The 57,671-nt window shown below is 52.7% G+C and carries 45 protein-coding genes, 2 tRNA genes, 3 rRNA genes and 1 riboswitch (2 of these 51 cut by a window edge); of the genes, 26 read left to right on the top strand and 24 right to left on the bottom strand.

The genetic code is table 11. From position 1 onward, the window contains the following. On the bottom strand, positions 1 to 257 hold the 5' end (the start) of the coding sequence (locus tag GUC46_RS22910) for a YiiQ family protein (RefSeq protein ID WP_149911781.1). Its footprint begins 340 nt before the window's first position; the window shows 257 of its 597 coding nt (coding positions 1-257); it begins with the start codon at positions 255 to 257; the stop codon falls past the left edge of the window. A gap of 100 nt (positions 258 to 357) precedes the next feature. Between GUC46_RS22910 and GUC46_RS22905 the strand changes: the two genes are divergently transcribed. Beyond that, positions 358 to 786 (top strand): DUF805 domain-containing protein, encoded by a 429-nt coding sequence (locus tag GUC46_RS22905; RefSeq protein ID WP_003840502.1) that lies wholly within the window; start codon positions 358 to 360, stop codon positions 784 to 786. A 57-nt stretch (positions 787 to 843) separates the two neighbouring features. Here the strand turns inward: GUC46_RS22905 and fpr are convergent, their stop codons facing one another. From fpr to GUC46_RS22885, 4 genes are all read right to left on the bottom strand, one after another. Beyond that, complete coding sequence (gene fpr / locus GUC46_RS22900; protein ID WP_003840504.1) at positions 844 to 1,590, bottom strand: ferredoxin--NADP(+) reductase; 747 nt, start codon at positions 1,588 to 1,590, stop codon at positions 844 to 846. A 95-nt stretch (positions 1,591 to 1,685) separates the two neighbouring features. Beyond that, entirely contained in the window at positions 1,686 to 2,696 is a 1,011-nt protein-coding gene (gene glpX, locus GUC46_RS22895; protein ID WP_003840506.1) for a class II fructose-bisphosphatase, read from the bottom strand. A gap of 135 nt (positions 2,697 to 2,831) precedes the next feature. After that, a complete protein-coding gene (glpK, locus tag GUC46_RS22890; protein ID WP_003028792.1) occupies positions 2,832 to 4,340 on the bottom strand; it encodes a glycerol kinase GlpK in 1,509 nt (502 codons plus the stop codon). 21 nt (positions 4,341 to 4,361) lie between these two features. Next, entirely contained in the window at positions 4,362 to 5,207 is an 846-nt protein-coding gene (locus GUC46_RS22885) for an MIP/aquaporin family protein (RefSeq protein ID WP_003028793.1), read from the bottom strand. 428 nt (positions 5,208 to 5,635) lie between these two features. On the opposite strand from GUC46_RS22885, the gene zapB reads away from it, so the two are divergent. After that, positions 5,636 to 5,881, top strand: coding sequence for a septal ring assembly protein ZapB (zapB, locus tag GUC46_RS22880; protein WP_088732415.1), 246 nt, complete (start codon positions 5,636 to 5,638; stop codon positions 5,879 to 5,881). A gap of 202 nt (positions 5,882 to 6,083) precedes the next feature. Here zapB and GUC46_RS22875 read toward each other — a convergent pair whose 3' ends face one another. The 8 genes from GUC46_RS22875 to priA form a co-directional block, all read right to left on the bottom strand. Beyond that, the gene (locus tag GUC46_RS22875) at positions 6,084 to 6,827 is read right to left on the bottom strand and encodes an SDR family NAD(P)-dependent oxidoreductase (RefSeq protein WP_044701846.1); all 744 of its coding nucleotides are present in this window, start codon (positions 6,825 to 6,827) and stop codon (positions 6,084 to 6,086) included. Positions 6,828 to 7,014: 187 nt separating this feature from the next. Continuing rightward, positions 7,015 to 7,500, bottom strand: a complete 486-nt coding sequence (gene rraA / locus GUC46_RS22870) for a ribonuclease E activity regulator RraA (RefSeq protein ID WP_003028798.1) — start codon at positions 7,498 to 7,500, stop codon at positions 7,015 to 7,017. Between the two features lie 92 nt (positions 7,501 to 7,592). Next, positions 7,593 to 8,522, bottom strand: a complete 930-nt coding sequence (menA, locus tag GUC46_RS22865) for a 1,4-dihydroxy-2-naphthoate polyprenyltransferase (RefSeq protein WP_003028801.1) — start codon at positions 8,520 to 8,522, stop codon at positions 7,593 to 7,595. Positions 8,523 to 8,589: 67 nt separating this feature from the next. Further along, positions 8,590 to 9,921 carry an HslU--HslV peptidase ATPase subunit gene (hslU, locus tag GUC46_RS22860; RefSeq protein WP_003028803.1) on the bottom strand — a complete coding sequence of 444 codons (1,332 nt, stop codon included), beginning with the start codon at positions 9,919 to 9,921 and terminating at the stop codon, positions 8,590 to 8,592. Between the two features lie 9 nt (positions 9,922 to 9,930). After that, positions 9,931 to 10,461, bottom strand: coding sequence for an ATP-dependent protease subunit HslV (hslV, locus tag GUC46_RS22855; RefSeq protein ID WP_003028805.1), 531 nt, complete (start codon positions 10,459 to 10,461; stop codon positions 9,931 to 9,933). A 91-nt stretch (positions 10,462 to 10,552) separates the two neighbouring features. Continuing rightward, positions 10,553 to 11,527 (bottom strand): cell division protein FtsN, encoded by a 975-nt coding sequence (gene ftsN / locus GUC46_RS22850; protein WP_130715383.1) that lies wholly within the window; start codon positions 11,525 to 11,527, stop codon positions 10,553 to 10,555. A 93-nt stretch (positions 11,528 to 11,620) separates the two neighbouring features. Further along, positions 11,621 to 12,646, bottom strand: coding sequence for a DNA-binding transcriptional regulator CytR (cytR, locus tag GUC46_RS22845; protein WP_003028807.1), 1,026 nt, complete (start codon positions 12,644 to 12,646; stop codon positions 11,621 to 11,623). Between the two features lie 156 nt (positions 12,647 to 12,802). Continuing rightward, positions 12,803 to 15,001, bottom strand: a complete 2,199-nt coding sequence (gene priA / locus GUC46_RS22840; protein WP_003847856.1) for a primosomal protein N' — start codon at positions 14,999 to 15,001, stop codon at positions 12,803 to 12,805. A 204-nt stretch (positions 15,002 to 15,205) separates the two neighbouring features. On the opposite strand from priA, the gene rpmE reads away from it, so the two are divergent. From rpmE to GUC46_RS22825, 3 genes are all read left to right on the top strand, one after another. Beyond that, positions 15,206 to 15,418 carry a 50S ribosomal protein L31 gene (gene rpmE, locus GUC46_RS22835; RefSeq protein ID WP_003028810.1) on the top strand — a complete coding sequence of 71 codons (213 nt, stop codon included), beginning with the start codon at positions 15,206 to 15,208 and terminating at the stop codon, positions 15,416 to 15,418. A 339-nt stretch (positions 15,419 to 15,757) separates the two neighbouring features. Continuing rightward, on the top strand, positions 15,758 to 16,438 hold the full coding sequence (locus GUC46_RS22830) for an oligogalacturonate-specific porin KdgM family protein (protein ID WP_003028811.1): 681 nt from the start codon (positions 15,758 to 15,760) through the stop codon (positions 16,436 to 16,438). A 78-nt stretch (positions 16,439 to 16,516) separates the two neighbouring features. Further along, the gene (locus GUC46_RS22825) at positions 16,517 to 17,941 is read left to right on the top strand and encodes an MFS transporter (protein ID WP_121540599.1); all 1,425 of its coding nucleotides are present in this window, start codon (positions 16,517 to 16,519) and stop codon (positions 17,939 to 17,941) included. Positions 17,942 to 17,993: 52 nt separating this feature from the next. Here the strand turns inward: GUC46_RS22825 and metJ are convergent, their stop codons facing one another. Next, positions 17,994 to 18,311 (bottom strand): met regulon transcriptional regulator MetJ, encoded by a 318-nt coding sequence (gene metJ / locus GUC46_RS22820; RefSeq protein WP_003028816.1) that lies wholly within the window; start codon positions 18,309 to 18,311, stop codon positions 17,994 to 17,996. A 264-nt stretch (positions 18,312 to 18,575) separates the two neighbouring features. Here metJ and metB point away from each other — a divergent pair, with 264 nt between their 5' ends. Together metB and metL are read left to right on the top strand one after the other, a co-directional pair. Continuing rightward, positions 18,576 to 19,736 (top strand): cystathionine gamma-synthase, encoded by a 1,161-nt coding sequence (metB, locus tag GUC46_RS22815; RefSeq protein WP_121540600.1) that lies wholly within the window; start codon positions 18,576 to 18,578, stop codon positions 19,734 to 19,736. A 2-nt stretch (positions 19,737 to 19,738) separates the two neighbouring features. Then, positions 19,739 to 22,171, top strand: coding sequence for a bifunctional aspartate kinase/homoserine dehydrogenase II (gene metL / locus GUC46_RS22810; RefSeq protein ID WP_003028820.1), 2,433 nt, complete (start codon positions 19,739 to 19,741; stop codon positions 22,169 to 22,171). Positions 22,172 to 22,206: 35 nt separating this feature from the next. On the opposite strand, the gene GUC46_RS22805 is transcribed toward metL, so the two are convergent. Beyond that, positions 22,207 to 23,382, bottom strand: coding sequence for a cytoplasmic protein (locus GUC46_RS22805; RefSeq protein WP_143114074.1), 1,176 nt, complete (start codon positions 23,380 to 23,382; stop codon positions 22,207 to 22,209). A gap of 133 nt (positions 23,383 to 23,515) precedes the next feature. On the opposite strand from GUC46_RS22805, the gene GUC46_RS22800 reads away from it, so the two are divergent. Further along, a complete protein-coding gene (locus GUC46_RS22800; protein WP_046671337.1) occupies positions 23,516 to 25,072 on the top strand; it encodes a bifunctional UDP-sugar hydrolase/5'-nucleotidase in 1,557 nt (518 codons plus the stop codon). Between the two features lie 38 nt (positions 25,073 to 25,110). On the opposite strand, the gene GUC46_RS22795 is transcribed toward GUC46_RS22800, so the two are convergent. Beyond that, positions 25,111 to 25,488: a carboxymuconolactone decarboxylase family protein gene (locus tag GUC46_RS22795; RefSeq protein ID WP_003028825.1), complete on the bottom strand. Its 378-nt coding sequence runs from the start codon at positions 25,486 to 25,488 to the stop codon at positions 25,111 to 25,113. A gap of 89 nt (positions 25,489 to 25,577) precedes the next feature. On the opposite strand from GUC46_RS22795, the gene GUC46_RS22790 reads away from it, so the two are divergent. The 3 genes from GUC46_RS22790 (at position 25,578) to katG (ending at position 29,880) form a co-directional block, all read left to right on the top strand. Further along, the gene (locus GUC46_RS22790) at positions 25,578 to 26,486 is read left to right on the top strand and encodes a LysR family transcriptional regulator (protein WP_143114075.1); all 909 of its coding nucleotides are present in this window, start codon (positions 25,578 to 25,580) and stop codon (positions 26,484 to 26,486) included. Positions 26,487 to 26,643: 157 nt separating this feature from the next. Then, complete coding sequence (metF, locus tag GUC46_RS22785) at positions 26,644 to 27,531, top strand: methylenetetrahydrofolate reductase (protein ID WP_003028830.1); 888 nt, start codon at positions 26,644 to 26,646, stop codon at positions 27,529 to 27,531. Positions 27,532 to 27,699: 168 nt separating this feature from the next. Continuing rightward, complete coding sequence (gene katG, locus GUC46_RS22780; protein WP_003840531.1) at positions 27,700 to 29,880, top strand: catalase/peroxidase HPI; 2,181 nt, start codon at positions 27,700 to 27,702, stop codon at positions 29,878 to 29,880. A gap of 86 nt (positions 29,881 to 29,966) precedes the next feature. Here the strand turns inward: katG and GUC46_RS22775 are convergent, their stop codons facing one another. The 6 genes from GUC46_RS22775 to argE form a co-directional block, all read right to left on the bottom strand. Next, complete coding sequence (locus GUC46_RS22775; protein ID WP_032950726.1) at positions 29,967 to 31,070, bottom strand: glycerol dehydrogenase; 1,104 nt, start codon at positions 31,068 to 31,070, stop codon at positions 29,967 to 29,969. 12 nt (positions 31,071 to 31,082) lie between these two features. Continuing rightward, positions 31,083 to 31,745: a fructose-6-phosphate aldolase gene (fsa, locus tag GUC46_RS22770; protein WP_016151282.1), complete on the bottom strand. Its 663-nt coding sequence runs from the start codon at positions 31,743 to 31,745 to the stop codon at positions 31,083 to 31,085. A gap of 247 nt (positions 31,746 to 31,992) precedes the next feature. Further along, the gene (locus GUC46_RS22765; RefSeq protein ID WP_044714681.1) at positions 31,993 to 32,841 is read right to left on the bottom strand and encodes an AraC family transcriptional regulator; all 849 of its coding nucleotides are present in this window, start codon (positions 32,839 to 32,841) and stop codon (positions 31,993 to 31,995) included. 151 nt (positions 32,842 to 32,992) lie between these two features. Further along, complete coding sequence (locus GUC46_RS22760; protein WP_003840540.1) at positions 32,993 to 34,726, bottom strand: phosphoethanolamine transferase CptA; 1,734 nt, start codon at positions 34,724 to 34,726, stop codon at positions 32,993 to 32,995. 212 nt (positions 34,727 to 34,938) lie between these two features. Then, complete coding sequence (gene ppc / locus GUC46_RS22755; RefSeq protein ID WP_032938423.1) at positions 34,939 to 37,590, bottom strand: phosphoenolpyruvate carboxylase; 2,652 nt, start codon at positions 37,588 to 37,590, stop codon at positions 34,939 to 34,941. A 269-nt stretch (positions 37,591 to 37,859) separates the two neighbouring features. Then, positions 37,860 to 39,011 carry an acetylornithine deacetylase gene (argE, locus tag GUC46_RS22750; protein WP_003028848.1) on the bottom strand — a complete coding sequence of 384 codons (1,152 nt, stop codon included), beginning with the start codon at positions 39,009 to 39,011 and terminating at the stop codon, positions 37,860 to 37,862. Between the two features lie 155 nt (positions 39,012 to 39,166). On the opposite strand from argE, the gene argC reads away from it, so the two are divergent. From argC to oxyR, 4 genes are all read left to right on the top strand, one after another. Continuing rightward, entirely contained in the window at positions 39,167 to 40,171 is a 1,005-nt protein-coding gene (argC, locus tag GUC46_RS22745) for an N-acetyl-gamma-glutamyl-phosphate reductase (RefSeq protein WP_049002302.1), read from the top strand. A 10-nt stretch (positions 40,172 to 40,181) separates the two neighbouring features. Then, on the top strand, positions 40,182 to 40,955 hold the full coding sequence (argB, locus tag GUC46_RS22740; protein WP_003028854.1) for an acetylglutamate kinase: 774 nt from the start codon (positions 40,182 to 40,184) through the stop codon (positions 40,953 to 40,955). Positions 40,956 to 41,063: 108 nt separating this feature from the next. After that, a complete protein-coding gene (gene argH, locus GUC46_RS22735; RefSeq protein WP_003028856.1) occupies positions 41,064 to 42,437 on the top strand; it encodes an argininosuccinate lyase in 1,374 nt (457 codons plus the stop codon). A 263-nt stretch (positions 42,438 to 42,700) separates the two neighbouring features. Continuing rightward, positions 42,701 to 43,618, top strand: a complete 918-nt coding sequence (oxyR, locus tag GUC46_RS22730) for a DNA-binding transcriptional regulator OxyR (protein ID WP_003028858.1) — start codon at positions 42,701 to 42,703, stop codon at positions 43,616 to 43,618. Here the strand turns inward: oxyR and sthA are convergent. Next, a complete protein-coding gene (sthA, locus tag GUC46_RS22725; protein WP_003028860.1) occupies positions 43,601 to 45,001 on the bottom strand; it encodes a Si-specific NAD(P)(+) transhydrogenase in 1,401 nt (466 codons plus the stop codon). The two genes, oxyR and sthA, sit on opposite strands and share 18 nt — an antisense overlap. Before the next feature lie 191 nt (positions 45,002 to 45,192). Between sthA and fabR the strand changes: the two genes are divergently transcribed. Both fabR and GUC46_RS22715 read left to right on the top strand, forming a co-directional pair. Beyond that, on the top strand, positions 45,193 to 45,828 hold the full coding sequence (fabR, locus tag GUC46_RS22720; RefSeq protein ID WP_003028862.1) for an HTH-type transcriptional repressor FabR: 636 nt from the start codon (positions 45,193 to 45,195) through the stop codon (positions 45,826 to 45,828). 15 nt (positions 45,829 to 45,843) lie between these two features. Next, entirely contained in the window at positions 45,844 to 46,203 is a 360-nt protein-coding gene (locus GUC46_RS22715; RefSeq protein ID WP_057102198.1) for a YijD family membrane protein, read from the top strand. An 82-nt stretch (positions 46,204 to 46,285) separates the two neighbouring features. Here the strand turns inward: GUC46_RS22715 and trmA are convergent, their stop codons facing one another. Then, positions 46,286 to 47,386: a tRNA (uridine(54)-C5)-methyltransferase TrmA gene (trmA, locus tag GUC46_RS22710; RefSeq protein WP_003028866.1), complete on the bottom strand. Its 1,101-nt coding sequence runs from the start codon at positions 47,384 to 47,386 to the stop codon at positions 46,286 to 46,288. Positions 47,387 to 47,501: 115 nt separating this feature from the next. After that, positions 47,502 to 47,689: riboswitch (cobalamin riboswitch) on the top strand. Between the two features lie 64 nt (positions 47,690 to 47,753). Between trmA and btuB the strand changes: the two genes are divergently transcribed. The 9 genes from btuB to birA form a co-directional block, all read left to right on the top strand. Further along, a complete protein-coding gene (btuB, locus tag GUC46_RS22705; protein ID WP_130715390.1) occupies positions 47,754 to 49,610 on the top strand; it encodes a TonB-dependent vitamin B12 receptor BtuB in 1,857 nt (618 codons plus the stop codon). Next, positions 49,555 to 50,406 carry a glutamate racemase gene (gene murI / locus GUC46_RS22700; RefSeq protein ID WP_003847829.1) on the top strand — a complete coding sequence of 284 codons (852 nt, stop codon included), beginning with the start codon at positions 49,555 to 49,557 and terminating at the stop codon, positions 50,404 to 50,406. Before btuB ends, murI begins: the two co-directional genes overlap by 56 nt. 377 nt (positions 50,407 to 50,783) lie before the next feature. Beyond that, positions 50,784 to 52,325: ribosomal RNA gene (locus tag GUC46_RS22695) — 16S ribosomal RNA — on the top strand. 71 nt (positions 52,326 to 52,396) lie between these two features. Then, positions 52,397 to 52,473 (top strand) — tRNA-Ile (locus GUC46_RS22690). Between the two features lie 105 nt (positions 52,474 to 52,578). Beyond that, positions 52,579 to 52,654: transfer RNA gene (locus GUC46_RS22685), tRNA-Ala, on the top strand. 208 nt (positions 52,655 to 52,862) lie between these two features. Then, positions 52,863 to 55,769, top strand: a 23S ribosomal RNA gene (locus tag GUC46_RS22680). A 90-nt stretch (positions 55,770 to 55,859) separates the two neighbouring features. After that, positions 55,860 to 55,975, top strand: a 5S ribosomal RNA gene (gene rrf, locus GUC46_RS22675). The 16S, 23S and 5S rRNA genes sit together here with 2 tRNA genes alongside, the layout of an rRNA operon. Positions 55,976 to 56,197: 222 nt before the next feature. Further along, positions 56,198 to 57,226 (top strand): UDP-N-acetylmuramate dehydrogenase, encoded by a 1,029-nt coding sequence (murB, locus tag GUC46_RS22670; protein ID WP_130715339.1) that lies wholly within the window; start codon positions 56,198 to 56,200, stop codon positions 57,224 to 57,226. After that, positions 57,223 to 57,671: the start of a bifunctional biotin--[acetyl-CoA-carboxylase] ligase/biotin operon repressor BirA gene (gene birA, locus GUC46_RS22665; protein WP_054527941.1), read on the top strand. 514 nt of this gene lie beyond the right edge of the window; 449 of the gene's 963 nt are visible here — the first part of the coding sequence; it begins with the start codon at positions 57,223 to 57,225; its stop codon lies beyond the right edge, outside the window. Before murB ends, birA begins: the two co-directional genes overlap by 4 nt.

The following is a 57,671-nucleotide window of genomic DNA, read 5'->3' as shown; positions in this document are numbered from 1 at the left end:
TCATTGATTTTACTGGCTGCGCGGGTGAGATTTGCTCGATCGCGACTGCTGTCGATGGCACGGAACTCATTCAGAATAAGCTTCGGATTCTGCGTATTAAAGTTTTCACGAAACTGGCTAATCGACAGGTCAAAGGTCGGCGCGCCCGCCAGTAAATAGGGGGCCGTGGTTGCCGTCGATGGCTCTTCCGCCAGTACCGAAGTGCTCGCGGTTAAGGCTGAAAACAATAATAAAAACAGTGTAAATCCTTGCTTCATCAATCGTACCTTTCATTCTCATTGCTCACGATTAAAACGGTAACTGTCGAGCTTGTCAAAAGGGTAAACTGTTCTGGAAGGTAATAATAAAGGAACTTACATGACCATACAGCAGTGGTTATTCTCATTTAAAGGGCGCATCGGGCGCCGTGATTTCTGGATTTGGATTGGCCTATGGATCGTCAGCATGCTGGTTCTGTTTTCGCTGGCGAGCAAACAATTACTCGATATTCAGACCGCTGCTTTTTGTCTGGTGTGTCTGCTATGGCCAACGGCGGCAGTGACGGTAAAACGTCTGCATGACCGGGGGCGCTCCGGAGCGTGGGCGCTGTTGATGATCCTGGCGTGGATGCTGCTGGCCGGAAATTGGGCGATATTACCCGGCGTCTGGCAATGGGCGGTAGGCCGCTTTGTTCCAACGTTGATTCTGGTTGGTATGCTTATCGATCTGGGGGCGTTCATTGGCACCCAGGACGCAAATAAATATGGTAAGGATACGCAGGACGTAAAGTACAGAGCTGACTCGTAGGCCGGATAAGCGCCATCCAGCAAAATGCCCGGGTGTTTACCGGGCATTAAAACGTTCTTACCAGTAGTGCTCTGCGGTCATATGGCCCGGTCGACGGCGCAGGTGTTTGGTCATTTGCCGGGTCTCTTTCAGCAACTGCTGCGTGTCGCGTACCATTTGCGGGTTTCCGCACAGCATCACATGGCTGGTTTCTTTATCCATTGGCAACCCGACTGCTTTTTCTAGCTCACCGCTTTCAATCAACGCCGGTACACGTCCGGTCAGCGAATCTGCGGCTGTTTCACGGCTGACAACCGTCTGGATGCGTAATTTACCTTCGTAGCGTTTTTCCAACGCCTGCATCAACGGTAGATAGCTCAAATCGGCGGCATAGCGCGCGGCGTGGACCAGCACCAGATTTTTAAAGCGATCCAGGTCCTTGCCTAACTGCAGAATCGACAAATATGGGCCGATAGCCGTGCCGGTCGCCAGCATCCATAGCGTTTCGCAATCGGGGACTTCATCCAGCACGAAGAAACCAGCAGCTTCACTCACCACCTGCACTTCATCGCCTGGCTTCAGTGCTGCCAGACGAGGGCTGAGTTTGCCGTCGGGAACCGTCACCAGATAAAACTCTAAATCGGGGTTATCAGGGGCATTTACGTAAGAATAGGCGCGCTGGACGCGTTCGCCGTCGATCTCAAGGCCAAGTTTAGTGAACTGACCTGCAGTGAAAGGAAGAACTGGAGCTCGCACGGTCAAACTAAACAGGGCATCGGTCCAGTTTTGCACCTTTGTGACTTTGCCTGTTACCCAATCTGCCATGGTTTTCTCCTGTCTGCTTTGATTGCCTTATCTTCGTTCGTTGGACGAAAGATTTCCAGCCCATATGGGCTGGAAGGCTCTATTGATCAAATCAATTACAGGATGTGCGCCTGCACATCGGGATCTTTACGATCGAGGTAGTGAATCGACTGAATGCGACGGATCGTACGTGATTTGCCGCGGATCAGCAGCGTTTCGGTGGTCGCGATATTACCTTTACGGCTAATCCCTTCCAGCAAATCGCCTTTGGTGATGCCGGTGGCGGAGAAAATGACGTTGTCGCTACGCGCCATTTCATCGAGGCGCAGCGCTTTGCCCGCTTCAATGCCCATGGCGGCGCAACGAGCCAGTTCTTGTTCGCCAATGCGACGGTTTTCTTCGCTGTCGCCTTTGACGTCATGACGCGCCAGCAAACGGCCCTGCATGTCGCCGTCCAGCGCGCGGATCACAGCTGCGGAAACCACACCTTCAGGTGCGCCGCCAATGCCGTACAGCACGTCAACTTCACTGTCTGGCATGCAGGTCAGAATGGAGGCCGCAACGTCGCCGTCTGGAATAGCGAAGACGCGCACGCCCAGTTTTTGCATTTCGGCGATCGTTTCATCATGGCGTGGTTTGGCCAGAATGGTTACGGTCAGCTCACTCAGCGGTTTATTGAGTGCCGCGGCAACGTTATGCAGGTTGGCTTCCAGCGACAGGTTCAGGTCGATAGACCCTTTTGCGCCTGGGCCGACAATCAGCTTTTCCATGTACATATCTGGCGCATTCAGGAAGCAGCCTTTATCGCCCACAGCCAGTACGGCCAGCGCGTTTGCCTGACCCATTGCCGTCATGCGTGTGCCTTCAATAGGATCGACGGCGATGTCGACCGCATCACCAAGACCGGTCCCGACTTTTTCACCGATAAACAGCATCGGCGCTTCATCAATCTCACCCTCGCCAATCACGATGGTGCCGTCGATGTTGACCTGGTTGAGCATAATACGCATGGCGTTCACCGCCGCGCCGTCAGCGGTATTTTTATCGCCGCGGCCCAGCCATTTATAGCCAGCCAGGGCGGCCGCTTCGGTCACGCGTGAAAATTCAATGGCAAGTTCTCGTCTCATTGCAAACTCGTAGCTGAAAGGAATGGCGCGAAGTGTAGCACAGGGGAGGGGGCGAGATTATTGATGTGTGTGCGGGGTTGCCCCCGCACGAAGATTTTGCCGGATAAGCCAAAGTAGCCATCCGGCAATGACGTATTACTCGTCGTGATCTTCCCATGCCATGGCGCGTTTGACCGCTTTTTTCCAGCCACTGTAACGGAAGTTACGCTCGGTGGTTTCGATGCCTGGACGGAATTCACGCTCGATGACCGCTTTCTCCTGCAACTCATCCAGATTCTGCCAGAAGCCTACTGCCAGACCGGCGAGGTACGCTGCACCTAATGCGGTGACTTCGCGGACTTCCGGACGCTCTACGCGGGTGCCGAGAATGTCAGACTGGAACTGCATCAGGAAGTTGTTGGCGACCGCACCGCCGTCAACGCGCAGGGCGTGCAGACGAATACCGGAGTCAGCCTGCATCGCTTCCAGAACATCACGCGTCTGATAAGCGATAGACTCAAGCGTTGCGCGGATGATGTGGTTGGAGTTTACGCCACGGGTCAGGCCGAAGATGGCGCCACGTGCATACGGGTCCCAGTACGGTGCACCCAGGCCAGTAAATGCCGGAACGACGTACACGCCGTTGGTGTCTTTCACTTTGGTGGCGAAATACTCAGAGTCGAATGCATCGCTGATGAGTTTCATTTCATCGCGCAGCCACTGAATGGATGCGCCAGCCATAAATACCGCACCTTCCAGCGCGTAGTTCACTTCCCCGGTCGGTCCGCAGGCGATGGTGGTCAGTAGTCCGTTTTCGGACTTAACGGCTTTCTCACCGGTATTCATCAGCATGAAGCAGCCGGTACCGTAAGTGTTTTTCGCCATCCCTTCCTTTACGCACAGCTGGCCAAACAGAGCTGCCTGCTGGTCACCGGCGATACCGGAGATAGGAATACGAATGCCGCCTTTACCACCAATGTTGGTCTGACCGTACACTTCAGAAGAGCGACGCACTTCTGGCAGCATGGCGCGCGGAATATCCAGCGCATCCAGCATCGTGTCATCCCAGTCCAGGGAGTGGATGTTGAACAGCATGGTACGTGAAGCGTTGGTGTAATCCGTGACGTGTACGCGTCCCTGCGTCATTTTCCAGATAAGCCAGGTGTCCACGGTACCAAACAGCAGTTCGCCGCGACGAGCGCGTTCACGCGAGCCTTCAACGTGGTCGAGGATCCATTTCACCTTGGTGCCAGAGAAGTACGGGTCAATGACCAGGCCGGTGTTGTTACGGATGTATTCTTCCATGCCATCGCGCTTGAGCTTTTCGCAGATATCTGCGGTACGACGACACTGCCACACAATGGCGTTGTAGATTGGTTTACCGGTCTCACGCTCCCAGACGATGGTGGTTTCACGCTGGTTGGTAATACCGATCGCTGCAATTTCATCGGAACTGATATCGGCTTTCGCCAGAACTTCAACCAGCGTAGAGCTTTGGGTTGCCCAAATTTCCATTGGGTCGTGTTCTACCCAACCTGCTTTCGGGTAGATTTGCTCGAATTCGCGCTGTGAAACGGCAACGATATTCGCATCGTGGTCCATTACGACCGCGCGGGAGCTGGTGGTGCCCTGGTCGAGCGCAACGATATATTTTTTTTCAGTCATAATTTTTGTCCCGTAGTCACATTACAGCGAAGCTTTTTGTTGAGTGTTGGCCGCCGCGTCTTTTTCTTCAATCACGCAGACATCGCACGGTAAATGGCGACCAATCAGTTTGCGATATGCCCATGCGCCCAAAATCGCGCCGGTAATCGGGCCAAACACCGGAACCAGGAAGTAAGGGATATCGCGACCACCTGTGAAGGCAATCTCACCCCATCCCGCCATCCAGGCGAAGAGTTTCGGTCCGAAGTCACGTGCCGGGTTCATCGCAAAACCTGTCAGCGGACCCATGGAAGCACCAATGACGGCAATTAATAAGCCAATCAGCAGCGGTGCCAGCGGACCACGAGGTACACCGTTACCATCGTCGGTCAGAGCCAGAATCAGCCCCATTAGAATAGCGGTAATGACCATTTCAACCGCGAAGGCCTGCACAAAATTGATATGCGGATTCGGATAGGTGGAGAAAGTACCCGCCAGACCCAGGCTTTCGGTAGTGCCACGCACGATATGGTTGGTTTGTTCAAAATCGATGAAAAGATTGTAATAAAGCCCGTAAACCAATGCCGCTGCGCAAAAGGCGCCGGCAATTTGCGAAATAATAAAAGGGACAACTTTGCGTTTATCAAAACAGGCGAACAGCCAGAGTGCGATGGTTACCGCGGGATTCAGGTGTGCACCAGAAACACCTGCGGTCAGATAGATAGCCATCGCTACCCCCAGACCCCAGATGATACTGATTTCCCACTGACCAAAAGTAGCACCAGCTACTTTGAGTGCAGCGACACAGCCCACACCGAAGAAAATCAACAACCCGGTACCGAGGAATTCAGCAATGCACTGGCCTTTTAAGGTTGAGGTTTGACTCATAATCGGATCCTGAAGAGAGTTTAATGTTTATTGTGTGCGAGAAGGTCACTGACATCCCCGGAGCCGGTAGGCACACTGTTAATTTATCGTTAACGCTCAAAAACGAGAAATATCGAAATTAAAATGTGTGTACTGCATCAACAAAATGAGCGTTTTCGCGCCATTGTGCGGTATTTGTTATACAAAAATAGTGTGAGCTGAATCATTTCACTGATCAATCTGTTAACACTTAAGAGTTATGACAGTCATGTCACCAGGAGAAAGACTAAAAGTGTTGCAAACCGCAATCTGCGCGGGATGCCGCTGGACAGCGATGACGCGGCTTCATACAATCGGTGTTAAGTAGAGTGCGCTCGTTTTTATTAAGGCGTCGCCGGTTATCGGGACGAGGATTTTTATCCATCAACGCCTTGCAATTCAGGAGAGGTATGACGATGTCATTAGAAGTGTTTGAGAAACTGGAAGCAAAAGTACAGCAGGCGATTGATACCATCACGTTGTTACAGATGGAAATCGAAGAGCTGAAAGAAAAGAACAACTCACTGTCGCAGGAAGTTCAGACTGCACAGCAGCAGCGTGAAGAGCTGGAGCGTGAGAACAACAACCTGAAAGAACAGCAGAATGGCTGGCAGGATCGTCTGCATGCCCTGCTGGGTCGTATGGAAGAAGTCTAATTACGCTTCATCTTTCGTGCCGTAGCTGCGTTGGCTGCGCTCAGTTACCCCAGTCACGTAGTTTACTACGCTCCTGGGGATACCTTCGTTTGCCGCCTTGCTACAATACGAAACCTCTTGCGTAATCGTTCCTGTGTAGGCCGGATAAGGCGTAAGCCGTCATCCGGCAATACAATCGTTTTACCGCAACACAACGTTAATTTCAGGCATTCAAACCCCCATCTACGTCCAGACCGGTGCCGGAAATCTGCCCAGCCGCTGGGCTTACCAGAAACGTCACCGCCGCTGCAACATCCTCCGGTGTTCCGTAATGCCCTGTCGCAATAAGCTGCCGTTGGGATTCTGCCTGCTCGCCATCTGCCGGGTTCATATCACTGTCAGTTGGGCCGGGATGGACAAGATTAACGGTAATACCCCGTGGGCCGAGATCGCGAGCCAGGCCACGGGTTAGCGAGTTGAGCGCTGATTTAGTCATCGCGTAGACGGCAATCCCCGGCTGGGCGACGCGGTTGGCAAGACAACTGCCAATATTGATGATTCGCCCACCTTCAGGGAGATGCGGTAGCGCGGCCTGTATGGCAACTACCACGCCACGGATGTTCACGTTAATCAATGCGTCGATGTCCTCCAGTGACAGCGACTCCAGCGGGCCGCCGCGTGCGATCCCTGCGTTGTTGACCAGAATATCCAGTCCACCGAGTGACTGTACCGTGCGGTTTACGGCATTCTGAATCGCCTGAGCGTCTGCACTGTTTGCCTGAATCGCCTCACCATGGCGGCCAAGTGCTGTAATTTCATCGGCAACGGCCTGGGCTTTCTCCGCAGATTTTTCATAGGTTATAACAACATCAGCACCGGCTTTCGCCAGCGACAGTGCAATGGCGCGCCCTAATCCACGACTGGCTCCGGTGACCAGCGCTTTTTTACCTGTCAGATCGATATGCATGATGACCTCGTGATGAGAGTGATGAGATTCATCATTAGGTATAGAGAGAGTTTTTTCTTCGTCAATGCGCAGGATGGGGGAATCGGAAGGGGAAAAGGGCAAAAGAGGCTCTGGAGATTTTCAGAAGCGAAAAAAAGCCAGTCAGTTGTTTAACCGACTGGCATCACACCGAATTGCGGTGTTTTCTTTACTCGATATCGAGCGGGTCTTCGGAGAGGATTATCCCGGTGTTGTCGGCGTACAGGTGGTCGCCAGAGAAGAACGTTACACCGCCAAAGTTGACGCGTACATCGCTTTCTCCAATACCTTCCCCTGCGGCACCGACCGGAATGGCGGCAATCGCCTGAATACCGATATCCAGTTCTTCCAGATCGTCTACCTGACGGACTGAGCCGTAGATGACCAGACCTTCCCATTCATTCTGTACGGCCAGTCGAGCCAGTTCGGCATCGACCAGCGCACGACGGACAGAACCACCGCCATCGACCAGCAGAATGCGACCACGGCCGTTTTGTTCGAGCAGATCGTACAGCAACCCGTTGTCCTCGAAACATTTTACCGTGATGATTTGTCCGCCAAACGACGACCGTCCTCCAAAGTTAGAGAACAGTGGTTCCACGACGTTGACATCTTCCTGATAGATGTCACAAAGCTCGGATGTATCGTATTTCATAGGCTCAACGTTCAGTTGCTGCGAGAATTTTTAGTATATCGCGCTATGTGTACTGTTGGCAAAATCATCAATTGTTAATTGATATTTGTCAGTTAAAGAGACCACTGACTTAAGAAAATTCCAACGACAAACAGCAGGTTAGTTAACAATGCCGCTTTTACGGTGCGTTCCAGCATTGGGCGCATTGCCGCAGGATCCATCTCACGCATCACGTATCGCGCCTGTTTAATCAGCAGCGGAGCGGCGAGGATAAACAGCCATCCCCACAGGCTTTGCAGTGAGAATAGGTTAAACAGGGCCAGACAGACCAGCGTGCCCATCAGCAGACAGGCGTGGTAGCGGCGGGCATTGACAGCGCCTAAACGCACGACCAGCGTGTTCTTGCCGTTCTCTCTGTCGCTGTTGATATCGCGCAGATTGTTGACGTTGAGCACGGCAGTAGCCAGCAGGCCGCAGGCGGTAGCAGGCAGAATGAGCGCTGGAATCAACGTATGCGCCTGCAGATACCAGCTTCCCATAACGCTCAGCCAGCCGAAGAACACCAGCACGGAAATATCGCCCAGACCGATATATCCGTAAGGGCGATTGCCTACGGTATAGGTGATTGCGGCGATGATCGACAGGCCGCCGAGCACCAGGAAGCCGACAAAATCTGCCAGCGTGTGACAGGCCACAGCAACCAGGGCCAGACCGGACAGGCAGATCAAGACCACGGTGACGATCAGCGCCCGCTTCATCTGCTGTTGGGTGATGACCCCTTTTTGCATACCGCGCAGCGGTCCTATGCGGTCGGGCTTGTCGCTGCCTTTGACGGCATCGCCATAGTCGTTAGCGAGATTGGACAGAATTTGCAGTAATCCCGCCGTAATCAATGCCAGCAGAGCAACCAGCGGATTGAAGTATCCTTGCCACCATGCTAATGCCGTACCGACGATGATCGCCGCGAAGGCGAGCGGTAAGGTCTTAGGTCGTAAACTTTCCAGCCAGGCTTGTGAGCGGCTAATTTGTTGTTGTTCAGTCATATTTAGCGCCAATAAAAATGGGGCTTTATCAGCCCCATCAACAGTGATGAAAATGCATTGAACGCGATTATAGGATAAAACGGCTCAGATCTTCATCTGCGACCAGCGCATCCAGATGTTTGCTCACATATTCGGCATCAATTGTGATGCTTTGGCCGTTCAAATCGCTCGCATCATAGGAAATATCTTCCATCAGACGTTCCAGAACGGTATGCAGACGACGTGCACCGATGTTTTCGGTGGTTTCGTTAACCTGCCAGGCCGCTTCGGCAATGCGTTTAATACCGGATTCAGTGAAGTTGATGTCCACACCTTCAGTCGCCATCAGCGCTTTGTACTGCACGGTGATGGAGGCATTCGGTTCGGTAAGGATACGCTCAAAATCGCTGGTGGTCAGCGCCTGTAGTTCAACGCGAATCGGCAGACGACCCTGTAGTTCTGGGATCAGGTCGGACGGTTTCGCCACCTGGAATGCGCCAGAGGCGATAAACAGAATATGATCTGTTTTCACCATACCGTGCTTGGTGGAGACCGTGCAGCCTTCAACCAGCGGCAGCAGGTCGCGCTGTACGCCTTCGCGGGACACGTCCGGGCCGGAGGATTCACCGCGTTTACAGATTTTGTCGATTTCGTCGATAAACACGATCCCGTGCTGCTCAACGGCGTCGATAGCTTCTTGTTTCAGCTCTTCCGGGTTCACCAGTTTGGCCGCTTCTTCTTCAATCAGCAGTTTCATCGCGTCTTTGATTTTCAGCTTACGCGGTTTTTGCTTCTGACCGCCCAGGTTCTGGAACATGGACTGCAGCTGGCTGGTCATCTCTTCCATTCCCGGAGGTGCCATAATTTCAACGCCCATCGGTGCGGCCGCGAGATCGATTTCGATCTCTTTATCATCCAGCTGGCCTTCACGCAGTTTTTTACGGAACGCCTGACGCGCTGCAGAAGGTTCCTGCGGCTGTTCAGACTGTCCCCAGTTATTTTTAGCCGGTGGGATCAGTACGTCGAGAATGCGCTCTTCCGCCATCTCTTCAGCGCGGAAGCGGTTTTTCTCGATTGCCTGAACGCGAACCATCTTAATGGCAGCATCGGTCAGATCGCGGATGATTGAGTCAACTTCTTTACCAACATAGCCAACTTCGGTGAATTTGGTTGCTTCAACTTTGATGAACGGCGCGTTGGCCAGTTTTGCCAGGCGACGGGCGATTTCGGTTTTACCGACGCCGGTCGGGCCAATCATCAGAATGTTTTTCGGCGTGACTTCATGGCGCAACTCTTCGTTGAGCTGCATACGACGCCAGCGGTTACGCAGGGCAATCGCCACGGAACGCTTAGCGTTATCCTGGCCGATGATGTGTTTGTTCAGTTCGCTGACAATTTCGCGTGGGGTCATTTCAGACATGGGGGATCCTTACGCTTTGGAGTTCAATTCTTCGATGGTATGGAAGTGGTTGGTATAAATGCAGATATCCCCTGCAATATCCAACGCTTTCTCAGCAATCTCGCGTGCGCCAAGCTCGGTGTTTTCCAGCAGAGCGCGTGCAGCAGCCTGGGCGTAGGGACCGCCGGAGCCGATGGCAATCAGATCGTTTTCTGGCTGGATGACGTCGCCGTTACCGGTGATGATGAGCGATGCCGTTTCATCTGCGACGGCCAGCAGCGCTTCGAGTTTGCGCAGCATACGGTCTGTACGCCAGTCTTTTGCCAGTTCAACGGCAGCCTTCACCAGGTGGCCCTGGTGCATTTCCAGCTTGCGTTCAAACAGTTCAAACAGCGTGAATGCATCCGCAGTACCGCCCGCAAAGCCCGCGATGACTTTGTCGTTGTACAGACGGCGGACTTTCTTCACGTTGCCTTTCATTACGGTGTTACCCAGTGTGGCCTGACCATCACCGGCGATTACCACATGGCCGTTACGGCGTACGCTTACTATTGTTGTCACGAGCAGACCCCTTGGTTACAAATGCAATGTACAGGCCCCGCACAGTGTGCGGGGCGTAATGCAAGTATAGATGGGGGGGATTTTGGGGGTTTCAACCCCCGGTGGCGAGTCGAATGCAGTTTGTGTGACCAGCCACCTTCAGGCGGCTGATGGTGTTGTCGGCATTCTCTTTGCCTTTGACCGGACCAATGACCACGCGATTCCAGCCGTTATTGGTGGTAATACGCGAGTTGAACCCTTCAAAGGCCAGCTGCGCGCGCACGGTTTCTGCCTGCTCAGCGCCTTTAAATGACCCGCACTGAACCATCCAGCGGCGTTCATCTTTTTTCTCCGCCGTCTGTTTTGGCGGCTGCGTTTCATTCGTTATTGGCGCGGCCGGTTGCGTTTTCGGCTGAGCGGCGGTGGTATGCGCAGGCGTTTGCAGCAAATCCTGATACGGCTGTTGCGCCGCCGGTTTTGGCTGTGCTTTCGGCTGCTGTACCGGCGCGGTTTGCGCCGTACGCGTTTGCGGCTGCTGGTACGGCTGTTCCGTTGCCCGTTGGCGTGGCTGTTGAGTCTGCTGCTGCGTAGTGTTCCACTGCTGCTGTTGCACCTGACGTTGTCGCTGCAGCGTTTGCTGGCGTTGCTCAGGCGTTTGTTCGTTCCACGGTACTTCGTTGAGCTGCGTTGGCTGTTGACGCATATCAGCCTGCATCTGCGCCAACAACTGGCGCTGCTCATTGGTTAATTGGTCGGCGTTCAGCACCTCGCCGCCGGCAGACGGTTCGGTAGGCGCACGTACGCCAGGCTGACGGCTTTCCAGCTCTTTAATGTATCGCCAGCGCTCTTCCGGTTTTGGCGGGATGCCATTACCGGTGACTTTCTGGTTTTGCAGCGTTTCGGACTCTTCTTTCTTGTGATGCGTAATGAAGTACAGACCACCGATAAAGGTCACGAGTACGGCTGCAGCAATAGCAACCATTGCGGGCGATACCGCAGGCGTATTGCGTTGTTTTTTCCGTGATGTGCTCTTCTTGCGCCGCGAAGGTGCCGGTTGGCCGCGACGTACATAATCTCGTTGTGCCACTATCGTTTCGCTGTATTTATTCGTTCGTCAGCCCGCCATGTTACTTAAGCGGCGGGCCTTTGACCAGACAGGGGAGTCCGAAAGCACTTTACTTTACGTCAGTGCCCGGGTAGTGCCCCGAATAATAAGCTCGCAGTCCAGTAATCGTGAGCCACTGCTGACGTTCTGTCCTTGTAATTGATCGAGCAGTAACAGCATAGCTTCACGTCCGATATCGAAACGCGGCTGTGCGACGGTTGTCAGGGGTGGATCACAAAATTCCGCGAGCGAAATGTTATCGAAGCCGATAATCGATAAATCGTCGGGCACCTTCAGACCCTGACGTTTGGCGTAAGAGAGGGCGCCAAGCGCCATGACATCGCTGTGACAAAAGACCGCGGTAGGCGGCTGTGGTAGCGCCAGGAGCTGTTTAAGCGCATTGGCTCCCGCTTCATAGGTAAAGTCACCGCGCGCGATGAAATGCGGATCGACCGTAATTCCGCTGCGACGTAGTGCCTGAACGTAACCTTGCAGACGGTAATGGCACAGCGGCATATCTTCGGGCCCGGCGATACAGCCAATGCGTTTGTGCCCCAGTTCCAGCAGATAGTTCATCGCGTTGAAGGCGGCGGTGAGGTTATCAATGTGCACGGTGGGCAGTTCCAGCTCTGGCGCGAACTCGTTGGACATAACCATCGGTGGCAAGTTGCGTTGCTCTTCCACGCTGGCATCAAACGGCAGGCGCGAGCTGAGCAGCACCATGCCATCGATCTGCTTGGTAATTATGAGATTGAGGAAGGTCTTTTCCTGCTGGTTCTGGTGCGCGCAATCGCCGATAAGCACCAGATATCCCTGTTCTGCGGCGGTGACTTCGATGCCACGAATCACTTCGCTAAAAAACGGATCGCAGATATCCGGCACAATCACCAGAATGGTACGCGACTCATTACGCTTAACGTTACGTCCCATTGATTGGGGTAAATATCCCACTTCAAGCGCTGCCTGCTCAACCTTGTTACGGGTTGACTGCGAGACTTTGTCTGGGTTCATTAATGCGCGGGATACGGTTGCCGTTGAGACTTTCGCCTTCAGAGCAACATCTTTCATCGTAGCGGCGGCAACCTGCTTATTCGGTTTCACTCTTTCTCCTCGCCAGAGAGCTGCTGGCACAGACTCGTCCTTGAATAGCCTTCATCTGAAACATTTTTATCAGATAGTGAATGGAAGCGGTTACAGAATTTTCATAAAAAGTGTGATGGATATTTAATTTTACGATCCGCCTCGCATCGTGAGGGATTATCCCTCGATGGGATCGACATCCAGCACCCATTTAACCTTACGTGCATCGGGTAACGTATTAATCAGCGCCAGCGTTCCGCTGACGATATGCTGCAGGCGAATTCGCGACGGGTGCTGCAACAAAATTTGCCAGCGATAGCGACCGCCACGTTTGGGCGCCAGGGCGGGAACTGGGCCTAACACCCACAGTTTTTCATCGGCCAGTGGACTGGCCTGAATCAGATTTCGTAACTGCTGTAAGAACATCGGCGCATGCTGGTTGTTGTGATCTTCTGCCCGCACGATCACATGGCTGGTCCATGGGGGAAGCTGGAGCGTTTGTCGCTCTGCCAGCGCCTGTTCGGCAAAGGCGTCATACCCTTTATACAGCAAGGTTTGCAGCAGCGGATGTTCAGGGTGGTGCGTTTGCAGTACCACTTCGCCCTGCTTCCCGGCGCGACCGGCACGCCCGGAAACCTGCGTGTAGAGCTGGGCGAAGCGTTCTGCCGACCGGAAATCTGCGGAGAACAGCGCGCCGTCAACGTCCAGCAACGCCACCAGAGTGACGTCCGGGAAATGGTGGCCTTTCGCCAGCATTTGCGTGCCGATCAGGATTCGCGCGCCGCCGCGATGCACTTCCGCCAGATGCTGCTCCAGCGAGCCTTTGCGGCTGGTAGTGTCACGATCGATGCGTGAGATTGGCACGCCGGGGAAAAAAGGCGCCAGAGCCTGCTCAAGCTGTTCGGTGCCGAGTCCTACCGGAACCATGTGCGTTGAGCCGCAGGAAGGGCATTGACGCGGTATCGGACGCTGACTGTCGCAGTGATGGCAGCGCAGATGGTGTTGCGCCTGATGCAGCGTGTAGTAGTGATCGCAGCGCGGGCATTCAGCAATCCAGCCACAGTCGTGGCACAGCAGGGCAGGCGCAAAACCCCGGCGGTTTAAAAACAGGATCACCTGGTTATCCGCTTGCAGATGCTGACGCATACGGGCGATAAGCGCAGGGGCGAGCCCGGCCTGTACCTGCTGACCCTTGAGATCCAGCACGTGCTGAATGGCTGGGCGCGCATTCCCGGCACGGCGCGTCAGGCGCAACATGCGGTATTTTTTCTGCCGCACGTTGCACAGCGTTTCCAGCGCAGGGGTGGCTGAGCCGAGAATGATGGGAATTTGTTCGCTATGGGCGCGATAAACCGCGAGGTCGCGCGCATGATAACGCCAGCCTTCCTGCTGTTTATAAGAGCTGTCGTGCTCTTCGTCGATGACAATCAAGCCCAGATTTTTAAACGGCGTAAACAGCGACGAGCGCGTGCCGATAACAATTGCCGCTTCGCCATTTTTCGCCTTCAGCCATGCCGAAAGACGTTCACTGTCATTTAAACCCGAGTGCAGAACTTCGACCGGCGCATTGAAGCGTTCGCGAAAACGGGCAATAGTTTGCGGCGTCAGGCCAATCTCCGGCACCATTACCAGCGCCTGTTTGCCCTGGGCGAGCACATTTTCCAGTACGCTTAAATAGACCTCTGTTTTGCCCGATCCTGTCACGCCCGCTAATAGCCAGGCGCTAAAACTGTCAGATGCGCTGTGGATCGCCCCGACGGCGGTGGCCTGTTCGGTATTCAGCCGCAGACGCTCACCGGAAACCGCGTAGTGCGTACGCCAGTCGCTAAAGCCTGGCGTTTCGCTCGCAAGCTCGCACAGCCCTTTTTTCCGCAGTGCCTGTAATGAGGCGTCATTAAATTCCAGTTCAGCCACCTGGTCGCGCCAGATTTTTCCCTGGCGTAGCGCAGCCAGCGCCTGTTGCTGCTTGGGAGAACGCTTCAGGCTGTTGAGGTCAATAACCTGGCCTTCTTCAGTGGCAAACCAGTACCACATGGGCGCGTTTGTCGCCGGACGTCCCTGGCGCAGTAAAATTGGCAGAGCGTGAAACAGTACGTCACCGATAGGATGATGATAATAATCCGCCGCCCACAACAGCAGACGCCAGACAGAGGTTGAGTAGACCGGTTCGCTGTCCAGCACTTCGAGAACGGCTTTCAATTCGCTCCGCGGTAGTTCACTGTGCTCGCTGACGGACAGGACGATACCCACGCGCTCCTGCTGCTTGCCAAAAGGCACGCGTACACGACACCCGGCTTTGGCGCTCAAGCCTTCCGGCAGGAGATAGTCAAAGGTGCGAGGTAGCGGAACAGGTAAGGCAACGTGCGCAACGGGCATTGAATCATCCTGACTTGAAATCTGGCGGGTTAGTATACACATTAGTGGAGGGTAGAATGCGGATCAGTTTGCATGAGCAGGTTAATTTCTGTATGATTCGCCGCCTTTGATACAAATTTGTATCACTGACCTATACTATTAACATCGCGTGGTGTCTGGCGTTAGGGCTGGAAGAGCGACGCGGCCTTAAACCGAGGTTTTCCCATGAAAAAAGATATTCACCCGAAATACGAAGAAATTACTGCAAACTGCTCTTGCGGTAACGTCATTAAAATCCGCTCTACTGTCGGTCACGATCTGAACCTCGACGTGTGCAGCAAGTGCCACCCGTTCTATACTGGCAAGCAGCGTGATGTTGCTACCGGTGGCCGTGTTGATCGCTTCAACAAGCGTTTCAGCATCCCAGGCAGCAAGTAAGTTCAGCTGTCAGAAAAAAGCGCCTTATGGCGCTTTTTTTGTATCTGCGCTTGAAGACTAAAATTTATATTGATGTGTTGAATAGTGTTTTTTTGTTTAATAAATGAAACATCGTTTTTGTTTTTTTAGGTAAAATGTTTCTACTGGTGATCTGCGTCATTTTTATCTTCTGATTTCTGCCACTCATGCCAATTGTTGGCAAAATACCAAAGGTTTCTGCTTTCTTTCTAAAATACACTTTCGTGGAAATATAAAATTATTCTGAATCCTTCATCGTTTCCCATTAATGGACGGGACGAGATGGGTAATTTCCGTTGTTGAGTGTGAAGAGGGATTGTCATGAAATTTAAATCTGCGTTATTACTGATTCCATTATTCTCTGCGGCCGCACAAGCGGGTTATGTTGATTACCGGCATGAATATTATGACGATGGGCGTAATTACGATCGTGTTTATATGTCTCACCGTTTTGCGACTGGTTTTGGTGTCGCAGTCGAAGCCATTTCACGTTCCGAAGATACGCAATCTAATGATGCGTGGAATAATATGGAAAGTAATGGCAACGAGTATACTGCAAGCTACCAGTTTACCTGGCGGGATCTTATCTGGCAGCCAGGTATTGCGATCGAAACGGGCGATAACATCACGATTTATAAACCTTACATCCGCGTGCAGTACAACATTAACGACAGCTGGTGGACCGCGTTCCGCTATCGTCAGGAGTACATGCGCAGAAACACTGACGGCAAAGATGACCGCATGGTCTATCGTCCGGAAGCCTGGCTTGGTTATAACGTCAATGACTGGATGTTTGAGTTAAATGGTATTTATAAAATTGCCGATAGCGAAGATTTATATAACAACCGGAAAGATGATTATGAATATAACTTCCGCGTGGCGTATAAACTAGGCTCCTGGGTTCCATTTGTTGAGGTTGGTAACGTTTCCTCGGGTTATAACACAACAACGACAGACGATCGTCAGACCCGTTATCGTGTCGGTCTTGGTTATAACTTCTAACCGGTAATAGCTTTCATATCGACTGATTACATCAATAAGCATAGTTTGTGTGAATAATATGTCTAAGGAGTTGACATCATGTCTAATGATGGAACTATTATCGGAAATAATGAACCCACTGCCGTCAGACCTTTCGGAATTCGAGATAAAATTGGTTATTTATGTGGTGACCTCGGAACCTGTTTTATTCTTGGCTTAGTTAATAGTTTTTTAATGATTTATTACACTAACGTCCTCGGTATTTCCGGCGTTATCGTTGGCTCACTCTATTTTGTGACCAAACTCTTTGATGCGTTCGTTGATGTTGGTGTAGGGCGCTTATGCGATACCTCTAAATTGACGGTACATGGACGTTTTAACCCGTGGGTGCGTCGCATGAAGTATCCATTTTGCATCATTGCAGTTGTCCTGTTCCTGCCGTTTGTGAATGATTTTTCTTATACGGCGAAAATTATCTACATCTGTTGCTCCTATTTCATTTACGGTTCGCTGTTATCGACCGTGAGTATTCCGTACGGTGCTATGTCTGCGGCGATTAGCTCGAATCCGGATGATCGTGTCTCGCTGTCAACCTGGCGCAGCGTTGGGTCAGCTATCGGCGGTGGGGCAACCGGCTTTTTCATTCCGATCCTGATGTACACCACCCTGGTGGACGGAAGCCAGGTGATTTCCGGGCAACACTTCTTCTGGATTTCCATTGGTTGCGCAGTGCTGGGCTTTATCTTTTTATCCTTGACCTGTCAGTTAACGACCGAACGCGTGCGCGTGGAGAGAAAAGAGAGCATGCCCGTTTCGGTGTTGCTGAAGGGACTGGTACGCAATAAGGCGCTGATTGTTTTAGTGGTTGTGGATTTGCTGATTGTGATTAATCAGGGATTGTCCGGTACCAATATGACTTATCTGTTTAATGACTATTTCCACAATAAAGAGGCGATGTCAGTCGCGTTGCTGTTTACCTTTGGTTCCCTGGTTTTGCTGGCACCATCGGCATCCTGGCTCACAAAGCGGTTTGGTAAAAAAGAGGCCAGCGTCGGCGCGCTACTCTTTGCAGTAGCGATGTATTTGATTATGTTCTTCATCCACATTACCGACGCGAAAGTCTATTTGGTTTTCCTGTTCCTGGCGACGTTGGGGGCCGGACTATTCAACCTGATGATTTGGGCGTTTATGACCGATGTTTGTGATTATCACCAGTATGTCACCGGCGATCGCGAGGATGGTACCGTCTATGGTGTGAACTTCTTTGCCCGCAAGGTTGGTCAGGCGTGTGCAGGGGCCATTGGCGGTTTTATGTTGGCCATCATTGGTTATCAATCATCTTCAACAGGTGGCGCTGTGCAAACCAGCATTGTGCAGGAAAATATTTATACGATGGCGAATCTCTTGCCGGCACTATGCCTGTTTTTGGCGGCGGTCATTCTGATTTATTTCTATCCATTGAACCGTAAAGAGACGCTCAAAATGGAAGAGACATTGAATAAACTCAATGGTATCAGTAAGTAACATAGCGAGAATCGGCGGGAGCAATCCCGCCTTTTCTCATCTGTTCTAACAATCAGTATTCCCACGTTTCCGGGTTGATACCCAGTTCACGCATGATTACCTTTGCTTCTTCCGGGATTTCATCACTGCGCTCTTTACGCAGGTCTTCATCGTTGGGTAATGGTTGCCCGGTAAAAGCATGCAGAAACGCTTCACACAGCAGTTCGCTGTTGGTGGCGTGGCGCAGGTTATTCACCTGACGACGCGTGCGTTCATCGGTAAGGATTTTTAACACCTTCAGAGGAATGGAAACCGTAATTTTTTTGACTTGCTCACTCTTCTTACCGTGCTCAGCGTATGGGCTGATATATTCGCCGCTCCATTCAGCCATGAGATACCTAATCCTCTTTGTCATTAATATTGAGGCCAGAACCTGAGCCCGGACCATAATTGTGCGTAGTTTATCGTAGTGGCGCGGCCCTGACACGAAGTAGCCGACGCAGATGTACGCTAATGCATATAATTTTAACGGCTATTTCCAGTTTGCTCAATCTATACGCAAAGAAGTTTAGATGTCCAGATGTATTGACGGCTATAGTAACAATGATTACTCTGGTGCCTGACTTTTCACCGACTCAGCCAGGATCTTCTCAATATGACGCGTAAACAGGCCACCATCGCAGTGCGTAGCGGGTTAAATGACGACGAACAGTACGGTTGCGTTGTCCCGCCGATTCACCTCTCCAGCACCTATAACTTTACCGGATTTAATGAACCTCGTGCTCATGACTATTCGCGTCGCGGCAACCCAACGCGTGATGTCGTTCAACGTGCGCTGGCTGAACTGGAAGGAGGGGCCGGAGCGGTACTGACCAATACTGGCATGTCGGCGATTCATTTGGTGACCACTGTCTTCCTTAAGCCTGGCGATCTGCTGGTCGCACCGCACGACTGCTACGGCGGGAGCTACCGACTGTTTGACAGTCTGGCAAAGCGTGGCTGTTATCGCGTCCTGTTTGTCGATCAAGGAGATGAGCAGGCATTGCAGGCCGCATTGGCGGAAAAACCGAAGCTGGTGCTGGTAGAAAGTCCAAGCAACCCGCTGCTGCGTGTGGTGGATATTGCGAAAATCTGCCAGTTGGCGCGCGAGGCTGGCGCGGTCAGCGTGGTGGACAACACTTTTTTAAGCCCGGCACTGCAAAATCCACTGGCATTAGGCGCCGATCTGGTGTTGCATTCATGCACGAAATATTTAAACGGTCACTCAGACGTGGTGGCTGGTGTGGTTATAGCCAAAGATCCGGAGACGGTCACTGAACTGGCATGGTGGGCGAATAATATTGGTGTGACCGGCGGCGCGTTTGATAGTTATCTGCTGTTGCGCGGCCTGCGTACTTTGTCTCCTCGTATGGAGGTGGCGCAACGTAATGCTCAGGCGATAGTCGATTATCTGCAAACTCAGCCGCTGGTGAAAAAATTGTATCACCCGTCATTGCTGGATAATCAGGGCCATGAGATTGCTGCGCGTCAGCAAAAAGGCTTTGGCGCGATGTTAAGTTTTGAACTGGATGGCGATGAGCAAACGCTGCGCCGTTTCCTCGGCGGGTTGTCATTGTTTACGCTGGCGGAATCGTTAGGGGGCGTTGAAAGTCTGATCTCCCACGCCGCAACTATGACACACGCGGGCATGGCACCAGAAGCGCGTGCTGCTGCCGGAATTTCCGAAACGCTGCTGCGTATCTCCACCGGTATTGAAGATGGCGAAGATTTAATTGCCGACCTGGAAAATGGCTTCCGGGCTGCAAACAAGGGGTAAACATGAGTGTGATTGCGCAGGCAGGGGCGAAGGGTCGTCAACTGCACAAATTTGGTGGTAGTAGTCTGGCAGACGTGAAATGTTATCTGCGTGTCGCAGGCATTATGGCGGATTACTCGCAGCCTGATGACATGATGGTTGTTTCAGCCGCAGGCAGTACCACTAATCAGTTGATTAGCTGGCTGAAATTAAGCCAGACCGATCGCCTTTCTGCGCATCAGGTTCAACAGGCGTTACGTCGCTATCAAAGTGAGCTTATCAGCGGTTTGTTACCTCCCGAGGTGGCGGATGGACTGATTGGCGCGTTTATTCACGATCTGGAACGCCTGGCCGGGTTACTCGACAGCGGCGTGAACGATGCCGTCTATGCTGAGGTTGTTGGGCATGGTGAGGTATGGTCCGCGCGTTTGATGTCTGCCGTCCTTAATCAACAGGGGCTGGAGTCAGCCTGGCTGGATGCGCGCGATTTTTTACGTGCTGAACGTGGTGCCCAGCCGCAGGTAGATGAAGGTCTTTCTTACCCATTACTGCAGCAACTGTTGGCGCAGCATCCGGGTAAACGCCTGGTGGTTACCGGCTTTATTAGTCGCAGCAATGCCGGTGAAACAGTGCTACTGGGGCGTAACGGTTCTGACTACTCGGCGACGCAGGTTGGTGCGTTGGCGGGCGTTTCCCGAGTAACCATCTGGAGCGATGTCGCTGGGGTTTACAGCGCGGATCCGCGTAAAGTAAAAGACGCCTGTTTGCTGCCGCTGTTGCGTCTGGATGAAGCCAGCGAGCTGGCGCGTCTGGCGGCACCGGTTCTCCATGCCCGTACCTTACAGCCGGTTTCCGGTAGCGATATCGATCTCCAGTTGCGTTGTAGCTATACCCCAGAGCAGGGTTCAACGCGTATTGAGCGAGTACTGGCCTCCGGTACCGGGGCGCGTATTGTGACCAGTCATGATGACGTCTGCCTGATTGAGTTTCTGGTTCCGACTGGCCAGGATTTTAAGCTGGCTTATAAAGAGATTGACCAGGTTTTAAAACGTAGCCAGGTGCGTCCGCTGGCAGTGGGCGTGCATCCTGACCGCCAGCTATTGCAATTTTGCTACACCTCCGAAGTCGCTGACAGCGCGCTGAAAATTCTGGATGAAGCTGGCCTGCCAGGCGAGCTGCGTCTGCGCCAGGGGCTGGCGCTGGTGGCGATGGTCGGGGCGGGCGTCACCCGTAATCCGCTGCACTGCCACCGTTTCTGGCAACAGTTGAAAGGTCAGCCGGTTGAATTCACCTGGCAGTCGGAAGAGGGCATCAGCCTGGTCGCGGTACTGCGTACTGGGCCAACGGAGAGCCTGATTCAGGGTCTGCATCAGTCAATCTTCCGTGCTGAAAAACGCATTGGTCTGGTGTTGTTTGGCAAAGGCAACATTGGGTCGCGCTGGCTGGAGCTGTTCGCTCGCGAGCAGAGCACGCTCTCGGCGCGTACCGGATTAGAGTTTGTGCTGGCGGGTGTGGTTGATAGCCGTCGTAGCCTGCTGAATTACGAAGGGCTGGATGCCAGCCGCGCGTTAGCTTTCTTTGATGACGAGGCGGTAGAGCAGGATGAAGAGTCTCTATTCCTGTGGATGCGTGCTCACCCGTATGATGATTTAGTGGTGCTGGATGTGACCGCGAGCGAGCAACTGGCGGATCAGTATCTGGATTTTGCCAGCCATGGTTTCCACGTCATCAGCGCCAACAAACTGGCCGGGGCGAGCAGCAGTAATAATTACCGCCAGATTCATGACGCTTTCGAAAAAACGGGTCGCCACTGGTTATATAACGCCACCGTGGGTGCAGGTTTGCCGATCAACCATACCGTGCGCGATCTGATTGATAGTGGCGATACCATTTTGTCGATCAGCGGGATCTTCTCCGGCACGTTGTCGTGGTTGTTCCTGCAATTTGATGGCACGGTCCCATTCACCGATCTGGTGGATCAGGCATGGCAACAGGGTCTGACTGAACCCGATCCGCGCGTAGATCTTTCCGGCAAAGATGTGATGCGTAAGCTGGTGATTCTGGCGCGTGAAGCGGGTTACGACATCGAACCGGACCAGGTTCGCGTGGAATCGCTGGTGCCTGCGCATTGTGAAGAAGGCTCTATTGACCATTTCTTTGAGAATGGCGATGAGCTGAACGAGCAGATGGTGCAGCGTCTGGAAGCGGCGCGTGAAATGGGGCTGGTGCTGCGCTATGTGGCGCGTTTTGATGCTAACGGCAAAGCTCGCGTTGGTGTTGAAGCGGTTCGCCCTGAACACCCGCTGGCGGCGCTGTTGCCGTGCGATAACGTATTCGCCATAGAGAGCCGCTGGTATCGCGATAACCCGCTGGTGATCCGTGGACCGGGCGCGGGCCGTGACGTCACCGCTGGGGCGATTCAGTCTGACATCAACCGTTTAGCGCAGTTGCTGTAATTTGCGTTGCCGGGTGGTGTTTACGCTTACCCGGCCTACATATGGCATGAACCGTAGGCCCGGTAAGCGGCAGTGCCACCGGGCAAATCGCGCTGGGTGATCAGGGTGTTGTATTGCTCCGCCAGCGTCCTTATCGTCTGAAACACCGAATGAGCCGAGTAACGGGCGCTATCCCGAAACTCCGCTTGCTGCTGTAACCAGGCGAGAAAATGGTGGCCTGCCGCCAGTGTGATTGACGCCCCTTTTTCAACCTGACCCTCCGTTAACAGACACACCATTTTGCGTGTGTCGCCTTGTTGCCAAATTTGCCACTGGTTTCGCCACCACCCCTGCCAGGTTTTACCCAGTAATCGCCAGGGCAGTGTGCACTTATCGCTAGTGATCTCTTCATCAATAAACCAAAGCGAAGCGTGATGATCGCGATATTGCTGCGCCCATGCGGTAATCGCCGCGCCGCGCAGAAAACATTCGTGGGCAATAATGTGCGTTTTTACCTCAGGCCAGAGATGGCTCAGTATGCGGAAATGTCCGTGCGCGGTAATGACCGGGCGTAAAACTGCGCCGTTGGCATTTCGTTTGAGCATGGCACTGCCGTACTGGATTTCATCAAACTGGCTGCGGCGTAAAAACAGGGTTTCCCTCTGTCTTACTCGTTCAACGATATCGTCATGAATGACCGCGGGTTCAACGTTGTTACGCCAGCGGTATCGTAATGTATCCCCTACGAGATGGGGCGTGAAATTACTGGAAATATGCAAAATATTGCCGCGAATAGCGTCAAAACTGAGTAATACATAAAGTTTCTGGTCGGTGCAGGCTCCCTGAAAAGGGACGATTAAGGGAACCGTCGCTATTTGTTCTGGTGGAACAATGGTGGTGAGTGGCTGCTGCTTTGGTGTCCAGACTTGTTTGCAGCTCCGGCACTGAACGCGTTGGCTGCCCTGAGGATTATGCCCATAGAGGATGGTTTCCCGCTGATAACATCGTGGGCAAAAATGACCGCTTTGGGCGGCAAAATCCGTTAAATATGCTGACAACCATCCACCAAACTGTTCCTCATTAAACAGCGGCGGATAGCTGCCGCATGCCCGGCAATGCAGCGCAGCATAACCCAACCGATACTCGGGCCAGCTGTAATCTGGTGAGCTCGCCAGTCCCAGATTTTTACAGCCGAAGGACTTACAGCAATTGATGGTGAACAGTGACGTCATCGTATTACCAACGATTTTTAATGGTCGTTGATTTTGACCCGCGACTATCACCAGCGGATGTGAGTGTTCTCACATAAAAAAACCTTTCAGAACGTAACGTAGCGATTCTTTATATGACTGAAAGGGATTGATTATGAAGTTAAAAATGCTTGCTGTTGGTGTTCTGGTATCGTTGCCGCTTTGGGCGAGTGCCAAAGATGTCACGATTATCTATACCAACGATCTTCACGCCCACGTTGAACCTTATAAAGTCCCATGGATTGCTAATGGCACGCGTGATATTGGTGGTTGGGCTAATATCACGACGATGGTGAAGCAGGAAAAAACGAAAAATAGCGCCACCTGGTTTTTTGATGCCGGTGATTATTTTACCGGGCCGTATATCAGCAGCCTGACCAAGGGTAAGGCGATTATCGATATCATGAACACCATGAATTTTGATGCTGTCACCATGGGTAATCATGAATTCGATCACGGTTGGGATAACACGCTGCTACAACTGAGTCAGGCGAAATTCCCCATCGTGCAGGGTAATATCTTTTATCAGAACAGCAGCAAAATGTTCTGGGATAAGCCTTACACCATTATTGAAAAAGATGGCGTGAAGATTGGTGTGATTGGCCTGCACGGCGTGTTTGCTTTTGATGATACGGTTTCTGCTGCGACACGTGTCGGTATTGAAGCGCGGGATGAAGTGAAGTGGTTGCAACGCTATATCGATGAGCTTAAAGGTAAAGTCGATCTCACTGTGGCGCTGATCCATGAAGGTACGCCAGCGCGTCAGTCTAGTCAGGGAAGTACAGATGTGCGCCGTGCATTGGATAAAGACATCCAGACCGCAGGTCAGGTAAAGGGGCTGGATATCCTGATTACCGGCCATGCGCATGTGGGCACGCCGGAGCCGATTAAAGTCGGTAACACTCTGATTCTTTCTACCGACAGCGGCGGTATTGATGTGGGTAAACTGGTGCTGGATTATCAGCAGAAACCGCATCAATTTACCGTGAAGAACTTCGAGCTGAAGACCATTTATGCTGATGAGTGGCAGCCAGACCCGCAGACGAAACAGGTCATTGATGGCTGGAATAAAAAGCTTGATAAGGTGGTACAACAGACGGTTGCAAACTCTCCGGTTGAGCTGACGCGTGCTTACGGTGAATCTTCTTCGTTGGGCAATCTGGCGGCGGATGCGTTGCTGGTGGCGGCAGGTAAAGATACTCAATTAGCGCTCACTAATTCGGGCGGTATCCGTAATGAAATCCCAGCGGGTGCTATCACGATGGGTGCGGTCATTAGCACCTTCCCGTTCCCCAACGAGCTGGCAACAATGGATCTCACCGGTAAACAGTTGCGTAGCCTGATGGAGCACGGCGCGGGTTTAAGCAACGGTGTATTGCAGGTGTCCAAAGGACTGGAGATGAAGTATGACAGCAGTAAACCAGTCGGTCAGCGCGTCACCGTACTAACGTTAAACGGTAAACCGATTGAGGATGCCACGGTTTATCACATAGCCACCAATAGCTTCCTGGCTGACGGCGGTGATGGTTTTACAGCATTTACCGAAGGAAAAGCGCGAAATACCTCCGGCGGTTACTATGTCTCTAATGCTGTCGTTGACTATTTCAAGGCGGGAAATACGCTGACGGATGAGCAGCTTGAAGGCATGCGTGTGGCAGATGTGAAACCATAGTGAGCTCAGGCCAGCAGACAATCCGCTGGCCTGTTGTTTTAGCCTCTGTGAGAGGCAAACACCTCTTTCGCGGCGAACAAACCATTGAGTGCGGCAGGGAAGCCGGCATATACGGCCATCTGCATAATCACTTCAACGATCTCATCCTGCGTTAAACCAACGTGTAATGCCGCGCCAATATGTACTTTCAACTGCGGGGCGGCATTGCCCATTGCCGTTAAAGCGGCGACAGTGGCAATTTCTCGGCTGCGCAGGTCCAGACCTGGACGTGCATAGATGTCGCCAAACGGAAATTCCAGCAGGTAGCGGGCAAAATCCGGCGCGATATCCTTCAGGCTCTCAACGACGGCCTCTCCCCCTTTGCCATCTACCTGTTGCAGCATTTTCTGGCCGGTAATAAAACGTTCTGATTCCATGATTTTTCCCTCGTAGGTGTGGCGTATGCCGAGAGAATAGAGGGCGTAGAATGATTTGGATAATACCGTTTCCGTGATACCTTTTCGGTATGACAACATCGCCATTACACTCTCTGGATATTCGTCTGCTGCGCTACTTTTCCGTAGTAGCGGAAGAGAACAATATGAGCCGGGCTGCGCAGCGCTTGTTTATGTCGCAACCGCCGTTGAGTCGCCACATTCGCCAGCTTGAAGATCGCCTGGGGGTCACGCTGTTTGTCCGTCATACCCGTGGATTAACGCTGACGGAGGACGGCCAGCGCGTACTTGAAATGGTACGCCCGCTGCTTGATCTCCAGGACAAAACCTACGCTGCGTTGAGTCAATTAACGCAAATCAGGGAGCCATCTCTGCGCTTAGGGTTAAGCACGGCGTTTGAACAGGGCGTTTTTGCGGCGCTTGAGTCACAGCTGACTACGCATGTGCAGAAGCGACATATTGTCCGTCATGGTTCGCCTGAACTCGCGCGTCTGGTGCGTCGTGGAAAGCTGGATGCCGCGCTGGTGGCGTTACCGCTTGAGACTTCGGGGCTTAGCGTCACGCCGCTCGGCTGGCAAGAATCGTTGATCGTCGCCTTACCCGCGCTCTGGCCAGAGGCAGCGCTGCCTTCGCTCTCGTTAATGTCGCTGAGCAACCGACCGCTGTTCTGGTTCAAACGTGAACGTAACCCCGCCTTTTTTGATTACACCCGACATATTTTTAGTCATGCTGGTTACTCTCCTGCCTGTATTGAAGAACCGCTGGAACATGACGTGTTGTTGGCGCGGATCGCGCAGGGTGAAGGTCTGAGCCTGCTTCCGGCCTCCTTTTCCGCTATCCAACGTCGAGGGGTGATATTCCTGCCGCTTACCGATACCGAATTGCGTATTAGCACGGGGTTGCTGATGCTGCCTGAAAACGTAAAAAAATTAGCATGGCTGCAGACGGTCATGGCGCAATCCCTCATCAATTCAGACTGATGTGAATTTTTTTCACGTTGGCTGAGTATTCCTCACCTTTAGCGATGATTTTTGTGTTGACGCCAGCATGCTTTTCCGTCATTTTTACATCTAGACGTCTAAACGTATAGCAGTTCACAACACAACATATAACGACAAAAGATTGATGAGGTAAGGTATGAGCTTTTTTCACGCCAACCAGCGGGAAGCCCTGAATCAGAGCCTGGCAGAAGTTGCCGGTCAGATTAATGTTTCATTTGAGTTTTTCCCGCCGCGCACCAGTGAAATGGAGCAAACCCTGTGGAACTCCATCGATCGCCTGAGCAGCCTGAAGCCGAAGTTTGTTTCAGTCACTTACGGTGCAAACTCTGGTGAGCGCGACCGTACGCACAGCATTATTAAAGGCATTAAGGATCGCACTGGCCTTGAAGCAGCGCCGCACCTGACCTGTATTGATGCGACCCGTGATGAGCTGCGTACCATTGCTCAGGACTACTGGAACAACGGTATTCGTCATATTGTTGCCCTGCGCGGTGACTTGCCGCCGGGAAGCGGTAAACCGGATATGTATGCTTCTGACCTGGTGACGCTACTGAAAGACGTTGCAGACTTTGATATCTCCGTTGCGGCTTACCCGGAAGTGCACCCGGAAGCGAAGAGCGCTCAGGCCGATTTGCTGAACCTGAAGCGTAAGGTTGATGCCGGTGCGAACCGTGCGATTACCCAGTTCTTCTTCGATGTAGAAAGCTATCTGCGTTTTCGCGATCGCTGCGTGTCTGCGGGTATCGATGTGGAAATTATTCCGGGTATCCTGCCAGTCTCCAACTTTAAGCAGGCGAAAAAATTTGCCGACATGACCAACGTCCGCATTCCGGCGTGGATGTCGACCATGTTTGATGGTCTGGATGATGACGCGGAAACCCGCAAGCTGGTGGGCGCTAATATCGCCATGGACATGGTGAAGATTCTCAGCCGCGAAGGGGTGAAAGATTTTCACTTCTATACCCTTAATCGTGCCGAGATGAGCTACGCTATTTGTCACACACTGGGTGTAAGACCGAACTAAACAGATGCCCCAGCCCTCTACGGAGGGCTTTTTGTTGATCATTTTGATCTACATCTCTGTAACGTAAAATATAAAAGGAATTAGCTATCGAATCTGTGGGTTTTTTCGACTATATCTTATCTCTGGTGGTGTATATCGTAGTCAGAACACTGTAAAGGGAGCATATAGATGAGCATGTCCGACGATAGCCAGAACACATCAACTGCCGGTAAGTGTCCTTTTCATCAGGGCGGTCACGACCAGAGCGCGGGAGCAGGAACGAACAACCGCGACTGGTGGCCAAATCAACTGCGCGTTGATCTTTTAAACCAACATTCCAACCGTTCTAACCCGCTGGGTGAGGACTTCGACTACCGCAAAGAGTTTAGCAAACTCGACTACTCTGCCCTGAAAGGGGATCTCAGAGCCCTTCTGTCCGAATCTCAACCGTGGTGGCCCGCTGACTGGGGAACCTATGCTGGATTGTTTATCCGCATGGCATGGCACGGTGCAGGGACCTATCGCTCCATCGATGGACGCGGTGGCGCGGGTCGCGGACAGCAGCGTTTTGCACCACTGAACTCCTGGCCGGACAACGTAAGCCTTGATAAAGCGCGTCGTCTGCTGTGGCCAATCAAGCAGAAATATGGCCAGAAAATTTCCTGGGCCGACCTGTTTATCCTCGCGGGTAACGTGGCGCTGGAAAACTCAGGCTTCCGCACCTTCGGCTTTGGTGCTGGTCGTGAAGATGTCTGGGAACCGGATCTCGACGTAAACTGGGGTGATGAAAAAGCCTGGCTGACTCACCGTCACCCGGAAGAACTGGCCAAAGCGCCGTTGGGCGCAACCGAAATGGGCCTTATCTATGTGAACCCGGAAGGGCCGGACCATAGCGGCGAACCGCTTTCTGCGGCAGCAGCTATTCGCGCGACCTTCGGTAATATGGGTATGAACGACGAAGAAACCGTGGCGCTGATTGGCGGTGGTCATACGTTGGGCAAAACCCACGGCGCTGCACCGGCTTCGCACGTAGGCGCCGATCCTGAATCCGCACCGATTGAAGCACAGGGCCTGGGCTGGGCGAGCAGCTACGGCAGCGGCGCGGGTGCGGATGCCATTACATCCGGTCTGGAAGTGGTCTGGACGCAGACGCCAACCCAATGGAGCAACTATTTCTTCGAGAACCTGTTCAAATACGAGTGGGTACAAACTCGCAGTCCGGCAGGCGCTATTCAGTTTGAAGCGGTTGACGCGCCAGAAATTATTCCTGATCCGTTTGATCCATCGAAAAAACGTAAGCCGACGATGCTGGTTACCGACCTGACACTGCGTTTCGATCCTGAGTTCGAGAAAATCTCCCGACGTTTCCTGAACGATCCGCAGGCGTTCAACGAAGCGTTTGCTCGTGCGTGGTTCAAACTGACGCACCGTGATATGGGGCCAAAAGCGCGTTACATCGGACCGGAAGTGCCAAAAGAAGATTTGATTTGGCAAGACCCGCTGCCACATGCGTTCTTCAACCCAAGCGAAGAAGATATCCTGAAACTGAAAGCGACCATTGCCGCTTCCGGGCTGTCCGTGGGCGAACTGGTATCAGTAGCATGGGCGTCGGCATCGACTTTCCGCGGTGGGGATAAACGTGGCGGCGCTAACGGTGCGCGTCTGGCGCTGGATCCACAGCGCGGCTGGGATGTGAATGCCACCGCAGCACGCGTTCTGCCTGTGCTGGAAGGGATTTATAAGTCTGCCCATACCGCCTCGTTGGCCGATATTATCGTGCTGGCAGGTGTTGTCGGCATCGAGCAGGCGGCAAGTGCTGCGGGTGTCAGCATTAAGGTACCTTTTGCGCCGGGCCGCGTGGATGCGCGCCAGGATCAAACGGATATTGAGATGTTTGAACTGCTTGAGCCGATCGCCGATGGCTTCCGTAACTACCGCGCCCGTCCTGACGTATCGACCACCGAGTCGCTGCTGATCGATAAAGCACAGCAGCTGACGCTAACCGCACCGGAAATGACCGTGCTGGTGGGCGGTATGCGCGTACTGGGCACCAACTTTGATGGTAGCCAGCACGGTGTCTTTACCGATCGTCCAGGCGTACTCAGCACTGACTTCTTCGTCAATCTGCTGGATATGCGCCATGAGTGGAAGGCGGTTGATGAGTCAAAAGAGCTGTTTGAAGGTCGTGACCGTCTGAGCGGCGAAGTAAAATACACCGCAACCCGCGCCGATCTGGTATTTGGTTCTAACTCTGTACTGCGCGCAGTGGCTGAAGTTTATGCCTGCAGCGATGCCCACGAGAAGTTCGTGAGAGATTTCGTGGCCGCATGGGTGAAAGTGATGAACCTGGATCGTTTCGATCTGCTGTAACAGACGATGCCGGATGTCGCTTGTGCGGGTCCGGCATGGTAGGAATAAAAAAATCCCCGCATTTGCGGGGATTTTCTATTTGCAGGTTATTCCCACTCTTGCAGGTAACGTTGGCCGTACTGGTCGGCCACCAACAGGGCGGCATACACCTGATCTGGGGTTGCGCCGCCAGGCATGTTGTGGATGGTTTCGCCTTCGGCACAGGCTGCCTCAGCCACAATGCGCATTTTCGCCTGAATATCCTGTTTGATATCCAGTTGCGCCAGGGTAATCGGCAAGCCAACGGAATGGCACAGCGCGGCAACGGTTTCAATTTCATCGACCGGCGCGTTTTCCAGCACCAACTGCGTCAGCGTACCGAAAGCCACTTTCTCGCCGTGGTAATAATGATGTGCATCCGGGATTGCGGTCAGACCGTTATGAATGGCGTGAGCCGCTGCCAGACCACCGCTTTCAAAACCGACGCCACTCAGATAGGTGTTGGCTTCAATAATGCGCTCCAGTGCTGGTGTAACCACGTGCTGCTCTGCAGCCAGCATCGCTTTTTCACCTTCTTCGATCAGCGTATTAAAGCACAGCTCTGCCAGCGCCAGCGCCGCCTGAGTACACTGACCGCCCGCCATGGTGGTTGCGCCGCTGCGTGAACAGGCACGCGCTTCGAACCAGGTCGCCAGCGCATCGCCAATACCCGCAGCTAACAGACGCGCCGGTGCACCTGCGACAATTTTGGTATCAACAATGACCCTGTCCGGGTTATTGGGCAGCAGCAGATAGCGATCGAATTCACCGGCATCGGTGTAAATGACGGACAGCGCGCTGCACGGCGCATCGGTAGAAGCGATGGTTGGCGCAATGGCGACAGGCACGCCCATAAAGTGCGCCAGCGCTTTGGCGGTATCCAGCGTTTTACCGCCGCCAATACCAAGTACTGCCGCACACTGCGCTTTTTCCGCTACGACGCGCAGACGGTCGATTTCGTTTTGTGAACATTCGCCGCCAAACGGTGCAATTTCCAGCGCCAGTCCGGCATCCTGGAAGCTTTTTTCCAGTGCACCCTGGGCAAAGCCTAAGACAAACTTGTCCCCAACGATCAGCCAGCGTTCTGCCAATGGTTTGAGGTAGCTGCCAAGACGGGTAATAACATCGGCACCCTGGATGTACTTACCAGGTGATTGAATAATGCGATCCATACTTTATTTCCCTCACAGGTTGATGTGACCAAATGCGTTGTTCCAGTCCTGCTCAAACTTCTCTATTGCTGACTCTACCGCAGGGGTATTGAGCATTTGTTGCGCTACGTCTAATGGCAGGGTGATTGCTTCACATCCTGCCAGCAAGCAATCCAGCGCCTGACGTGGAGTTTTAAAGCTGGCAGCCAGTACCATGCTGTTCGGTGCATGCAGTTCCAGCAATGTTTGCAGTTCCTGTACTGTGCGAATCCCGTCGCCGCCCTGCGCGTCGATACGGTTAACGTAAGGCGCGATATATTTCGCTCCTGCCAGCGCAGCCAGTAGCCCCTGAGAAGCACTGTAAACGGCGGTTCCCAGCGTGGTGATACCCTCTTTTTTCAGCATCTTGATCGCGGCCAGACCTTCGGATGTCACCGGGATTTTCACTACCAGACCGGGCACCGCATTGCTCAGGCGTTTAGCTTCTTCCACCATGCCCTGCGCATCCCGGCTCATGGTCTGGGCAAACAGAATGCCCTCTTTGCCAATGGCGTTCTGCAGGCGTGGCAGCACATCCCAGATGGATTCTTTGCTTGCTGCCACAATGCTTGGGTTGGTGGTGACGCCCGCGATAGGGAAGATGCGGGCCAGACGTTCGACTTCCGCGACGTTGGCGGTATCAAGATAAAGTTCCATACAAAAACACCCTCTACGTTTTCCGTTAGCTGCCCGTTGCCGGGTTGCTTTGCTATGCACAGGATAAGAGTGTTTCGTCACGCGGTGCTATCTGACAAATCTGTCAAAAGCTGGATAAATGTAATATGTCTATAAAAGTGAGAGATACTTCACATGTAAGTGATATGTGCTGGTATATGTTTTTTGATAATACAAAAATCCAGTAAATGTTACCTTTGTCTTCGTTTTCTGTCCCAGTATGCGATTATTACTGGTCAGTTTTTTTCTCCGTCAACTGGCTGTGATACTGCCGACGATACTCTGACGGCGAACGTTCAGTATTCTTGCGAAACAGGCGGCAGAAGTAGTTGCTGTCAATAAACCCACAGGTGTGCGCCACGTCTTTGATCTTCAGTTCGTAACCCTTTAACAGCGTTTTTGCGTGTTCCAGTCGCGTGTGGTTCAGGTATTCGTTAAAACCGATAGCGCCCGTTTTTTGAAACAGGTGGGAGAGGTAATTGGGTGAAATGTAAAACGCCTGTGCGACGGATTCACGGGTGAGCGGTGAAGCGTAGCGTTCGTCAATATAGCCGCGAATGGCGTCGAAAAGCGCCTGACTACGTGATGCGGTTTGGATCTGGCTGCCGAGCAGATCGCGACAGTGGCTCAGCAAGCTCGCAACGATTAGCCTGGCCGTTTGCTGCTCCTGCGGCTGCATTTGCATCTCATGGAGCGTTTGCAGCAGAAAAGAGCCAATGCGCGGCCCACGCCGAGCGACGTGCTGGTGGGTAAGGTTTTGATATTGCTTGCCGTCCCATTGGACGACGCTGAAACCCAGTTGCTGTTTGCCGAACAGAATGCTGAGTGTCGTGACCGGTGTGGCCCACTGCGGAATATTCCAGCCGCCAGCCGGAACAAACAAGACATCGCCGGGGGTAAGCACCTTATCGATGCCAGAATCCGCAAATTCACCTTCCAGCACAATTTCCAGCCGGGGAAAATCGACCTGATACGCCAGTTCCGGCGTTGTGCTATTGGTGCTGGCGAAATAAATCTGCCGCAGCGGCGTGGGGCCGTTAATCAGGCGGGAGAGAAGATGGCTGACGTCGTGATACATGTTAATCCCTTGCAGGCAGCAGACAGGGAAACAGTAACGTTGAAAACAATCGCCCTCAAGTGATTATTGCCGGATGGCGGCTAATGCCATATCCGGCCTACAAGTCTTTGCGAGCTGTAGGCCGGATAAGCGTAGCGCATCCGGCAGACGGTTATTGATTACCGATTTGATCGCCGTAAGGCAGGGAATCGTAATCTATCAGGGCATTTTTCTTGTACGGATTGCCAATCCAGCGGGTTGTCTCTTTGAACTGCGGACTGGTAATGGCGCGAGTTGGATCGAAGCCATCGTAGGTGAAGCCCGCTAAGTCAGACCATGTGTGGATAAGCTCTGAGCTGCTGTATTTACGATTCACATCCTGTGAGAAGTCGCGCGGGTGCGCGGCCTGCCATTTTTCCGAAGTCCACAACAGGAACGGCACCGTGTACATATGGCGCGTTGGGTTGTCTTCATTACGACCCTGCGTTTTGTGCGGTGGCGTATCGTAAACCTCTTCGCCATGATCGGAGAAGTACAGCAGGAAGCCGTTCGGATCGGTCGCTTTATAGTCTTTGATCAGGCTGGCAATAATATGATCGTTGTAAACATTCGCGCTGTCGTAATCGTTGTAGGCTTCCAACTCATCGTTACTCAGACCTGCGGGAACATGGTCGATATTATTGTCAAACTTACCCTGGCCATCCGGATAGCGGAATTTGTACTTAATATGCGTACCCAGCAGATGCACGATGATGAACTTTTTCGGTGCCGGGTCGGCCAGTACTTCTTTAAATGGCGCCAGCACGTTGCTGTCATATTCGCGCGCACTTTGCGTACGCTGCTGGTTCATATAGAACTGTTTATCCGTCTGCTTAGAGAACACCGTTAGCATGGTGTTGCGGGCGGTCATCGTCTGCTGATTAGTGATCCAGAAGGTTTTATAACCCGCCTGTTTCATCATGTTCATCAGGGACGGCTGAGTCAGATACAGATCCGGGTTCTTCTCGTTAGCGAAGGTCAGTGCCTGCTGCAGGATTTCAATGGTGTACGGACGGGAAGTCACGACATTATTGAATACGGTGAAGTTAGGATCGGATTTATGCAGCGCATCCAGTTCTGGCGTCGTTTCACGCGGGTAGCCATACAGGCTCATGCGGCCACGTTGCGTTGATTCGCCAATCACCAGCACCAATGTACGCGGTGCGTCACCTGAGCTGTCTTTAAAGTTAGCCAGCGGCGGCAGGGCATTGTTCTCATTCAGCAGGCTATTGAGCGAGGTCAACTGCTGACGATATTGATAATACCCGGAGATGAATTGCCACGGCGCGGCGGGCTCCATACGTGAAGCGAGCCCATCCAACGTTTTTTCAAACGGCTTATGTTTGATAAATGTGTTCACTGTCATCGGATGCAGAATCAATCCGTATAACAGTGCAAACGACACCAGATAGCGCCAGGGTGATGGAATATGTACCGGACGCAGACGTGTCCATAGCAGAATTGCCATTGCTGTATATGCCAGCGCAATTAAGACGATCTTCAGGCTGAAGTATTGACTCAGGTACTCGCTGGCTTCGTTCGCATTGGTTTCAAACATTACGTACAGAACGCTTTGCGAGAACTCTTGCCCGTAAATGACGTAATAGCTCAGAGCTGCCAGCGAGGCCGCCCATAGAATTACGCCAATGACGGCAGCTATAATGCGGATACGGTTTGGAAATAAGAATACCGGGATCAACCACAGCGAGCTGAACAGCAGGGAGTCGCGTAGGCCGGTAGATCCGCTATAGCCGCTAAAATAGATAACGGCCTGCAGTAATGAGGAAAAAAACCAAAAATAGAGGAGCGCCCAACCCAGGGCTTTCCAGCTAAAGGCGGGTTTAGACTGGAGTTGTAAGGATTGCATAATGTGAGCCTGTCTTTAATCGTAGCGCCAAGAGTAGCGACTAAACATTAAGAGGAACTGAAGCATCACGATCTCAGGATCGTGTTTTGCTGTTGTAATATTCACGTAGTGAATATGTTCAGGCGGGAATATATTGAAAATGAAGTGGTTGTAACAGCTGTTTTTACTGTCGCCATCGTACAATAGCACGAAGGCGACAGCGGGAGGGGGCGTTAGCCTGTATTGCGCATACCGGCTGCAACACCAGCGATAGTCACCATCAGCGCTTGTTCAACGCGTGGATCCGGTTCATGGCCTTGCTCTTCGGCCTGGCGTGAGCGGTGTAACAATTCTGCCTGTAAGACGTTCAGCGGGTCAGTATAAACATTCCTTAACTGAATGGACTCGGCAATCCACGGCAGGTCGGCCATCAAATGTGAGTCGTTGGCAATCGCCAGTACGACATCGATATCTGCTGCCAGGCGTTGGCGTAGCTCTTCACCCAGCGGCCACAGCTCTTTTTTGACCAGGCGCTGATCGTAATACTCTGCCAGCCACAGGTCTGCTTTCGCGAAAACCATTTCCAGCATGCCAAGGCGTGTGGAGAAGAATGGCCAGTCGCGGCACATCGCTTCGAGTTCGCTTTGCTTACCATCTTCAACCACTTTTTGCAGCGCGGTACCAGCACCAAGCCAGGCCGGGAGCATCAGACGGTTCTGCGTCCAGGCAAAGATCCACGGTATAGCACGCAGAGACTCAACGCCGCCGGTCGGACGGCGTTTTGCCGGACGTGAACCGAGCGGCAATTTACCCAGTTCCTGCTCCGGTGTAGCTGAGCGGAAATAAGGGACGAAGTCTTTGTTTTCACGAACATATCCACGGTATAGCTCGCAGGAAATATCGGAAAGCTCATCCATGATATGACGCCAGTTATCCTTCGGTTCTGGCGGTGGTAACAGGTTGGCCTCCAGAATTGCTCCGGTATACAGCGACAGGCTGCTGATGGTCACTTCCGGCAGGCCGTACTTAAAGCGGATCATCTCCCCTTGTTCTGTCACGCGCAGACCGCCTTTCAGACTGCCTGGCGGTTGAGAGAGCAGCGCCGCATGCGCAGGCGCGCCGCCGCGACCAATGGATCCGCCGCGACCGTGGAACAGCGTCAGTTCGATACCGGCTTTTTCGCAGGTTTTGATCAGCGCGTCCTGAGCCTGGTATTGCGCCCAGGACGCCGCCATCACGCCCGCGTCTTTTGCGGAATCAGAGTAGCCGATCATGACCATCTGTTTGCCCTGAATAAAGCCGCGGTACCAGTCGATATTCAGAAGCTGGGACATGACGTCATCGGCATTGTTGAGGTCGTCCAGCGTTTCAAATAGCGGTGCGACCGGCATAGCAAAACCAATTCCGGCTTCTTTCAGCAGCAGATGTACGGCCAGCACATCCGACGGCGTTTTCGCCATCGAGATAACATAGGCGGCAATGGAGCCATACGGGGCTTCGGCAATGACCCGACAGGTGTCGAGCACTTCACGGGTGTCATTGCTCGGCTCCCAGTTACGCGGCAGGAGCGGACGCTTGGAATTCAGTTCACGGATCAGGAAAGCCTGTTTATCCGCTTCCGACCAGTTTTCGTAGTCGCCAATGCCCAGATAACGAGTCAGTTCGCCCAAGGCTTCAGTATGGCGTGTGCTTTCCTGACGAATATCAATACGCACCAGCGGCACGCCGAAACACTTCACGCGGCGCAGGGTGTCGAGCAATTCGCCATTGGCGATGATGCCCATACCACAGGCCTGTAGAGACTGGTAGCACGCGTAAAGCGGGTCCCAGAGCTGTTCGTTTTGGGTGAGAAGTCCCGCAGGTTTCGGCAATTTCTCGCCTTTCAGACGGGCTTCAAGCCAGGCCTGGGTCGCCATCAGACGAGAACGCAGGGTTTTCATCAGATAGCGGTAAGGTTCCGCTGCGCCTTCTTCACCTACCAGTGCCATCAGCTCCGGTGTAGCATCCACCATCGACAGCTCAGAAATCAGAAACTGGATGTCTTTCAGGAACAGGTCTGTCGCTTTCCAGCGGCTGAGCAATAGCACGTGACGGGTGATATCCGCCGTTACGTTCGGGTTGCCGTCACGGTCGCCGCCCATCCAGGAGGTAAATCGAACCGGGACAAAATCAACTGGCAGCTTATATCCAAGATGCTCTTCCAGTTGTTCATTCAGCTCGCGCAGGTAGTTCGGCACACCTTCCCACAGGCTGTTTTCAACAACCGCGAATCCCCATTTGGCTTCATCAACCGGGCTTGGGCGCAGTTTGCGGATTTCATCCGTATGCCAGGACTGAGCAATGAGCTGACGCAGACGGCGCATCAGTTGGTTGCGTTCATAATCGACGAGGTCTTTGTTATCAAGCTGCTTGAGGCAGGCGTTCACCTCACCCATTTTATGGATCAGCGTACGACGAGTGATCTCGGTCGGGTGGGCGGTGAGTACCAGCTCCAGAGAGAGTGATTCTACGGCTTTCTTGATGGTGGCGTCATTGAGGTTGGGCTGCTCTTTCAGTTTACGCAGAGTGCGAGCAATCACTTCCGGGTTGCTGGCTGCTTCGCCTTTTGGCGAAATGCTGTGGTGCTGCTCGGCGGTGTTGGCCAGGTTCAGGAACTGGCTAAATGCGCGGGCAACCGGCAGCAGCTCGTCGTTAGACAGATTTTGCAGTGTGGTGAGCAATTCCTGGCGATTAATTTCATTGCCAGCGCGAGATGATTTGGACAGCTTTCGAATTGTTTCTACGCGATCAAGAATGTTCTCTCCCAACGCATCCTTGATGGTCTCTCCCAGCACTTTGCCGAGCATACTGACATTACTACGCAACGCGGAATATTGTTCGTTCATATTAACCCAGACACCCCATCTATTTTGAATATGTCCTGTATCTTTCGCGCCTGACTATCACGCAAAATCTTGCGGACTTAACTTTTTAGCCGTCTTTTATAAAGCCACGTAAAACACGTGACGTCAATTGCTGCGAAATCGGTTCAGCAAACGAATAAATGCCGTGAATTTACGTTATTTAATTCACATCCAATCAAATAAGCGTTGCTTATGGAAATGTTAAAAAATCGCCCCGCTTAACACTAAAGGATTAGCGGGGTGACAAGCAGTTAATGCCAGCAGAAATGGTGCACAACCTGGGTGATTAATTCGCGGGTTGGCTTAATAAAGCGCGTTTCCAGATACTCATCCGGCTGATGCGCCTGATTAATGGAGCCTGGACCCAATACCAGCGTTGGGCAAAGCGTCTGGATAAACGGCGCTTCGGTGCAATAGTTCACCACTTCAGTCTGTGCGCCCAGCAGTTTCTCAACCACCTCTACCAGTTGATGGTCAGGTGGGCACTCATAGCCGGGAATCGGCGGATGCAGTTCCGATACGGTCAGGCGACCCGGCCAACGTTCGCTGACAGGGGCCAGCGCTTCGTTAAGTAACCCATTGAGATCGTTTAGCGTCATACCCGGTAGCGGGCGAATATCCATATGCAGTTCGCAGCAGGCGCAGATTCGGTTGGCGGCGTCACCGCCGTGGATGTGGCCCAAATTTAACGTTGGATACGGGACGGTAAAGGCATCATGGTGATAGCGCGCTTTCAGGTCATCGCGCAGATGCATGATATGGCCGATAGCATCATGCATCAGTTCAATCGCATTAACGCCACGCGCCGGATCGCTTGAATGACCCGACTGTCCCAGAATGCGTATCGCATTAGAGATATGGCCTTTGTGCGCGCGCACCGGTTGCAGGGATGTGGGTTCGCCAATGATCGCGCAGTCCGGGCGCAGAGCGGTAGTTTCAGAGAAGTAGCGAGCTCCCGCCATGCTGGTCTCTTCGTCAGCAGTGGCCAGAATGTACAGGGGTTTTTTCAGTTTCGTGACGTCGACATCACGCAACGCGTCGAGGATAAAGGCGAAGAAGCCTTTCATATCCGCCGTACCCAAACCATACAGCTTATTGTCATGCTCGGTTAGAGTGAACGGATCGCGGGTCCAGCGTCCGTCGTCAAAGGGTACAGTATCGGTATGGCCCGCCAACAACAGGCCGCCAGCGCCCTGTCCAATGCTCGCCAGCATATTGAATTTATTTCGCGTATCGGGAACCGGTTGGACCTCCACATTGAAGCCTAAATCTTTAAACCAGCCCGCCAGCAGAGTGATTAAACCTGCATTGCTTTGATCGAGCGCCTCTTCGGTGGCACTGATCGATGGCGTGGCAATCAGAGCGCGGTAAATCTCGATAAATGGCGGTAAATTGTTTTTCATTGTTGACACACCTCGGGTCATGATAGTATCAATATTCATGCATTATTTGTGAATAAAAATACATTAACGTTGAGCGTAATAAAACCCACCAAGTGTAAGGTGAGGTGATAAAGGCTTATACCTGGCAACAGAATCTAAGAAGGTGAGCTGCCCCGATGTTGAATACGCTGATTGTGGGCGCCAGTGGCTATGCCGGCGCAGAGCTTGTGACCTATGTAAATCGCCATCCTGATATGACCATAACCGCTTTGACCGTCTCAGCGCAAAGCAATGATGCAGGAAAATTAATCTCCGATTTGCATCCGCAGTTGAAAGGCATTGTCGATTTACCGTTGCAGCCAATGTCAGATATCAGCGAGTTTAGCGCAGGGGTGGATGTTGTGTTCCTCGCAACGGCTCATGAGGTGAGTCATGACCTGGCTCCGCAGTTTTTGCAGGCCGGTTGCGTGGTGTTTGACCTTTCGGGCGCGTTTCGCGTAAACGACGGCGCGTTCTATGAAAAATATTATGGCTTTACGCATCAGCATCCTGAGCTGCTGGAGCAGGCCGTTTATGGGCTGGCGGAGTGGAACGCGGACAAACTGAAAGATGCGAATCTGATTGCTGTGCCAGGTTGTTACCCGACGGCGGCGCAGCTTTCGCTGAAACCGTTGATTGATGCCGGGCTGCTGGATCTCAGCCAGTGGCCGGTAATTAATGCGACCAGCGGCGTGAGCGGTGCGGGGCGTAAAGCGGCTATCTCCAACAGCTTTTGTGAGGTGAGCCTGCAGCCGTATGGCGTGTTTACCCATCGTCATCAGCCGGAAATCGCCACTCATCTGGGGACAGAAGTGATTTTCACCCCGCATCTGGGTAACTTCCCGCGCGGAATTCTGGAAACTATCACTTGCCGCCTTAAGGCGGGCGTAACCCATGCACAGGTGGCTCAGACGCTGCAACAGGCGTATGGCGATAAACCGCTGGTGCGTCTGTATGACAAAGGGGTTCCGGCGCTGAAGAATGTGGTTGGATTACCGTTCTGCGATATCGGGTTTGCCGTACAGGGTGAACACCTGATCGTCGTGGCGACGGAAGACAACTTATTGAAAGGCGCGGCGGCACAGGCGATGCAGTGCGCAAATATTCGTTTTGGCTTTGCCCAAACGCAGTCTCTTATTTAAGGGTGCAACAATGAATCCATTAATTATCAAGCTGGGCGGCGTTTTACTGGATAGCGAAGAGGCGCTGGAGCGCTTGTTTACCGCACTGGTGAATTATCGTGAGTCGCACCAGCGTCCGCTGGTCATTGTGCACGGTGGCGGCTGCGTGGTTGACGAGCTGATGAAGCAGCTGAATCTGCCGGTGAAAAAGAAAAATGGTCTGCGCGTCACGCCTGCCGATCAAATTGACATTATTACCGGTGCCCTGGCGGGAACGGCGAATAAAACCTTGCTGGCTTGGGCGAAAAAACATCACATCGCGTCTGTGGGTCTGTATCTTGGCGATGGCGACAGCGTAAAAGTGACGCCGCTCGATAAAGAACTGGGTCATGTTGGACTGGCGCAGCCGGGTTCGCCTAAGCTGATTAACACGCTGCTGGAAAGCGGTTTTCTGCCGGTAGTGAGCTCTATTGGCGTCACTGATGATGGGCTGCTGATGAACGTGAATGCCGATCAGGCGGCAACGGCGCTGGCGGCAACGCTGGGTGCGGATCTGATCCTGCTCTCTGATGTGAGCGGTATTCTGGATGGCAAAGGCCAGCGTATTGCCGAAATGACAGCAGCGAAAGCGGAACAGCTGATTGAACAGGGCATTATTACCGATGGCATGATCGTGAAGGTGAATGCGGCGCTGGATGCCGCGCGTACGCTGGGTCGTCCGGTGGATATCGCCTCCTGGCGTCATGCAGAGCAACTCCCGGCGCTGTTTAACGGCACGCCAATTGGTACGCGTATTCTGGCTTAACTATTAATGTGCTGGATGGCGGCTTCGCCTTATCCGGCCTACGTGGGTTTTGTAGGCCCGGTAAGCGCAGCGCCACCGGGCAAAAATATCATATTAAGGAAATTCGTTATGGCACTTTGGGGTGGGCGTTTTACACAGGCAGCAGATCAGCGGTTCAAACAGTTCAACGACTCGTTGCGTTTTGACTACCGCCTGGCAGAACAGGATATTGTTGGCTCTGTGGCCTGGTCCAAAGCGTTGGTAACGGTCGGTGTACTGACTGCTGATGAACAGCTGCGGTTGGAAGAAGCGCTGAATAATCTGCTGGAAGAGGTTCGCGCGAATCCTCAGCAGATTCTGCAAAGCGATGCCGAAGATATTCACAGTTGGGTGGAAGGTAAGCTGATTGATAAAGTCGGCCAGCTTGGTAAAAAACTGCATACCGGACGTAGCCGTAACGACCAGGTCGCGACCGATCTCAAGCTGTGGTGCAAAGACACGGTTATCGAATTACTATCGGCCAATCGTCAGTTGCAAACTGCGCTGGTGGTGACGGCGGAGAATAACCAGGACGCCGTCATGCCGGGTTACACCCACCTGCAACGTGCGCAGCCGGTGACGTTTGCTCACTGGTGTCTGGCCTATGTTGAAATGTTGGCGCGTGACGAGAGCCGCCTGCAGGATGCGCTCAAACGCCTGGACGTCAGTCCGTTAGGCTGCGGCGCGCTGGCGGGTACGGCGTATGAAATCGATCGCGAGCAGCTGGCGGGTTGGTTGGGCTTTGCCTCGGCTACGCGCAACAGTCTGGACAGCGTTTCTGACCGTGACCACGTGCTGGAGTTACTCTCAGACGCCTCTATCGGCATGGTACACCTGTCGCGTTTTGCTGAAGACCTGATTTTCTTTAACACCGGCGAAGCGGGCTTTGTCGAGCTGTCCGATCGTGTGACTTCGGGTTCATCTCTGATGCCGCAGAAGAAAAATCCGGATGCGCTGGAGCTGATCCGTGGCAAATGCGGTCGCGTGCAGGGTGCGTTGACCGGCATGATGATGACGTTAAAAGGCCTCCCGCTGGCATACAACAAAGATATGCAGGAAGACAAAGAAGGGCTGTTCGACGCGCTCGACACCTGGCTGGACTGTCTGCATATGGCCGCGCTGGTGCTGGATGGCATCCAGGTGAAACGTCCGCGTTGCCAGGAAGCGGCGCAGCAGGGCTATGCTAACGCCACTGAACTGGCGGATTATCTGGTGGCGAAAGGTGTCCCGTTCCGCGAAGCGCACCATATCGTAGGTGAAACGGTGGTCGAGGCGATTCGACAGGGCAAACCGCTGGAGGCGCTGTCGCTTGCCGACTTACAGAAGTTCAGCCAGGTGATTGGCGATGACGTTTACCCGATCCTCTCGTTGCAATCGTGCCTGGACAAGCGTGCGGCGAAAGGCGGCGTGTCACCCCAGCAGGTTGCACAGGCGATCGACTACGCGAAGGCACGTCTGGCATAAATTGATGGGTAATCATTCGAGCCTGGCGTCACGCCGGGCTTTTTTATGCAAAAAAAATGCGGACACAAGGTCCGCAAAAGTTCACGTTGGCTTTAGTTATTTCGAGTATGAGAGAAACTCTCAAAACGGACAGTAGCTTCAAGGGTTAAAGGGGTACCGTTCCGTTTCTGTGGTGCATTATTAAACAGAAAGCTTGATAGGGATAATCGTTCGTTGCTATGCTACCTATCGCTACGAACTATCGTGGCGATGGAGGATGAATAATGAATATTCGTGATCTTGAATACCTGGTAGCGCTAGCCGAACATCGTCACTTCCGACGAGCGGCAGACTCCTGTCACGTTAGCCAACCAACGCTGAGCGGGCAGATCCGCAAGCTGGAAGATGAGCTTGGCGTCATGTTGTTGGAGCGTACGAGTCGCAAGGTGCTGTTCACCCAGGCTGGTTTGCTGCTGGTGGATCAGGCGCGCACCGTGCTGCGCGAGGTCAAAGTGCTCAAGGAGATGGCAAGCCAACAAGGCGAGACAATGTCTGGCCCGCTGCATATTGGTTTGATCCCAACGGTGGGGCCATACCTGCTGCCGCATATTATTCCGATGTTGCACCAGACCTTCCCAAAACTGGAAATGTATCTTCATGAGGCGCAGACACATCAGCTGTTAGCGCAACTGGATAGCGGCAAGCTTGACTGCGTCATTCTGGCGCTGGTGAAAGAGAGTGAGGCGTTCATCGAAGTACCGCTATTTGATGAGCCTATGCTGCTGGCGATCTATGAAGATCATCCGTGGGCAAACCGTGACTGTGTACCGATGTCCGATCTGGCGGGTGAAAAACTGCTGATGCTGGAAGATGGCCACTGCCTGCGCGATCAGGCAATGGGCTTCTGCTTTGAAGCGGGTGCTGATGAAGATACCCATTTTCGGGCAACCAGTCTGGAAACGCTGCGTAACATGGTGGCGGCAGGAAGCGGTATTACCTTACTGCCTGCGCTGGCTGTTCCGCCGGAGCGTAAGCGTGATGGTGTCGTTTATCTGCCATGCATTAAACCCGAACCGCGTCGTACGATTGGTCTGGTGTACCGTCCTGGTTCGCCGCTGCGCAGCCGTTATGAACAGTTGGCAGAGGCCATCCGTGGATCAATGGATGGCCATTTCGACAGTGCGTTAAAACAGGCGGTTTAAGCCATTTAGCGCTGCTACCCGATAGGCTTCTGCCATGGTTGGGTAGTTAAAGGTGGTGTTAACGAAGTACTCGATAGTGTTACCACCACCTTTTTGCTCCATTATCGCTTGTCCGATGTGAATAATTTCGGCCGCGCGCTCCCCAAAGCAGTGGATCCCCAGAATCTCTTTGGTTTCGCGATGGAACAGGATCTTCAGCGTTCCGACACTCATACCCACGATTTGGGCACGTGCCAGATGCTTAAACTGGGCGCGGCCAACCTCGTATGGAACTTTCATTGCCGTGAGTTGCTGTTCGGTTTTACCAACGGAGCTGATTTCTGGAATGGTATAAATTCCGGTCGGAATATCTTCAATCAGATGCGCGGTCGCTTCGCCTTTTACCAACGCCTGGGCGGCAATGCGTCCCTGGTCGTAGGCCGCCGATGCCAGGCTCGGATAACCGATCACATCCCCTACGGCATACACATGCGGCAGCGCCGTCTGGTACATGCTATTCACTTTGAGCTGCCCACGGCTGTCGGTTTTCAGACCAATGTTTTCCAGCGCCAGCGAATCGGTATTACCGGTACGGCCATTGGCGTACAACAGGCAGTCTGCCTTCAGTTTCTTACCGGATTTCAGGTGCATGATGACGCCGTCATCGCAGCCTTCAATCTTCTCATACTCTTCGTTGTGGCGAATGACCACACCGCTGTTCCAGAAGTGGTAAGAGAGCGAGTCGGACATCTCTTGATCGAGGAATGCCAGCAGACGATCGCGGGTGTTGATTAAATCAACTTTGACGTCCATTCCACGGAAGATCGACGCATATTCACAGCCAATGACCCCCGCGCCATAAATCAGTACATGGCGGGGTTCGTGGTGCAGGCTCAGGATAGAGTCGCTGTCGTAAACCCGGGGATGCGAAAAGTCGACATCAACAGGGCGATAAGGACGCGAACCGCAGGCAATAACAAACTTATCCGCAGTCAGCGTTTCCACCGTACCGTCGTGACATTCCAGGGCGATCGTGTGTTCATCAACAAAACGGGCATTCCCCTGCAAAATTTCGCAGTGATTGCGCTCGTAAAATCCTTGCCGCATACGCGTTTGCTGATTAATAACGTTATCAGCGTGGTTGAGAATATCGGCAAAAGAAGAACGAAGGAGTCGGGAGTGGTCGCTGTACAGTGGGTTCTGATTGAATTCAATAATGCGGCTGACGGCGTGGCGGAGGGCTTTCGACGGGATGGTGCCCCAGTGGGTACAGCCTCCGCCGACGTTATGATAGCGCTCAATCACCGCGACGCGCGCTCCTTGCTTAACCAGACCCATTGCAGCGCCTTCGCCGCCGGGACCGGAACCTATTACTATTGCATCGTAATCGTAGGAATGTGACATGGTCAGGCTTACCTGTTCTTATACATAAAAGCAACAGAATAGTAACATCGTTGTCAGGATAACCCAATTATCGTTGTGCTTTTTTGCGAAGTCGAAGCACAAACTGCGCGTAAACAATCATTCACAAAGCCATGCCAACCGCCTAATCTCTGGTATAGTGCCAGCAAGGTATGTGGAAGGATTCAGACATCGTGATGGGCGTTAGAGCGCAACAAAAAGAAAAAACCCGGCGTTCGCTGGTAGAAGCCGCATTTAGTCAACTGAGCGCTGAGCGTAGTTTTGCCAGCCTCAGTTTACGCGAAGTTGCTCGTGAAGCGGGCATTGCGCCAACCTCGTTTTATCGCCATTTCCGCGATGTGGATGAACTCGGCCTGACGATGGTGGACGAAAGCGGTCTGATGCTGCGTCAATTGATGCGCCAGGCGCGCCAGCGTATCGCGAAGGGCGGGAGTGTGATCCGCACCTCGGTCTCAACATTTATGGAGTTCATCGGCAACAATCCCAACGCCTTCCGTTTATTATTGCGCGAGCGTTCGGGGACATCCGCAGCGTTTCGTGCAGCGGTCGCACGTGAAATTCAGCACTTCATTGCGGAACTTGCGGACTATCTGGAACTCGAAAACCATATGCCTCGTGCGTTTACTGAAGCGCAAGCCGAAGCCATGGTAACCATTGTTTTCAGCGCCGGGGCAGAAGCACTGGATGTTGGCGCTGAACAGCGTCGACAGCTAGAAGAGCGGCTGGTATTGCAACTGCGCATGATCGCGAAAGGCGCATTTTATTGGTACCGCCGTGAACAAGAGAAGATGACGCACCACTCCGAGTAACGAGAAGGACAAGCAATGAAACAGTCAGGTCAAGATAAAGGTACGCTGCTGCTGGCGCTGGTTGCTGGCTTATCGATCAATGGTACATTTGCGGCGCTGTTTAGCTCCATTGTGCCATTCTCCGTATTCCCGATTATTTCGCTGGTGCTGACGGTTTATTGTCTGCATCAACGCTATCAGAACCGCACCATGCCTGTGGGATTGCCGGGCCTGGCCGCCGCCTGTTTTATTCTCGGTGTTCTGCTATACAGCACCGTGGTACGCGCTGAATATCCGGATATTGGCTCTAACTTCTTCCCGGCGGTGCTATCGGTGATTCTGGTGTTCTGGATCGGCTTTAAAATGCGTAACCGTAAACAGGAAATTGTGGAGTAACAGTTGTCGCTGTAGGCCGGATAAGGCAAAGCCGCTATCCGGCAATCTGAACCGGTAGTGCTTATCCGGCCTCCGTTCAGTCTTACTTCTTCGTTAACAGTACTCCGCACTCCATATGGTGCGTATATGGGAACTGATCGAATAGCGCCAGACGTGAAACATTGTGCGTCTGGCTTAACGTTTCCAGGTTCTTACACAGCGTCTCCGGATTGCAGGAGATGTACAGAATGCGCGGATACGCCTGCACCATTTTCTCCGTTTCGCTGTCCAGACCGCTGCGCGGTGGGTCAACGAAGATAGTTTCACACTGGTAACTCTTCAGATCGATTCCCTGCAAACGGTTGAACTCGCGAACACCGTTCATCGCCTGTGTAAACTCTTCGGCCGCCATGCGGATAATTTGTACGTTATCAATATGGTTAGCCGCGATGTTGTACTGTGCAGCAGCCACGGACGGTTTGGCGATTTCAGTGGCCAGTACGCGGTTGAAGTTTTGCGCCAGGGCTAACGAGAAATTGCCATTGCCGCAATACAGCTCCAGCAGGTCGCCTTTTGAGCCCCTGGTGACATCAATCGCCCACTCTAACATCTGAATATTCATGGCGGCGTTTGGCTGGGTGAAGCTGTTCTCAACCTGGCGGTAGATAATCTCTTTACCTGCAACCGGCAAGCGTTCGTCAATGTAGTCCTGGTCCAGCTCAATTTTGGTTTTGGTAGCCCGACCAATCAAATGCACGTTCAGGTTTTGCGCCCGCAGCGCATCTCGCAGCGCTTCGGCTTCCTTACGCCATTCATCATCCAGCTTTTTATGGTACAGCATCGAAACCACCGCCTGATCGCTCAGGGTTGTGAGGTAATCAATCTGAAACAGTTTGTGGCGCAGGACGTGGTTGTTGCGAACGCCGTCGATCATTGCCGTCATTAGCGTGTTGATGAGCTCGCTGGCAGCCGGGAAGCTGTCGACGCGAATACGGTTTTTGGTCTGGCTGTCGAACATGATGTGGTACAGGTCATCACCGTCATGCCACAGGCGGAATTCGGCGCGCATACGGTAATGGCTGACCGGTGAGCGAAACACTTCCGGAGCCTGTGCATAAAATGGCGTCATTAAGCTCTGCAGACGCACTACTTTCTCAGCTAACTGGGCGTCGTACTGTTCTGTCGGAAGGTGTTCGGGGGTCATGATGCGTCCTGAAAAATAAAAGTACGCGGGGATTGTAGGGATTGCTCAACAGATGTCCAGTCATTGATGATTTCCGATAATGTGATACGCGGTCTGGACACCAGGTTGTAACAAACTGTAGCATCCGTTTTCCGGTCCTGTGAGTTAAAAGGGAATCCAGTGTAAATCTGGAGCTGACGCGCAGCGGTAAGGAAGGTAAGAGATGAGCGCACCTGGTGCAGACACTGCGGATTGCCGCGGGAAGTCATCGTCTCTTTAAGTCGCCTCCAAGCCCGAAGACCTGCCGGCTAACGTCGCATCTGGTTTTCATCATCGCGTACTATCGGTGGGACCTGCGGCATCCTTCTTAAATTGTGGATGCTTTACAATGATCAAAAAATCATTGCTGTGCACGGCGCTGTCCGTCACGGCATTTTCTGGTTGGGCACAGGACACTCGCCCGGATACTCTCGTCGTCACTGCCAACCGTTTTCAGCAGCCTGTTAATACTGTTCTTGCCCCCACCGATGTGGTCACGCGTGAAGATATTCAGCGCTGGCAGTCAAAAGATCTGAATGATGTCATGCGTCGATTGCCGGGGGTAGATATCTCGCAGACCGGTGGGATGGGGAGCAGCTCTTCTCTATATGTGCGTGGGACTGAAGCGCGTCATGTGCTGGTACTGATTGACGGTGTTCCAATGGCACGGCCAGGCATTTCCAATGGTGTTGATATTGGCCAGATTCCGGTATCGCTGGTGCAGCGGGTTGAATACATTCGCGGACCGCGTTCAGCGGTGTATGGATCTGGTGCGATCGGTGGTGTGGTTAACATCATTACGATGAGTGATGAAGAGAAATCGCAGATCAACGCAGGCATGGGTAGTAACGGTTATCAGACTTACGATGGCGCTATCAACAAGCGTTTCGGCGACACGGTGGTGACCGCTGCCGGCGCATATCAGACGACGAAAGGCTTTAACATTCAGCCCGATTCACCCTACAGCGGTGACAGCGACCGGGATGGTTACCGTAACAAGTTGTTCTGGGGCGCGGTACAGCATAAGTTCGACAATAATTTCTCCGTTTTTTTCCGTGGCTACGGCTACACCGCGAATAGCGATTATGACCAAGGGGCGTGGGGTTATCCGGGCGGTAATGACGAAGCCCAGAATTACAACCAGTCCTGGGATACGGGTTTACGGTACAACTCTGGCATTTACTCTTCTCAGTTAATTGCTAACTACCAGCGCCTGAAGGATTACAACTACAGTAACGAGCTTGGCCGCTACGCAGGAGATGCCACGCTGGATGATATGGAACAGCGTTATATCCAGTGGGGGAATAGCATTGAGGTTGGACATGGGGCGATCAACGGCGGTGTTGACTGGAAACAGGAAAAACTGACCTCCAGTAGCACGACGTTATCCGACAGCTATAAACGTGATACGACCGGGCTTTATCTGACCGGACAGCAACAAATTGACAGCGTCACGCTGGAAGCTTCGGGGCGTGAAGATCATGACGAACAATTCGGCTGGCATGGCACCTGGCAGACCGCAGCCGGCTGGGAGTTTGTTGATGGTTATCGCGCAACGCTCTCTTACGGTACTGGTTTCCTGGCACCCTCGCTGGGTCAGCAGTACGGGGCGACGCGCTTTGCCTCATCCTATGGGCCGGGTATTGCCGCCAACCCGAACCTGAAACCGGAAGAATCCAAACAGTGGGAAGCAGGAATTGATGGATTGACAGGGCCGCTTGATTGGCGTCTTTCCGCATACCACTATGAAATTCAAAACCTGATCGACTACAAGAATAACCAGTACGTCAACGTTAAATCAGCCACGATTAAGGGGCTGGAATGGACCGGAAACATTACGACTGGCCCTGTAGAACATCATCTAACGCTACAATACGTTGATCCGCGCGATGATGACACAAACAAGGTGCTCTATCGCCGTGCAAAACAGCAGGTTAAGTATGAGTTAACCGGACAGGTCCAGGATCTGGGCTGGAACGTTGCGTATCAATATATAGGTGAACGTTACGATAATGATTACGACAATAATCGTGATGTTAAATTGGGCGGCGTCAGCTTATGGGATATCGGATTATCATATCCAATCACCTCACAGCTGACAGTTCGTGGTAAAATCGCCAACCTGTTCGATAAAGATTACGAGACAGTTTATGGCTACGCAACTGCAGGACGGGAATACACCTTGTCTGGCAGCTACACCTTCTGATCCCCGTCCCACCGTGCTGGTGTTTGATTCCGGTGTCGGTGGGTTGTCGGTCTATGACGAGATCCGGCGTCTTCTGCCGGATCTCCACTATATCTACGCTTTCGACAACGTCGCCTTTCCTTATGGAGAGAAGAGCGAGGAGTTTATCGTCGAGCGTGTTGTTGAGATTGTGACTGCTGTCCAGCAGCGTTATCCCCTCTCTCTTGCGGTCATCGCATGTAATACAGCAAGCACGGTGTCGCTTCCTGCGTTACGTGAGAAGTTTGCCTTCCCGGTTGTGGGCGTGGTGCCTGCGATTAAACCGGCGGCGCGACTCACGGCGAATGGCGTAGTGGGGCTGCTGGCTACGCGTGCAACGGTGAAGCGCTCGTATACCCATGAGCTGATTGCGCGGTTTGCTAACGAATGCCAAATTGCAATGTTGGGTTCTGCTGAGCTGGTGGAACTGGCGGAAGCGAAGCTGCACGGTGAAACAGTTTCTCTGGAAGAGCTGCGGCGTATTCTGCGTCCGTGGCTGCGGATGTCGGAACCACCCGACACGGTAGTGCTCGGGTGCACTCATTTCCCTCTATTACAGGAAGAGCTTTTACAGGTCCTGCCCGAGGGGACGCGGCTGGTGGATTCTGGTGCCGCGATTGCGCGCCGCACGGCCTGGTTATTAGAACATGAAGCGCCAGATGCGAAATCAACAGATGAGAACGTTGCATTTTGTATGGCAATGACGACAGAAGCCGAACAACTATTGCCCGTGCTACAGCGCTATGGCTTTAAAACGCTCGAAAAACTGTCAGTTTAAGTTGTTTTGATGAAAAAATACGCACTCGGAAGATTATTTTAAATTTCCCCTTGTCAGCCCGAAATAACTCCCTATAATGCGCCTCCACTGACACGGAATAACGGATTACAAGCCGCCGGGTCAGCGGGGTTCCACTGAGAATCTCGTAGAGAAAAGCAAAAATAAATGCTTGACTCTGAATGAGGAAAACGTAATATACGGGACCTCGCGACAGAGCGCTAAAGCGCGTCGCAACTGCTCTTTAACAATTTATCAGACAATCTGTGTGGGCACTCGAAGATACGGATTCTTAACGTCGCAAGACGAAAAATGAATACCAAGTCTCTGAGTGAACATACGTAATTCATTACGAAGTTTAATTCACGAGCATCAAACTTAAATTGAAGAGTTTGATCATGGCTCAGATTGAACGCTGGCGGCAGGCCTAACACATGCAAGTCGAACGGTAGCACAGAGGAGCTTGCTCCTTGGGTGACGAGTGGCGGACGGGTGAGTAATGTCTGGGAAACTGCCCGATGGAGGGGGATAACTACTGGAAACGGTAGCTAATACCGCATAACGTCGCAAGACCAAAGAGGGGGACCTTCGGGCCTCTTGCCATCGGATGTGCCCAGATGGGATTAGCTAGTAGGTGGGGTAACGGCTCACCTAGGCGACGATCCCTAGCTGGTCTGAGAGGATGACCAGCCACACTGGAACTGAGACACGGTCCAGACTCCTACGGGAGGCAGCAGTGGGGAATATTGCACAATGGGCGCAAGCCTGATGCAGCCATGCCGCGTGTATGAAGAAGGCCTTCGGGTTGTAAAGTACTTTCAGCGAGGAGGAAGGCGTTGTGGTTAATAACCGCAACGATTGACGTTACTCGCAGAAGAAGCACCGGCTAACTCCGTGCCAGCAGCCGCGGTAATACGGAGGGTGCAAGCGTTAATCGGAATTACTGGGCGTAAAGCGCACGCAGGCGGTCTGTCAAGTCGGATGTGAAATCCCCGGGCTCAACCTGGGAACTGCATCCGAAACTGGCAGGCTAGAGTCTTGTAGAGGGGGGTAGAATTCCAGGTGTAGCGGTGAAATGCGTAGAGATCTGGAGGAATACCGGTGGCGAAGGCGGCCCCCTGGACAAAGACTGACGCTCAGGTGCGAAAGCGTGGGGAGCAAACAGGATTAGATACCCTGGTAGTCCACGCCGTAAACGATGTCGACTTGGAGGTTGTGCCCTTGAGGCGTGGCTTCCGGAGCTAACGCGTTAAGTCGACCGCCTGGGGAGTACGGCCGCAAGGTTAAAACTCAAATGAATTGACGGGGGCCCGCACAAGCGGTGGAGCATGTGGTTTAATTCGATGCAACGCGAAGAACCTTACCTACTCTTGACATCCAGAGAACTTAGCAGAGATGCTTTGGTGCCTTCGGGAACTCTGAGACAGGTGCTGCATGGCTGTCGTCAGCTCGTGTTGTGAAATGTTGGGTTAAGTCCCGCAACGAGCGCAACCCTTATCCTTTGTTGCCAGCGATTCGGTCGGGAACTCAAAGGAGACTGCCAGTGATAAACTGGAGGAAGGTGGGGATGACGTCAAGTCATCATGGCCCTTACGAGTAGGGCTACACACGTGCTACAATGGCATATACAAAGAGAAGCGACCTCGCGAGAGCAAGCGGACCTCATAAAGTATGTCGTAGTCCGGATTGGAGTCTGCAACTCGACTCCATGAAGTCGGAATCGCTAGTAATCGTGGATCAGAATGCCACGGTGAATACGTTCCCGGGCCTTGTACACACCGCCCGTCACACCATGGGAGTGGGTTGCAAAAGAAGTAGGTAGCTTAACCTTCGGGAGGGCGCTTACCACTTTGTGATTCATGACTGGGGTGAAGTCGTAACAAGGTAACCGTAGGGGAACCTGCGGTTGGATCACCTCCTTACCTTAAAGAAACGTTCTTTGTAGTGCTCACACAGATTGTCTGATGAAAATTAGCAGTAAGAAAATCTCTGCAGGCTTGTAGCTCAGGTGGTTAGAGCGCACCCCTGATAAGGGTGAGGTCGGTGGTTCAAGTCCACTCAGGCCTACCAAATTCTTTCTGATACCGCGTTGTGAAACGACTCGCATACTTCAGTATGCTTCGCCGCTCCACGCCTTGTCTCAGCAGGAATTAAGGTGAATGAGATAACTACGATGGGGCTATAGCTCAGCTGGGAGAGCGCCTGCCTTGCACGCAGGAGGTCTGCGGTTCGATCCCGCATAGCTCCACCATCTTTACTGCAAAAACACAAGAAAACTTCAGAGTGTACCTGAAAAGGTTCACTGCGAAGTTTTGCTCTTTAAAAATCTGGATCAAGCTGAAAATTGAAACGACACACTGTTTCATTTCTCCGTAATAAGAAATGAAAAGCGGTGTGTTCGAGTCTCTCAAATTTTTGCAAGTCGATGATGAATCGAAAGAAACATCTTCGGGTTGTGAGGTTAAGCGACTAAGCGTACACGGTGGATGCCCTGGCAGTCAGAGGCGATGAAGGACGTGCTAATCTGCGATAAGCGTCGGTAAGGTGATATGAACCGTTATAACCGGCGATTTCCGAATGGGGAAACCCAGTGTGTTTCGACACACTATCATTGCGTGAATACATAGCGTAATGAAGCGAACCGGGGGAACTGAAACATCTAAGTACCCCGAGGAAAAGAAATCAACCGAGATTCCCCCAGTAGCGGCGAGCGAACGGGGAGCAGCCCAGAGTCTGAATCAGCTTGTGTGTTAGTGGAACGGTCTGGAAAGTCCGACGGTACAGGGTGATAGTCCCGTACACCAAAATGCACAGGTTGTGAACTCGAAGAGTAGGGCGGGACACGTGGTATCCTGTCTGAATATGGGGGGACCATCCTCCAAGGCTAAATACTCCTGACTGACCGATAGTGAACCAGTACCGTGAGGGAAAGGCGAAAAGAACCCCGGCGAGGGGAGTGAAAAAGAACCTGAAACCGTGTACGTACAAGCAGTGGGAGCCTCTTTATGGGGTGACTGCGTACCTTTTGTATAATGGGTCAGCGACTTATATTCTGTAGCAAGGTTAACCGTATAGGGGAGCCGAAGGGAAACCGAGTCTTAACTGGGCGTTAAGTTGCAGGGTATAGACCCGAAACCCGGTGATCTAGCCATGGGCAGGTTGAAGGTTGGGTAACACTAACTGGAGGACCGAACCGACTAATGTTGAAAAATTAGCGGATGACTTGTGGCTGGGGGTGAAAGGCCAATCAAACCGGGAGATAGCTGGTTCTCCCCGAAAGCTATTTAGGTAGCGCCTCGTGAATTCATCTTCGGGGGTAGAGCACTGTTTCGGCTAGGGGGTCATCCCGACTTACCAACCCGATGCAAACTGCGAATACCGAAGAATGTTATCACGGGAGACACACGGCGGGTGCTAACGTCCGTCGTGAAGAGGGAAACAACCCAGACCGCCAGCTAAGGTCCCAAAGTCATGGTTAAGTGGGAAACGATGTGGGAAGGCACAGACAGCCAGGATGTTGGCTTAGAAGCAGCCATCATTTAAAGAAAGCGTAATAGCTCACTGGTCGAGTCGGCCTGCGCGGAAGATGTAACGGGGCTAAACCATGCACCGAAGCTGCGGCAGCGACACTATGTGTTGTTGGGTAGGGGAGCGTTCTGTAAGCCGTTGAAGGTGTGCTGTGAGGCATGCTGGAGGTATCAGAAGTGCGAATGCTGACATAAGTAACGATAATGCGGGTGAAAAACCCGCACGCCGGAAGACCAAGGGTTCCTGTCCAACGTTAATCGGGGCAGGGTGAGTCGACCCCTAAGGCGAGGCCGAAAGGCGTAGTCGATGGGAAACAGGTTAATATTCCTGTACTTGGTGTTACTGCGAAGGGGGGACGGAGAAGGCTATGTTAGCCGGGCGACGGTTGTCCCGGTTTAAGCATGTAGGCGGAGGTTCCAGGTAAATCCGGTACCTTTTTAACGCTGAGGTGTGATGACGAGGCACTACGGTGCTGAAGTAACAAATGCCCTGCTTCCAGGAAAAGCCTCTAAGCATCAGGTAACACGAAATCGTACCCCAAACCGACACAGGTGGTCAGGTAGAGAATACCAAGGCGCTTGAGAGAACTCGGGTGAAGGAACTAGGCAAAATGGTGCCGTAACTTCGGGAGAAGGCACGCTGATATGTAGGTGAAGCGGTTTACCCGTGGAGCTGAAATCAGTCGAAGATACCAGCTGGCTGCAACTGTTTATTAAAAACACAGCACTGTGCAAACACGAAAGTGGACGTATACGGTGTGACGCCTGCCCGGTGCCGGAAGGTTAATTGATGGGGTTATCCGTAAGGAGAAGCTCTTGATCGAAGCCCCGGTAAACGGCGGCCGTAACTATAACGGTCCTAAGGTAGCGAAATTCCTTGTCGGGTAAGTTCCGACCTGCACGAATGGCGTAATGATGGCCAGGCTGTCTCCACCCGAGACTCAGTGAAATTGAACTCGCTGTGAAGATGCAGTGTACCCGCGGCAAGACGGAAAGACCCCGTGAACCTTTACTATAGCTTGACACTGAACACTGGTCCTTGATGTGTAGGATAGGTGGGAGGCTTTGAAGTGTGGACGCCAGTCTGCATGGAGCCATCCTTGAAATACCACCCTTTAATGGCTGGTGTTCTAACGTGGACCCGTGATCCGGGTTGCGGACAGTGTCTGGTGGGTAGTTTGACTGGGGCGGTCTCCTCCTAAAGAGTAACGGAGGAGCACGAAGGTTAGCTAATCCTGGTCGGACATCAGGAGGTTAGTGCAAAGGCATAAGCTAGCTTGACTGCGAGAGTGACGGCTCGAGCAGGTGCGAAAGCAGGTCTTAGTGATCCGGTGGTTCTGAATGGAAGGGCCATCGCTCAACGGATAAAAGGTACTCCGGGGATAACAGGCTGATACCGCCCAAGAGTTCATATCGACGGCGGTGTTTGGCACCTCGATGTCGGCTCATCACATCCTGGGGCTGAAGTAGGTCCCAAGGGTATGGCTGTTCGCCATTTAAAGTGGTACGCGAGCTGGGTTTAGAACGTCGTGAGACAGTTCGGTCCCTATCTGCCGTGGGCGCTGGAGAATTGAGGGGGGCTGCTCCTAGTACGAGAGGACCGGAGTGGACGCATCACTGGTGTTCGGGTTGTCATGCCAATGGCATTGCCCGGTAGCTAAATGCGGAAGAGATAAGTGCTGAAAGCATCTAAGCACGAAACTTGCCCCGAGATGAGTTCTCCCTGAGACTATAAGTCTCCTGAAGGAACGTTAAAGACGATGACGTTGATAGGTCGGGTGTGTAAGTGTAGCGATACATTGAGCTAACCGATACTAATGAACCGTGAGGCTTAACCTTACAACGCCGAAGATGTTTTGGCGAAGAGACGAGATTCAGCTTGATACAGATTACATTAACCGGCGAAAAGCGGGTTAATAACAGAATTTGCCTGGCGGCTGTAGCGCGGTGGTCCCACCTGACCCCATGCCGAACTCAGAAGTGAAACGCCGTAGCGCCGATGGTAGTGTGGGGTCTCCCCATGCGAGAGTAGGGAACTGCCAGGCATCAAATAAAGTGAAGAAGCCCATCCTGACGGATGGGCTTTTTTGCGTGTGTGCGGGGTAAAAACCGCCGGGCTGAACGTATTGTGCAGGCCTGATAAGCGCAGCGCATCACGCACATCGCAGCACCATCGGGTGCAAAGCAATATCCTGAGCCTGCATAACACAAGCCATTCTGCGGTATATGCGGTAAACTAGGCGCGATTTTGCATCAGGAAAGCGTCTATGAATCACTCCCTTAAAGCCTGGAACACCTTCGGTATCGATCAGCAAACGAATGAACTTGTCTGCGCCGAAAATGAACAACAATTACTGAATGCCTGGCAATCAGCCAATGCATCGCATCATCCAGTACTGATTCTGGGCGAAGGGAGTAACGTCCTGTTTCTTGATACCTTCCAGGGTACGGTGATCGTCAATCGTATTAAGGGTATTGAGATTACAGAGCAACCTGATGCGTGGCATTTGCACGTAGGCGCGGGTGAAAACTGGCATCAGTTGGTGTGCTATGCGCTGGAGCACAACATGCCTGGCCTGGAAAATCTGGCACTTATTCCGGGCTGTGTCGGCTCATCGCCAATCCAGAATATTGGTGCTTATGGTGTGGAACTTCAGCGTGTTTGCGAATATGTGGACTGCATTGAACTGGCGACCGGCAAACATCTGCGCGTCAGTGCTACAGAATGCCGTTTTGGTTACCGTGACAGCATCTTCAAGCATGAATACCAGGATCGTTTCGCAATTGTAGCCGTTGGTCTGCGCTTACCTAAACAGTGGCAGCCCGTTTTGACTTACAGTGACCTGACGCGTCTGGATCCTACAACAGTTACACCTCAGCAGGTTTTTGATTCAGTCTGCCATATGCGCACGACAAAACTGCCCGATCCGAAAGTAAACGGTAATGCGGGTAGCTTCTTTAAAAACCCAGTTGTCACTGGGAATATTGCGCAGGAGCTCCTGGCTAAATTCCCAACAGCACCTCATTACCCGCAGGCTGATGGTTCTGTGAAACTGGCAGCAGGCTGGCTTATCGATCAGTGCCAGCTAAAAGGTATGCGCATTGGTGGCGCGGCGGTACATCAGCAGCAGGCACTGGTGCTGATCAATGCAGATAATGCGACGAGTCAGGATGTAGTGCAACTTGCACACCATGTGCGCCAAAAAGTCGGTGAGAAATTTAATGTCTGGCTCGAACCAGAGGTCCGGTTTATTGGTCCGCAGGGTGAAATGAATGCTGTGGAGATCATTGCATGAAGGATAATACCGTCCCTCTGACGCTTATTTCATTATTGGCCGATGGAGAATTTCATTCCGGTGAGCAGCTCGGTGAAACGTTGGGAATGAGCCGTGCCGCAATCAATAAGCATGTCCAGACGTTGCGCGACTGGGGGGTTGATGTCTTTACTGTTCCAGGTAAAGGATACAGCTTACCGGAGCCTATCCAACTATTAGATGCCTCACTTATTCATTCTCAACTGGATGGTGGAAATATCACTGTCCTGCCGGTTATCGACTCAACCAATCAGTACCTGATGGACCGAATAGGTCAGCTGGAGTCAGGGGATGCCTGTGTCGCTGAATATCAGCAGGCCGGGCGCGGCCGCCGTGGTCGGAAATGGTTTTCACCGTTTGGTGCCAACCTTTACCTCTCAATGTTCTGGCGGCTGGAACAAGGACCGGCCGCCGCGATTGGCCTGAG

The organism is Citrobacter sp. LUTT5 (genome assembly GCF_009905315.1).
Classification (GTDB): Bacteria; Pseudomonadota; Gammaproteobacteria; order Enterobacterales; family Enterobacteriaceae; genus Citrobacter; species Citrobacter freundii.
The sequence above is the reverse complement of the archived record's forward strand: the minus strand, read 5'-3'. Positions and strand labels throughout refer to the sequence as shown.

Excerpts from the sequence above, each read along its gene's own strand:
- GUC46_RS22905 (WP_003840502.1), top strand. The coding sequence starts at position 358 with ATGACCATACAGCAGTGGTTATTCTCATTTAAAGGGCGCATCGGGCGC.
- fpr (WP_003840504.1), bottom strand. The coding sequence starts at position 1,590 with ATGGCAGATTGGGTAACAGGCAAAGTCACAAAGGTGCAAAACTGGACC.
- glpX (WP_003840506.1), bottom strand. The coding sequence starts at position 2,696 with ATGAGACGAGAACTTGCCATTGAATTTTCACGCGTGACCGAAGCGGCC.
- glpK (WP_003028792.1), bottom strand. The coding sequence starts at position 4,340 with ATGACTGAAAAAAAATATATCGTTGCGCTCGACCAGGGCACCACCAGC.
- GUC46_RS22885 (WP_003028793.1), bottom strand. The coding sequence starts at position 5,207 with ATGAGTCAAACCTCAACCTTAAAAGGCCAGTGCATTGCTGAATTCCTC.
- zapB (WP_088732415.1), top strand. The coding sequence starts at position 5,636 with ATGACGATGTCATTAGAAGTGTTTGAGAAACTGGAAGCAAAAGTACAG.
- GUC46_RS22875 (WP_044701846.1), bottom strand. The coding sequence starts at position 6,827 with ATGCATATCGATCTGACAGGTAAAAAAGCGCTGGTCACCGGAGCCAGT.
- rraA (WP_003028798.1), bottom strand. The coding sequence starts at position 7,500 with ATGAAATACGATACATCCGAGCTTTGTGACATCTATCAGGAAGATGTC.
- menA (WP_003028801.1), bottom strand. The coding sequence starts at position 8,522 with ATGACTGAACAACAACAAATTAGCCGCTCACAAGCCTGGCTGGAAAGT.
- hslU (WP_003028803.1), bottom strand. The coding sequence starts at position 9,921 with ATGTCTGAAATGACCCCACGCGAAATTGTCAGCGAACTGAACAAACAC.
- priA (WP_003847856.1), bottom strand. The coding sequence starts at position 15,001 with ATGCCCGTTGCGCACGTTGCCTTACCTGTTCCGCTACCTCGCACCTTT.
- rpmE (WP_003028810.1), top strand. The coding sequence starts at position 15,206 with ATGAAAAAAGATATTCACCCGAAATACGAAGAAATTACTGCAAACTGC.
- GUC46_RS22830 (WP_003028811.1), top strand. The coding sequence starts at position 15,758 with ATGAAATTTAAATCTGCGTTATTACTGATTCCATTATTCTCTGCGGCC.
- GUC46_RS22825 (WP_121540599.1), top strand. The coding sequence starts at position 16,517 with ATGTCTAATGATGGAACTATTATCGGAAATAATGAACCCACTGCCGTC.
- metJ (WP_003028816.1), bottom strand. The coding sequence starts at position 18,311 with ATGGCTGAATGGAGCGGCGAATATATCAGCCCATACGCTGAGCACGGT.
- metB (WP_121540600.1), top strand. The coding sequence starts at position 18,576 with ATGACGCGTAAACAGGCCACCATCGCAGTGCGTAGCGGGTTAAATGAC.
- metL (WP_003028820.1), top strand. The coding sequence starts at position 19,739 with ATGAGTGTGATTGCGCAGGCAGGGGCGAAGGGTCGTCAACTGCACAAA.
- GUC46_RS22805 (WP_143114074.1), bottom strand. The coding sequence starts at position 23,382 with ATGACGTCACTGTTCACCATCAATTGCTGTAAGTCCTTCGGCTGTAAA.
- GUC46_RS22800 (WP_046671337.1), top strand. The coding sequence starts at position 23,516 with ATGAAGTTAAAAATGCTTGCTGTTGGTGTTCTGGTATCGTTGCCGCTT.
- GUC46_RS22795 (WP_003028825.1), bottom strand. The coding sequence starts at position 25,488 with ATGGAATCAGAACGTTTTATTACCGGCCAGAAAATGCTGCAACAGGTA.
- GUC46_RS22790 (WP_143114075.1), top strand. The coding sequence starts at position 25,578 with ATGACAACATCGCCATTACACTCTCTGGATATTCGTCTGCTGCGCTAC.
- metF (WP_003028830.1), top strand. The coding sequence starts at position 26,644 with ATGAGCTTTTTTCACGCCAACCAGCGGGAAGCCCTGAATCAGAGCCTG.
- katG (WP_003840531.1), top strand. The coding sequence starts at position 27,700 with ATGAGCATGTCCGACGATAGCCAGAACACATCAACTGCCGGTAAGTGT.
- GUC46_RS22775 (WP_032950726.1), bottom strand. The coding sequence starts at position 31,070 with ATGGATCGCATTATTCAATCACCTGGTAAGTACATCCAGGGTGCCGAT.
- fsa (WP_016151282.1), bottom strand. The coding sequence starts at position 31,745 with ATGGAACTTTATCTTGATACCGCCAACGTCGCGGAAGTCGAACGTCTG.
- GUC46_RS22765 (WP_044714681.1), bottom strand. The coding sequence starts at position 32,841 with ATGTATCACGACGTCAGCCATCTTCTCTCCCGCCTGATTAACGGCCCC.
- GUC46_RS22760 (WP_003840540.1), bottom strand. The coding sequence starts at position 34,726 with ATGCAATCCTTACAACTCCAGTCTAAACCCGCCTTTAGCTGGAAAGCC.
- ppc (WP_032938423.1), bottom strand. The coding sequence starts at position 37,590 with ATGAACGAACAATATTCCGCGTTGCGTAGTAATGTCAGTATGCTCGGC.
- argE (WP_003028848.1), bottom strand. The coding sequence starts at position 39,011 with ATGAAAAACAATTTACCGCCATTTATCGAGATTTACCGCGCTCTGATT.
- argC (WP_049002302.1), top strand. The coding sequence starts at position 39,167 with ATGTTGAATACGCTGATTGTGGGCGCCAGTGGCTATGCCGGCGCAGAG.
- argB (WP_003028854.1), top strand. The coding sequence starts at position 40,182 with ATGAATCCATTAATTATCAAGCTGGGCGGCGTTTTACTGGATAGCGAA.
- argH (WP_003028856.1), top strand. The coding sequence starts at position 41,064 with ATGGCACTTTGGGGTGGGCGTTTTACACAGGCAGCAGATCAGCGGTTC.
- oxyR (WP_003028858.1), top strand. The coding sequence starts at position 42,701 with ATGAATATTCGTGATCTTGAATACCTGGTAGCGCTAGCCGAACATCGT.
- sthA (WP_003028860.1), bottom strand. The coding sequence starts at position 45,001 with ATGTCACATTCCTACGATTACGATGCAATAGTAATAGGTTCCGGTCCC.
- GUC46_RS22715 (WP_057102198.1), top strand. The coding sequence starts at position 45,844 with ATGAAACAGTCAGGTCAAGATAAAGGTACGCTGCTGCTGGCGCTGGTT.
- trmA (WP_003028866.1), bottom strand. The coding sequence starts at position 47,386 with ATGACCCCCGAACACCTTCCGACAGAACAGTACGACGCCCAGTTAGCT.
- btuB (WP_130715390.1), top strand. The coding sequence starts at position 47,754 with ATGATCAAAAAATCATTGCTGTGCACGGCGCTGTCCGTCACGGCATTT.
- murI (WP_003847829.1), top strand. The coding sequence starts at position 49,555 with ATGGCTACGCAACTGCAGGACGGGAATACACCTTGTCTGGCAGCTACA.
- murB (WP_130715339.1), top strand. The coding sequence starts at position 56,198 with ATGAATCACTCCCTTAAAGCCTGGAACACCTTCGGTATCGATCAGCAA.